This window comes from Vreelandella hamiltonii (assembly GCF_014651775.1).
Lineage (GTDB): Bacteria > Pseudomonadota > Gammaproteobacteria > Pseudomonadales > Halomonadaceae > Vreelandella > Vreelandella hamiltonii.
The window spans coordinates 57370-114517 of sequence record NZ_BMXN01000001.1 but is presented as its reverse complement, the minus strand read 5'-3'; the positions used below and the strand labels follow the sequence as shown (position 1 = coordinate 114517).

52 protein-coding genes and 5 tRNA genes (2 of these 57 running past the window's edge) are annotated in these 57148 nt (G+C 60.5%); 24 read left to right on the top strand and 33 right to left on the bottom strand.

Features of this window, described 5'->3' with window-relative positions; translation table 11 throughout:
- On the top strand, nucleotides 1-731 hold the end of the coding sequence (locus IE091_RS00545; RefSeq protein ID WP_189462539.1) for an NCS1 family nucleobase:cation symporter-1. 742 nt of this gene lie to the left of the window's left edge; only the last 731 of its 1473 coding nucleotides appear in the window; its start codon lies beyond the left edge, outside the window; it ends in the stop codon at nucleotides 729-731.
- Nucleotides 732-835: 104 nt separating this feature from the next.
- Here the strand turns inward: IE091_RS00545 and IE091_RS00540 are convergent, their stop codons facing one another.
- Genes IE091_RS00540 through uraH form a run of 3 tightly spaced genes read right to left on the bottom strand, consistent with a single transcriptional unit; the run spans nucleotide 836 to nucleotide 3141 of the window.
- Nucleotides 836-1552, bottom strand: coding sequence for a GntR family transcriptional regulator (locus IE091_RS00540; protein WP_189462538.1), 717 nt, complete (start codon nucleotides 1550-1552; stop codon nucleotides 836-838).
- 24 nt (nucleotides 1553-1576) lie between these two features.
- Complete coding sequence (locus tag IE091_RS00535; protein WP_189462537.1) at nucleotides 1577-2776, bottom strand: urate hydroxylase PuuD; 1200 nt, start codon at nucleotides 2774-2776, stop codon at nucleotides 1577-1579.
- Between the two features lie 11 nt (nucleotides 2777-2787).
- Entirely contained in the window at nucleotides 2788-3141 is a 354-nt protein-coding gene (gene uraH, locus IE091_RS00530) for a hydroxyisourate hydrolase (RefSeq protein WP_081136265.1), read from the bottom strand.
- 124 nt (nucleotides 3142-3265) lie between these two features.
- Between uraH and uraD the strand changes: the two genes are divergently transcribed.
- Nucleotides 3266-3811, top strand: coding sequence for a 2-oxo-4-hydroxy-4-carboxy-5-ureidoimidazoline decarboxylase (gene uraD / locus IE091_RS00525; protein WP_189462536.1), 546 nt, complete (start codon nucleotides 3266-3268; stop codon nucleotides 3809-3811).
- A gap of 62 nt (nucleotides 3812-3873) precedes the next feature.
- Here uraD and IE091_RS00520 read toward each other — a convergent pair whose 3' ends face one another.
- The 3 genes from IE091_RS00520 to IE091_RS00510 form a co-directional block, all read right to left on the bottom strand.
- Nucleotides 3874-4230: a phasin family protein gene (locus tag IE091_RS00520; RefSeq protein ID WP_016916200.1), complete on the bottom strand. Its 357-nt coding sequence runs from the start codon at nucleotides 4228-4230 to the stop codon at nucleotides 3874-3876.
- A gap of 176 nt (nucleotides 4231-4406) precedes the next feature.
- Nucleotides 4407-5096, bottom strand: a complete 690-nt coding sequence (locus IE091_RS00515; RefSeq protein WP_039175401.1) for a glutathione binding-like protein — start codon at nucleotides 5094-5096, stop codon at nucleotides 4407-4409.
- An 88-nt stretch (nucleotides 5097-5184) separates the two neighbouring features.
- Complete coding sequence (locus IE091_RS00510; RefSeq protein WP_039175399.1) at nucleotides 5185-5880, bottom strand: glutathione S-transferase N-terminal domain-containing protein; 696 nt, start codon at nucleotides 5878-5880, stop codon at nucleotides 5185-5187.
- A 375-nt stretch (nucleotides 5881-6255) separates the two neighbouring features.
- Between IE091_RS00510 and IE091_RS00505 the strand changes: the two genes are divergently transcribed.
- Nucleotides 6256-7947, top strand: coding sequence for an L-lactate permease (locus IE091_RS00505; protein ID WP_189462535.1), 1692 nt, complete (start codon nucleotides 6256-6258; stop codon nucleotides 7945-7947).
- Between the two features lie 78 nt (nucleotides 7948-8025).
- On the opposite strand, the gene IE091_RS00500 is transcribed toward IE091_RS00505, so the two are convergent.
- The 9 genes from IE091_RS00500 to IE091_RS00460 all read right to left on the bottom strand — a co-directional run bounded on the left by IE091_RS00500 (nucleotide 8026) and on the right by IE091_RS00460 (nucleotide 18594).
- Nucleotides 8026-8550 carry a gamma carbonic anhydrase family protein gene (locus IE091_RS00500; protein WP_039175395.1) on the bottom strand — a complete coding sequence of 175 codons (525 nt, stop codon included), beginning with the start codon at nucleotides 8548-8550 and terminating at the stop codon, nucleotides 8026-8028.
- Nucleotides 8551-8578: 28 nt separating this feature from the next.
- Complete coding sequence (locus IE091_RS00495; protein ID WP_189462534.1) at nucleotides 8579-11602, bottom strand: FAD-binding and (Fe-S)-binding domain-containing protein; 3024 nt, start codon at nucleotides 11600-11602, stop codon at nucleotides 8579-8581.
- Nucleotides 11603-11618: 16 nt separating this feature from the next.
- Entirely contained in the window at nucleotides 11619-12842 is a 1224-nt protein-coding gene (locus IE091_RS00490) for a pyridoxal-phosphate-dependent aminotransferase family protein (RefSeq protein WP_096921441.1), read from the bottom strand.
- A gap of 120 nt (nucleotides 12843-12962) precedes the next feature.
- Complete coding sequence (locus IE091_RS00485; protein WP_189462533.1) at nucleotides 12963-14150, bottom strand: CaiB/BaiF CoA transferase family protein; 1188 nt, start codon at nucleotides 14148-14150, stop codon at nucleotides 12963-12965.
- Between the two features lie 52 nt (nucleotides 14151-14202).
- Nucleotides 14203-15009 (bottom strand): enoyl-CoA hydratase, encoded by an 807-nt coding sequence (locus tag IE091_RS00480; RefSeq protein ID WP_039175386.1) that lies wholly within the window; start codon nucleotides 15007-15009, stop codon nucleotides 14203-14205.
- Between the two features lie 10 nt (nucleotides 15010-15019).
- Nucleotides 15020-16303 carry a TRAP transporter large permease gene (locus IE091_RS00475; protein ID WP_189462532.1) on the bottom strand — a complete coding sequence of 428 codons (1284 nt, stop codon included), beginning with the start codon at nucleotides 16301-16303 and terminating at the stop codon, nucleotides 15020-15022.
- A gap of 9 nt (nucleotides 16304-16312) precedes the next feature.
- Nucleotides 16313-16873 carry a TRAP transporter small permease gene (locus tag IE091_RS00470; protein ID WP_189462531.1) on the bottom strand — a complete coding sequence of 187 codons (561 nt, stop codon included), beginning with the start codon at nucleotides 16871-16873 and terminating at the stop codon, nucleotides 16313-16315.
- Between the two features lie 66 nt (nucleotides 16874-16939).
- Nucleotides 16940-17917, bottom strand: coding sequence for a TRAP transporter substrate-binding protein (locus tag IE091_RS00465; RefSeq protein WP_189462530.1), 978 nt, complete (start codon nucleotides 17915-17917; stop codon nucleotides 16940-16942).
- 203 nt (nucleotides 17918-18120) lie between these two features.
- The gene (locus IE091_RS00460; RefSeq protein WP_189462529.1) at nucleotides 18121-18594 is read right to left on the bottom strand and encodes a GlcG/HbpS family heme-binding protein; all 474 of its coding nucleotides are present in this window, start codon (nucleotides 18592-18594) and stop codon (nucleotides 18121-18123) included.
- 233 nt (nucleotides 18595-18827) lie between these two features.
- On the opposite strand from IE091_RS00460, the gene IE091_RS00455 reads away from it, so the two are divergent.
- A complete protein-coding gene (locus IE091_RS00455) occupies nucleotides 18828-19508 on the top strand; it encodes a GntR family transcriptional regulator (RefSeq protein ID WP_039175376.1) in 681 nt (226 codons plus the stop codon).
- A gap of 13 nt (nucleotides 19509-19521) precedes the next feature.
- Here IE091_RS00455 and glcC read toward each other — a convergent pair whose 3' ends face one another.
- Nucleotides 19522-20298, bottom strand: coding sequence for a transcriptional regulator GlcC (gene glcC, locus IE091_RS00450; protein WP_096921444.1), 777 nt, complete (start codon nucleotides 20296-20298; stop codon nucleotides 19522-19524).
- Between the two features lie 212 nt (nucleotides 20299-20510).
- On the opposite strand from glcC, the gene glcD reads away from it, so the two are divergent.
- The 4 genes from glcD to IE091_RS00430 all read left to right on the top strand — a co-directional run bounded on the left by glcD (nucleotide 20511) and on the right by IE091_RS00430 (nucleotide 24855).
- Nucleotides 20511-22010, top strand: coding sequence for a glycolate oxidase subunit GlcD (glcD, locus tag IE091_RS00445; protein WP_189462528.1), 1500 nt, complete (start codon nucleotides 20511-20513; stop codon nucleotides 22008-22010).
- 17 nt (nucleotides 22011-22027) lie between these two features.
- Nucleotides 22028-23125: a glycolate oxidase subunit GlcE gene (gene glcE, locus IE091_RS00440; protein ID WP_189462527.1), complete on the top strand. Its 1098-nt coding sequence runs from the start codon at nucleotides 22028-22030 to the stop codon at nucleotides 23123-23125.
- Nucleotides 23126-23139: 14 nt separating this feature from the next.
- Nucleotides 23140-24372 (top strand): glycolate oxidase subunit GlcF, encoded by a 1233-nt coding sequence (gene glcF / locus IE091_RS00435; RefSeq protein ID WP_039175370.1) that lies wholly within the window; start codon nucleotides 23140-23142, stop codon nucleotides 24370-24372.
- 81 nt (nucleotides 24373-24453) lie between these two features.
- Nucleotides 24454-24855, top strand: coding sequence for a heme-binding protein (locus tag IE091_RS00430; RefSeq protein WP_039175367.1), 402 nt, complete (start codon nucleotides 24454-24456; stop codon nucleotides 24853-24855).
- 180 nt (nucleotides 24856-25035) lie between these two features.
- Here IE091_RS00430 and IE091_RS00425 read toward each other — a convergent pair.
- The 6 genes from IE091_RS00425 to IE091_RS00400 form a co-directional block, all read right to left on the bottom strand.
- A tRNA-Asp gene (locus IE091_RS00425) sits at nucleotides 25036-25112 on the bottom strand.
- Nucleotides 25113-25183: 71 nt separating this feature from the next.
- A tRNA-Val gene (locus IE091_RS00420) sits at nucleotides 25184-25259 on the bottom strand.
- A 47-nt stretch (nucleotides 25260-25306) separates the two neighbouring features.
- A tRNA-Asp gene (locus IE091_RS00415) sits at nucleotides 25307-25383 on the bottom strand.
- Nucleotides 25384-25419: 36 nt separating this feature from the next.
- Nucleotides 25420-25496: transfer RNA gene (locus IE091_RS00410), tRNA-Asp, on the bottom strand.
- 45 nt (nucleotides 25497-25541) lie between these two features.
- Nucleotides 25542-25617: transfer RNA gene (locus tag IE091_RS00405), tRNA-Val, on the bottom strand.
- A gap of 70 nt (nucleotides 25618-25687) precedes the next feature.
- Complete coding sequence (locus IE091_RS00400) at nucleotides 25688-26443, bottom strand: alpha/beta fold hydrolase (protein ID WP_189462526.1); 756 nt, start codon at nucleotides 26441-26443, stop codon at nucleotides 25688-25690.
- A gap of 177 nt (nucleotides 26444-26620) precedes the next feature.
- On the opposite strand from IE091_RS00400, the gene ccoN reads away from it, so the two are divergent.
- The 11 genes from ccoN (at nucleotide 26621) to fnr (ending at nucleotide 37709) form a co-directional block, all read left to right on the top strand.
- Nucleotides 26621-28045: a cytochrome-c oxidase, cbb3-type subunit I gene (gene ccoN / locus IE091_RS00395; protein WP_039181509.1), complete on the top strand. Its 1425-nt coding sequence runs from the start codon at nucleotides 26621-26623 to the stop codon at nucleotides 28043-28045.
- 19 nt (nucleotides 28046-28064) lie between these two features.
- Nucleotides 28065-28673: a cytochrome-c oxidase, cbb3-type subunit II gene (ccoO, locus tag IE091_RS00390; protein ID WP_016916188.1), complete on the top strand. Its 609-nt coding sequence runs from the start codon at nucleotides 28065-28067 to the stop codon at nucleotides 28671-28673.
- A 3-nt stretch (nucleotides 28674-28676) separates the two neighbouring features.
- Nucleotides 28677-28901, top strand: coding sequence for a CcoQ/FixQ family Cbb3-type cytochrome c oxidase assembly chaperone (locus IE091_RS00385; RefSeq protein WP_039181513.1), 225 nt, complete (start codon nucleotides 28677-28679; stop codon nucleotides 28899-28901).
- Nucleotides 28898-29827, top strand: a complete 930-nt coding sequence (gene ccoP, locus IE091_RS00380) for a cytochrome-c oxidase, cbb3-type subunit III (RefSeq protein WP_039181516.1) — start codon at nucleotides 28898-28900, stop codon at nucleotides 29825-29827. The genes IE091_RS00385 and ccoP overlap by 4 nt, the downstream gene beginning before the upstream one ends.
- 209 nt (nucleotides 29828-30036) lie before the next feature.
- Entirely contained in the window at nucleotides 30037-31473 is a 1437-nt protein-coding gene (gene ccoG, locus IE091_RS00375; protein ID WP_189462525.1) for a cytochrome c oxidase accessory protein CcoG, read from the top strand.
- A 6-nt stretch (nucleotides 31474-31479) separates the two neighbouring features.
- A complete protein-coding gene (locus IE091_RS00370) occupies nucleotides 31480-32001 on the top strand; it encodes a FixH family protein (protein WP_039181522.1) in 522 nt (173 codons plus the stop codon).
- On the top strand, nucleotides 31998-34451 hold the full coding sequence (locus tag IE091_RS00365; RefSeq protein WP_189462524.1) for a heavy metal translocating P-type ATPase: 2454 nt from the start codon (nucleotides 31998-32000) through the stop codon (nucleotides 34449-34451). The genes IE091_RS00370 and IE091_RS00365 overlap by 4 nt, the downstream gene beginning before the upstream one ends.
- Complete coding sequence (ccoS, locus tag IE091_RS00360) at nucleotides 34448-34666, top strand: cbb3-type cytochrome oxidase assembly protein CcoS (protein ID WP_039181529.1); 219 nt, start codon at nucleotides 34448-34450, stop codon at nucleotides 34664-34666. The genes IE091_RS00365 and ccoS overlap by 4 nt, the downstream gene beginning before the upstream one ends.
- Complete coding sequence (locus IE091_RS00355; RefSeq protein ID WP_039181532.1) at nucleotides 34663-35361, top strand: sulfite exporter TauE/SafE family protein; 699 nt, start codon at nucleotides 34663-34665, stop codon at nucleotides 35359-35361. The genes ccoS and IE091_RS00355 overlap by 4 nt, the downstream gene beginning before the upstream one ends.
- Nucleotides 35362-35471: 110 nt before the next feature.
- Nucleotides 35472-36896 carry an oxygen-independent coproporphyrinogen III oxidase gene (gene hemN, locus IE091_RS00350; RefSeq protein WP_189462523.1) on the top strand — a complete coding sequence of 475 codons (1425 nt, stop codon included), beginning with the start codon at nucleotides 35472-35474 and terminating at the stop codon, nucleotides 36894-36896.
- A 60-nt stretch (nucleotides 36897-36956) separates the two neighbouring features.
- Nucleotides 36957-37709, top strand: a complete 753-nt coding sequence (gene fnr, locus IE091_RS00345) for a fumarate/nitrate reduction transcriptional regulator Fnr (RefSeq protein ID WP_016916179.1) — start codon at nucleotides 36957-36959, stop codon at nucleotides 37707-37709.
- On the opposite strand, the gene ttcA is transcribed toward fnr, so the two are convergent.
- From ttcA to IE091_RS00330, 3 genes are all read right to left on the bottom strand, one after another.
- Complete coding sequence (gene ttcA / locus IE091_RS00340) at nucleotides 37696-38607, bottom strand: tRNA 2-thiocytidine(32) synthetase TtcA (protein WP_039181541.1); 912 nt, start codon at nucleotides 38605-38607, stop codon at nucleotides 37696-37698. The genes fnr and ttcA overlap by 14 nt on opposite strands.
- A gap of 103 nt (nucleotides 38608-38710) precedes the next feature.
- Entirely contained in the window at nucleotides 38711-39316 is a 606-nt protein-coding gene (locus IE091_RS00335) for a 3'-5' exonuclease family protein (RefSeq protein WP_308428111.1), read from the bottom strand.
- Nucleotides 39317-39342: 26 nt separating this feature from the next.
- Nucleotides 39343-41178 carry a putative nucleotidyltransferase substrate binding domain-containing protein gene (locus IE091_RS00330; RefSeq protein WP_039181548.1) on the bottom strand — a complete coding sequence of 612 codons (1836 nt, stop codon included), beginning with the start codon at nucleotides 41176-41178 and terminating at the stop codon, nucleotides 39343-39345.
- Nucleotides 41179-41797: 619 nt separating this feature from the next.
- Between IE091_RS00330 and IE091_RS00325 the strand changes: the two genes are divergently transcribed.
- The 4 genes from IE091_RS00325 (at nucleotide 41798) to IE091_RS00310 (ending at nucleotide 48518) form a co-directional block, all read left to right on the top strand.
- Entirely contained in the window at nucleotides 41798-42058 is a 261-nt protein-coding gene (locus IE091_RS00325) for a DUF4212 domain-containing protein (protein ID WP_039181551.1), read from the top strand.
- A 6-nt stretch (nucleotides 42059-42064) separates the two neighbouring features.
- On the top strand, nucleotides 42065-43861 hold the full coding sequence (locus IE091_RS00320; protein WP_039181553.1) for a sodium:solute symporter family protein: 1797 nt from the start codon (nucleotides 42065-42067) through the stop codon (nucleotides 43859-43861).
- Between the two features lie 97 nt (nucleotides 43862-43958).
- Nucleotides 43959-44486 (top strand): hypothetical protein, encoded by a 528-nt coding sequence (locus tag IE091_RS00315; RefSeq protein ID WP_096921454.1) that lies wholly within the window; start codon nucleotides 43959-43961, stop codon nucleotides 44484-44486.
- Between the two features lie 90 nt (nucleotides 44487-44576).
- Nucleotides 44577-48518 carry a hybrid sensor histidine kinase/response regulator gene (locus tag IE091_RS00310; protein WP_189462522.1) on the top strand — a complete coding sequence of 1314 codons (3942 nt, stop codon included), beginning with the start codon at nucleotides 44577-44579 and terminating at the stop codon, nucleotides 48516-48518.
- Nucleotides 48519-48626: 108 nt separating this feature from the next.
- On the opposite strand, the gene IE091_RS00305 is transcribed toward IE091_RS00310, so the two are convergent.
- The 3 genes from IE091_RS00305 to IE091_RS00295 all read right to left on the bottom strand — a co-directional run bounded on the left by IE091_RS00305 (nucleotide 48627) and on the right by IE091_RS00295 (nucleotide 52227).
- Nucleotides 48627-49289, bottom strand: a complete 663-nt coding sequence (locus IE091_RS00305; RefSeq protein ID WP_016916171.1) for a LuxR C-terminal-related transcriptional regulator — start codon at nucleotides 49287-49289, stop codon at nucleotides 48627-48629.
- A gap of 270 nt (nucleotides 49290-49559) precedes the next feature.
- Nucleotides 49560-51509, bottom strand: a complete 1950-nt coding sequence (acs, locus tag IE091_RS00300) for an acetate--CoA ligase (protein WP_096921456.1) — start codon at nucleotides 51507-51509, stop codon at nucleotides 49560-49562.
- Between the two features lie 181 nt (nucleotides 51510-51690).
- Nucleotides 51691-52227, bottom strand: a complete 537-nt coding sequence (locus IE091_RS00295) for a SprT family zinc-dependent metalloprotease (protein ID WP_189462521.1) — start codon at nucleotides 52225-52227, stop codon at nucleotides 51691-51693.
- 58 nt (nucleotides 52228-52285) lie between these two features.
- Here IE091_RS00295 and IE091_RS00290 point away from each other — a divergent pair, with 58 nt between their 5' ends.
- Nucleotides 52286-52960, top strand: coding sequence for a YecA/YgfB family protein (locus IE091_RS00290; protein ID WP_189462520.1), 675 nt, complete (start codon nucleotides 52286-52288; stop codon nucleotides 52958-52960).
- Between the two features lie 4 nt (nucleotides 52961-52964).
- Here IE091_RS00290 and IE091_RS00285 read toward each other — a convergent pair whose 3' ends face one another.
- From IE091_RS00285 to aceF, 5 genes are all read right to left on the bottom strand, one after another.
- The gene (locus IE091_RS00285; protein WP_189462519.1) at nucleotides 52965-54086 is read right to left on the bottom strand and encodes a phospholipase D-like domain-containing protein; all 1122 of its coding nucleotides are present in this window, start codon (nucleotides 54084-54086) and stop codon (nucleotides 52965-52967) included.
- 37 nt (nucleotides 54087-54123) lie between these two features.
- On the bottom strand, nucleotides 54124-54834 hold the full coding sequence (locus IE091_RS00280; protein WP_189462518.1) for a class I SAM-dependent methyltransferase: 711 nt from the start codon (nucleotides 54832-54834) through the stop codon (nucleotides 54124-54126).
- Nucleotides 54831-55535: a tRNA (adenosine(37)-N6)-threonylcarbamoyltransferase complex dimerization subunit type 1 TsaB gene (gene tsaB, locus IE091_RS00275; RefSeq protein ID WP_039181577.1), complete on the bottom strand. Its 705-nt coding sequence runs from the start codon at nucleotides 55533-55535 to the stop codon at nucleotides 54831-54833. Before tsaB ends, IE091_RS00280 begins: the two co-directional genes overlap by 4 nt.
- A gap of 115 nt (nucleotides 55536-55650) precedes the next feature.
- On the bottom strand, nucleotides 55651-56304 hold the full coding sequence (adk, locus tag IE091_RS00270; RefSeq protein WP_039181580.1) for an adenylate kinase: 654 nt from the start codon (nucleotides 56302-56304) through the stop codon (nucleotides 55651-55653).
- 247 nt (nucleotides 56305-56551) lie between these two features.
- Nucleotides 56552-57148: the end of a pyruvate dehydrogenase complex dihydrolipoyllysine-residue acetyltransferase gene (gene aceF, locus IE091_RS00265; RefSeq protein WP_189462517.1), read on the bottom strand. It continues 1398 nt past the right edge of the window; the window shows 597 of its 1995 coding nt (coding positions 1399-1995); the start codon falls outside the window, past its right edge; its stop codon occupies nucleotides 56552-56554.

The window sequence follows — 57148 nt, the reverse complement described above, 5'->3', positions numbered from 1 at the left end:
TGATCAACTTCGGCGACTTCACTCGCTTTGTGAAAACCGAGCGCCAGATGAAGCTGGGCAACCTGCTGGGCCTACCCCTGAACGTCGCGTTCTTCTCGTTCATTGCGCTGATCATTACCGCGGGCACCCTGGTCCTGTTTGGCGAAGCGTTGACCAACCCAGCGGATATCGTCGAGCGCGTCGATTCGCTGCCGCTGACCATCGTGGCCGCCCTCACCTTCTTTGCTGCAACCGTGGGCATCAACCTGGTCGCCAATTTCATCCCCCCTGCCTACGATTTGGCCAATCTGTTCCCCAGCAAGATCAGCTTCAAGATGGGCGGCCTGATCACGGCGGTGATTGCCTTCTTCGTGGGTGCCCTATGGATTTCGGTGATCAGCCAGATTGGCGTGCCAGGGTTTGTGAACGCACTGGGCGCCATCGTGGCTCCGTTCTACGGCATCATCGTGGTGGACTACTACCTGATCAAGCGCCAGCATCTCAACATGCAGGAGCTCTTCTCCTCAGCCCCCGGGGGTGCCTATTACTATGTCAACGGCTGGAACACCCGGGCCCTTCTGGCCTTTGGCGGTGCCGCGCTATTCTCGCTCTCCACCGTCATCGTCCCCGCCCTGAGCGGCCTCGACGGCTTCGGGTGGTTGATTGGTGCAGGCCTGGGGGGAGTGTTCTACTACGGGCTAATGAAGCAGTTCAAGGCAGCGCCGACGCTGGCTGAGCAGCGGGCTCATTAAGCCGGTCCGCCAGCGCGGCAGGAGCGCCTGTCTCAGCAACGCCACCGGATCGTCTCCGGTGGCGTTTTTTCTGCTGGCGGCAATCGAGCTGTGCACTATCGTCGCTATGCGCCAAAAATCTGCTGCAAGTCCGGCACATTTTCTTCCTCCTCGACCATGGACAGCGACGCTTCGATGGCCTTGAGGTGACGGCTCATGAAGGCCTTGGCGCGTTCGCCATTGCCTGCTTCCAGGTAGCCGATCAGATCGTCATGGTCGTGGGACTCGCAGCCCAGGTGGCCGCGATGACCATATACGGCGAGGATCAGTGAAGAGCGCGAGCAGAGGCGCTCGACGAATTCCGCCAGGGTGGCGTTGCCGGAGAGCTGCGCCAGGCGCACGTGAAAATCGGCCGAGAGACGGATGGCCACGCTTTGCTGGCCACTGCGCAGGGCCTGTCGCTCCTGCTTGGCCATATCTCGCAGCTCGGCAGCCGCCTTCGCATCCATGCGCCTTGCCACGTCCGGCATCAAGCCGCACTCGATGAGCTGGCGTGCATCGAACACGTCCTTGGCTTCATCGGCAGTAGGACGCGTCACGCTGGCCCCACGGCGCGGGGTCAGGGTCACCAGTTGCTCCAGCGCCAGCCGCTGCAGGATTTTACGGATCCCCGTGCGGCTGATGCCAAACACCTCTGCCAGGGCATCTTCGCGCAGCCGGGCACCCGGCTTGAGGCGTTGCTCCACGATGGCATCGCTCACTGCTCGGTAAATGGCTTCGTGGCGCTCGTCACCCTCTTTTTCCGTGGGCCGCCGTTTCAACGCCGTCTGCGCTTCGCTCATGGGGTCTCCTCTCTGCGAACCGTTTTACTCCTCCCAGGCCGCTATGATATCGCGCTCTTCGTCACTCATGTTGGTGATATTGCCCAGCGGCATGTAGCGAGTGGCGACGACCCGCTGAATCTGCGCCTTGTGGCCCAGTATCTCTTCCCAGTGATCGAAGGCGTAGCCCGCAGGCGGCGCGGAGAACCCGGCGTGCTCAGGGTTACGCGCATGGCACAGGGTACAGTGCTGCTCCACCAGGGCGGTGATCTGGGCCTGGTCGGGGGCCGCACTGGTACTTTCCACGGCGGCGCGCGGGCTGGGGGCCGCTACCCAGAACGCCAGCAGAATGAGCCCTACGCCTATCGCAGGATAGGCAGGCTGGACCTTGCCCGCATGCATCAGCACGAAGAACTGACGAATCAACGCGCCAGCAAAGATGAACAGGGCCATGACGATCCAGGCCTGCTCATGGGAGTAAAGAAAAGAGTAGTGATTACTCACCATCAGCAGCACCACCGGCAGCGTGAAGTAGGTGTTGTGCACCGAGCGCTGCTTGCCGCGCTTGCCATCTAGCGGGTTGGGGGCCTCTCCGGCTTTCATGGCCTTGACCATGCGGCGCTGGCCGGGAATGATCCAGAAGAAGACGTTGGCCGACATGGCCGTGGCCATGACGGCCCCAGTGAGCAGAAAGGCGGCCCGCCCGGTGAACATCTGGGTGCTCAAATACGCCACGACCACCATCATCACCGCCACGGCAATGCTCAGCAGGCCGTCACGCTGCATATCCGGGCTGATACGCTTGCAAAGCTCGTTATAGACCACCCAGCCGCCCAGCAGGAAGCCCAATGCCAGCAGGTTGGCTTGCCATCCGGTGAGGTTGGCCGCCCAGGCCCAGTTGCTGTTGGGGTTGACCAGGTAGAAACCCGGATTGACCATATAAAGAATGACGAACAGCGCAAAGCCAGAGAGCCATGTCGTGTAGGCTTTCCAGAACGACCAGTGCAGGTCGTTGGGGAGCTTGGCAGGGGCCGTGGCGTATTTCTGGTTATGATAGAAACCACCGCCATGCACCGCCCACATCTCACCAAACACGCCCTTGTCACGATCTTCCTGAGCCTTGGGCGTGCGCAGGCTGTTATCCAGCATGACGAAATAGATCGACTCTCCGATCCAGGCAATGGCGGCGATCACGTGGAGCCAGCGCAGCAGCAGGTTGGCAAATTCGATAGTGTACGCTTGCATGTGAAGCCCCCTCAGCTACCGCGGTAGGTCGAGTAGCCATACGGCGAGAGCAGCAGCGGTACGTGGTAGTGCTGGCTGGCATCGGCCACGCCAAAGCGCAGCGGGATGACGTCCAGGAAGCGGGGCTCGGCAGCCTCGACCCCCTGCTGGCGTAGATAGTCTCCCGCATGGAACACTAGCTCATATTCGCCAGCGGTCAGCGCCTCGCCTTCCAACAGCGGCGCATCACAGCGGCCGTCGCTGTTGGTGACGGTGGTCGCTAACGGCTCGCGCTGGCCACCGGTCAACCGAAAGACCTCGATGATGATGCCCTGACCGGGCTGCCCTTTGGCGGTATCCAGCACGTGGGTAGTCAAGCGTCCCATCGTCACTCCTCATATTGGCAGGGTTATTGGTGTTGTTGGCAAGTTTGACCTATTGGTCAAAGAGTACCGTTGATGCTATTTATTGTATACAGCAATTCCCTTTTCGCACGCTTGGAGAACCCTTGTGCCGACTGAAACGCCTTTGCGACTGTCCCCTGCCCCGAGCCAAAGCAGCCTGGAAACCTTCGTGGCACACTATGGCGATGTCTATGAACACTCTCCCTGGGTGGCCAAGGCCGCCTGGCAACACGGCCTGGAAGAGGCTCACGACGCCCCGGATGCGCTGGCCGAACTGATGGGCAAGATGCTTCAACAGGCCTCTCCCGAGCAGCAGACGGCCGTCATTCAGGCACACCCTGATCTGGCCGGCAAAGCCGCGCTGGCCGGGGAGCTGACCCACGACTCTACCAGCGAACAGGCCGGTGCTGGGCTCGATCAGTGTTCACCGGAAGAGTTTGCCCGCTTCGAGCAGTTGAACGCCGCTTATCAGGAGAAATTTGGCTTTCCCTTCGTGATTGCCGTCAAGGGCCTGGACCGCTATGCCATTCTGGAGGCCTTTGAAAAGCGGTTGAACAACGATCCGGCACAAGAAAGAAAAACGGCCATCGAGCAAATCATCAGGATTGCACGGTTTCGGCTGAGAGCGCGTGCAGGCGACGACGCCTCCTAACGCCCGTTCTCTGGATAAAAAAATGCCGCGCTTCAGGGCGCGGCATTTTCATGGAGCAACCGTTACGATTTGGCAGTATCGGCTGCTTTCTTGGTGGTCTCTTCCGCCATTTTCTGGCTTTCCTGCAGGAAGCCCTGGCTGATAGAGGTCACTTTTTCGGAGTCACCTTTCATGCGCTCCATCATGTCGCTGGCCGCTTTCTGCTGGCTTTCCATGGCTTTCTTGAAGCTATCGGCGTCCTTGACGTCGAGCCAGGTGCGCGCCTGGGCGATGGTCATGTCGGAATAGGCGCGTGCGGCATCCATTTGAGCGCCGACCAGCTGCTCGTAGTAGTCCAGCGCTGCCAGTGTGTAAGAGCGCATGGGTGAAACAAACACGGACTCGAACTGCTGGCTGGTTTTTTCTGCTGTCTTGTTCATCACTAAATCTCCTTGAGTGAGCTAGCGGTACGATGCGCTCGACGGCGCATCTTGATAGGCGGTTGCCGTTGCTAATATCAAAGCTAGCAGCGCTTTTTGTGCAGCGCAACATGAATTTTTCACCTTCACGCACGCTGCATCGCCATTATCGATGACTCACTCGCGGTTAATCATTATTAGCGGTTTCCGAACAAGTGCTTACGCGCCAGGTCATCCATGGGCGCTCCTGCCTGGGGGTTCACATCCTCGACCAATGCATAGGCTTTGCGAATGGCGGGACGCTGAGAAAGCTCTTCGAACCAGCGCTCCAGGTCGGGAAACTCCTCCAGGGTCTGGCGCTGTTTTTCCCAGGGCACGATCCATGGGTAGATGGCCATGTCGGCAATCGAGTAACGGTCGCCGCCCACATAGTGCTGCTGAGAAAGACGCTGGTCCAGCACGCTATAAAGCCGATTGGTTTCACGCACGTAGCGCTCGATGGCGTAGTCGATCTTGTGGGGCGCATAGTGGCAGAAGTGATGATTTTGCCCGGCCATGGGGCCTAGCCCACCCATCTGCCAGTGCAGCCACTGCAGTACCACATAACGCTCGCGCCCTTCTGCTGGCAGGAACTGGCCACTCTTGTCTGCCAGGTACTCCAGAATCGCCCCTGACTCGAACAGCGCCATGGGCTGCCCCCCGTCGCGCGGGGCATGGTCGACGATGGCAGGAATACGATTATTGGGCGCAATGGCCAGGAACTCGGGGTCGAACTGCTCGCCACGCCCGATATTGATGGGCTTTACGCGATAAGCGAGCTTTGCTTCTTCAAGCATGATGGAGACTTTGTGGCCGTTGGGCGTTGTCCAGTAATACAGGTCAATCATTGCCATCTCCTTGTCCATGAAGGGCGTCCCCATACAGGGCCTGCCCCTTCATGTTGCCTGTGAGTGTCAGCGGCGAATACCGCTTAGCCTAGTATAGATCACGAATGGTCATGGCCTTGCCCGCCACGCCATCGTGCACCGCCAGCATGCGCTGGAACCAGCCGGCCACGGGGTCACGCTCCTCCACCAGCGTTTCGGTCGAGACGCTATAGGCCCACATCATGCTGCCAAACAGCAGGTAATCTGCCCCAGCGGGGGAGTCACCATCGAGGAAAGGGGTTTCCTTGAGTTGTGCACTGACGGGCACCAGCGCCTGATGCAGTTGCTGGCGGCCTTTCTCAGGGTCGTGAACCGCCTCGAGGCTGGCCCCAAAGCGCGCTTCACGGGTGGTGCGGAAGTACTCCCGATCCTCCGGGTGGATGGCTTCCAGCAGATCCAGCACCACGATACGAAACAGCGCGGGCGTAATGCTGCGATCCACCAGTTGCTTGAACAACGTGACACGCTGCAAGCCCAGCCCATCGCCCAGCACCGGCGCCTCAGGGTAAGTGGTATCCAGGTAGCGCAGGATATCGAAGCTGTCGGTGACCACCGTGTCACCATCGGTCAACACCGGCACCTTGTCATAGTGGGCAAATGCCAGCGCCTCTTTCTGCTGAAACCGCCAAGCCACCGTAGTGTATGCCAGCCCTTTGTGGGCCAGCGCCATGCGCACGCGCCAGCAGTAGGGAGAAAATCTCAAGCGATCATCGCGACCGCACAAATCATAAAGCGTGATGGCCATGGTCGAACGACTCCTGAAAAGAGGTAAAGAGTGCACCTACACTATACGCCGTCACAGCATACGCGATAGGCCTAGAACATCCCTCCTCTGTGTACTGCCTTTCTCCTCCTTGACTGAACTGTCTATTAGTCTAATAACGGCGTCGACTCGGCGCTTCTTTGCAGCGCTAAAAAAGCAATGAATAACAGTCACTTGATATTAAAAAAACGCCTCGATACGCGGCCGAAAAACCCCCTTTTACTGGTAAGACCAATTTTCCAATATAGTCATTCCAGGCGCCTGACCGTATCTTTCACGCTGTCCCAACTATCATTGAAAATGATGCGTTGGCTTTCGCGGAGCACACCAAATCAATAACAAGGGGCCGTTCCTCCCATGAATGAAAATATACTAGCTCTTCTGGCATTTCTGCCGCTGTTGCTGGCCGGGATATTGCTCATAGGCTTTAAGATTCCCGCCAAGATAGCGATGCCGATCGTTTTCCTCACCGCTGCCATTATCGGCCTGACTGCATGGGACATGTCGTTCAGCCGTGTCGCGGCATCCACCGTTCAAGGGTTGATCCAGACCGCTGGCCTGCTGTGGATCATCTTTGGCGCCATCCTGCTGCTGAACACCCTCAAGCACTCCGGTGGCATCACGGCCATCCGTAACGGCTTTTCAGGCATCAGCCCGGACCGCCGCGTGCAGGCGCTGATCGTCGCGTGGCTGTTTGGCTGCTTTATCGAAGGCGCCTCAGGCTTTGGCACCCCCGCTGCGGTGGCTGCACCGCTGATGGTCGCCCTGGGCTTCCCGGCGCTGGCGGCCGTCGTGGTAGGCATGATGATTCAGTCGACCCCGGTATCGTTTGGCGCAGTGGGCACCCCGATTGTGGTGGGCGTGGGCAGCGGCCTCGACCGTGCCGGCATCACGGCGCAACTGGAAGCCAACGGCTCCACCTGGGAAGCCTTCTTCCAGCAGGTCACCAGCACCACGGCAATCACTCACGGCATCGTGGGTATTCTCATGCCGCTGATTCTGGTGCTGATCATGGTGCGCTTCTTTGGCGCCAACCGCTCCTGGAAAGAGGGGCTGTCCATTGCTCCGTTCGCCATTTTCACGGGCATCGCGTTCGTCGTTCCTTACATGCTGGTAGGCGTCTTCCTGGGGCCAGAGTTCCCCTCGATGATCGGTGCCATGGTCGGCCTGGCCATTGTCGTTCCTGCTGCGCGTAAAGGGTTCCTGCTACCGAAAGACACCTGGGACTTCCCGGAAGCCACCTCCTGGCCGGACGAGTGGATCGGCAACCTGCAAATCAAGCTGGACGATGTCGCAGGCAAGGCACCGATCTCGACCCTCAAGGGCTGGATTCCCTATGTGCTGTTGGCGCTCTTCCTGGTGGCCTCTCGCACCATCGAGCCGCTGCGCGTGGCGCTGACTTCCGTGAACCTGAACTGGGCCAACATCTTCGGTGAAGCAGGCGTCAGCGGCGGCATACAGCCGCTCTATCTGCCGGGCGGCATCATTCTGGCCGTGGTGTTCATCACCTACTTCCTGCACAAGATGAACCCGCGTCAGATGAGCGCAGCCGTCTCGGAATCCACCAAAACCATTTTTGGTGCAGGTTTTGTCCTCGTGTTCACCGTGCCAATGGTGCGTATCCTGATCAACTCGGGCGTCAACGGCGCCGATCTGGTCTCCATGCCAGTCATGATGGCCCAGGCCGTTGCCAATGGTGTCGGCGGTGTCTATCCGTTCTTTGCCCCGGCCGTGGGTGCCATGGGTGCTTTCATCGCCGGCTCCAACACGGTTTCCAACCTGATGCTGGCCGAGTTCCAGTTCAGCATTGCGCAAACTCTGGGGCTCTCAACGGCCGTCATGGTCGCGCTTCAGGCGGTGGGTGCTGCTGCGGGTAACATGATCGCGATTCACAACGTGGTCGCCGCCTCGGCAACCGTTGGCCTGCTGGGTCGCGAAGGCACCACGATTCGTAAAACGATCATTCCGACCATCTACTACCTGGTATTCACCGGTATCATCGCGCTGGTCGCGTTCTATGTGCTGGGTATCACTGATCCGCTAATGTAACAACCTCAGTTGGGCTCAGACACCCTCTCCCACCCCCAGGCCACGCCTGGGGGTGGGCGTTTTCAGGTACAGGCAGGCTCAATCGATGCGCTTGAGCGAGTCAGCGTGCTGCTTGCCCCGTATCACATAGCTTTGTGCATTCAGCTTCAGCGCTTCCACCGCCTCTGCCGACAGCTCCCTGACCACTTTGGCAGGTGAGCCGACAATCAACGAGTTTGGCGGAAAGACCGCCCCTTCCTTGATGAAGGCTCCCGCGCCTACCAGGCTGTTCTCGCCAATCACGGCGCCGTTGAGCACTACCGCCTGAATGCCGATCAAGCAGCCATCCCCCACGGTACAGCCATGCAGCATCGCCTGGTGCCCGACGGTCACCCCTTTTCCCACCTTCAGCGGGTAGCCGGGGTCCGCGTGCAGCACGGCGCCATCCTGAATGTTGCTCTCTTCACCGATTTCCAGATGGTCGCTGTCGCCGCGCAGTACCGCCTGATACCACACGCTGGCGCGTGCCTTCAGGGTAACCTGACCGATGACGTCCGCCGTGTCGGCAATGTATACGTCTTCATGAATAGCAGGCTGATGCTCGCCAAATTGATAGATGGCCACGTAACGCTCCTTTTGTTGGTTGTCGCTATCAGGCTAGCGCCTGAGCCAGCAGGCGAGCAACGTGAATCGCTTCGCGCCCGCTGCCATCCTGAATTTGATGACGACAGCTGGTGCCATCGGCCACTAACACCGCTTCCTTGTTTGCGCTTCGCACGGCAGGCAACAGCGTCAGCTCTGCCATTTTCATCGAGGCTTCGTAGTGTTCGGCTTCATAGCCAAAACTGCCCGCCATGCCGCAGCAGGACGACTCGATCGTCTCGACTGACACGCCAGGAATCCAGTTCAGTACCTGCTCTACCGGGCGCAACGCATCAAACGCTTTCTGGTGGCAGTGCCCATGCAGCATCACGCGCCGGCCTTCCATGGGCTTGAGCGTTAACGACAGCTCTCCTGTCGAGTGAGCATGTAGCAAAAATTCCTCAAACAGATAGGCAGCTTCCGACAGTGCCTGCGCCTGTTCACCAAAGCCATACTGCAAGAATTCATCACGCATGCTGAGCAAGCATGAGGGTTCCAACCCCACCACGGCCACGCCACGCTCTACGAACGGCATCAGGAAGTCCAGCGTGCGCTGTGCCTCGGCCTTGGCTTTCTCGAACTGGCCCGAAGAGAGGTAGGTGCGGCCACAGCAGAGCGGCCGCTGGCCTTGGGTCACATTGAGATGCACGCGATAGCCAGCGGCCTCCAGCACTCGCTTGGCAGCGGACGCATTGTCGCCCTCCATGTAGTTATTGAAGGTATCCACAAACAGCAGGACTTCTTTCTCTGCAATTGGCCTCTCTGCAGTTGGCCTCTCAGCGGTTGACGAAGAGTCCGCCGTCGCCAGAAAGTTGCCGTTAAACGCGGGAAGCGCTCTTTGCGGGGCCAGCTTGAGCGCCTGCTTGATGCGCTTCGCCAGCCAGGGAGCCCGTTCGATACCGTTCACCAAACCTGAGAACCGGCTAGCCCAAGGGGCGTAACGGGGCATTTCGCCAACCATGCGATCACGCAACGTGAGGCCTTTGGCGCGCACCCGAGCCGCCCGTGCTTCTATCTTGAACTTGGCCATATCAACGCCCGTGGGGCAGTCGCGCTTGCACCCTTTACAGGAAACGCATAGATCCAGCGCCTCTTTCACCTCATCGCTGGCAAGTCCTTCATCCCCCAACTGCCCCGAGAGCACCTGCCGAAGCGTGTTTGCCCTCCCCCTGGTCAGGTGCTGCTCTTCTTTGGTGATGCGGTAGCTTGGGCACATGGTGCCTGCATCGAACTTGCGACAGTGGCCGTTGTTGTTGCACATCTCGACCGCCATGGCCAAGCCATGGGTGGTGTCTCCGGCACTGCCAGGAGGCGTCTGCTCCCCCGTGAGCGGATCTCGCTTCACGTTCCAGGAGGACCAATCGAATACCGGCGTCATCGGAATACGCTGATAGGTGGAGGGAAACCGGAAGTAGCGCTCGTCATCCATTTTCGGAGTATCGACGATTTTTCCAGGATTGAGCAGGTTCTGCGGATCAAAGAGCTGTTTCACTTCGCGGAAAGCGTCATTGATGGTCTCGCCAAACTGCCAAGCAACCCACTCGCCACGGCAAATACCGTCGCCGTGCTCACCCGAGTACGCGCCCTTGTACTCACGCACCAGCGCAGAGGCCAGCTCTGCGATTTCACGCATTTTTTGCGCCCCGTCGCGGCGCATGTCCAGAATGGGGCGAACGTGCAGCGTGCCGACCCCCGCATGGGCGTACCAGGTGCCCTCCGTGCCATAGCGATTGAACACCTCGGTGAGCTTTGCGGTGTACTCGGCAAGGTGCTCGAGGGGAACGGCGCAATCTTCGATGAAAGAGACCGGCTTGCCATCGCCTTTCATGCTCATCATGATATTGAGCCCAGCCTTGCGCACGTTCCACAGCGCTTTCTGCTCGGCCGCCTCCGGCATATTCACCACGCTGCCGGGCAGTCCTAAATCACTCATCAACTCATTCAGGCGGCCTAGCGCTTCAAGCTGGGCATCTCGGTCTTGCCCGGCAAACTCCACCAGCAAAATGGCTTCCGGCTTGCCGATCAGCGCTTTTTCGATCACCGGCCTGAACGCCGGATTCTCGAGCGAGAGCTCGATCATCGTGCGGTCGACGAGTTCGACCGCCATCGGCCCCAGCTTGACGATATGCTGAGTAAAATCCATGGCTTGGTAGAACGTGGGGAAGTTGACGACCCCCAGCACTTTTTGTTCGGGGAGCGGCGACAGCTTCAGCTTGATACGGCGGCTTACCCCGAGCGTCCCTTCAGAGCCGATGAGCAAGTGCGCCAAATTCGCCCGCCCATTCGGGTCATAAGGGATAGGGTTTTGGCAGTCGAACAGGTCGAGGTTATAGCCCCCCACGCGACGCAACACTTTGGGAAAGTGGTCGCGAATATCATGGCCGACCCGCTCGGCTATGGCTTTTACCTGCTGGGCGAGTCGCTGCTCCCGTGAGCCCTCGGCAAAGCCATCCACAAAGCTGAAATTCACGTCGCATCCATCGGCCAGGGTGGCTTCGATGCCCTCGACGTTGTGCACCATGTTGCCGTAGTAAATAGAGCGCGATCCGCAGGAATTATTGCCTGCCATTCCGCCAATGGTGCATTGGGCACTGGTGGATACATCCACCGGATACCACAGCCCGTGGGACTTGAGCCAAGCATTGAGGTGATCCAGCACCATGCCTGGCTCCACCACCACGGTGCGTGCGTCAGGGTCGAACTCCACCACTTGATTCAGCCAGCGCGTGGTATCGAGAACCAATGCCTCACCAACGGTTTGACCACACTGGCTGGTGCCTGCCCCACGTGCCAACACCGGCACGTGGGCATCACGGGCAATGTCCAGGGCAATTTTCAAATCTTCCTGATGGCGTGGGATCACCACGCCAACGGGGGTTATCTGATAAATGGATGCGTCAGTGGCATAACGCCCCCGAGTCGCCTGATCAAATAAGACATCGCCTGCGAGCTCTCGTGAAAGCCGTTCAGCCAGACCGCTGATCGGCTTGATCTTGGCATCTCTTGGCGCATGTTGGCTGGTCAGTGACGTCATGACACTCCTCCCCTTTTTAACGCGCCTGATGGTCGCTTGAAGCTTGCAACGGGTTCGCTGCGAAGTACTCCAACGCTGCCAAGACACCGCTGCCGCGCAGTGAAACGCCTGCCAGCTTCATGCCCGCTTCGCAGCCGCCCAGCGTGGCAATCAGGGTCAGGTCGTTGCAATCCCCCAGGTGCCCGATACGGAACATCTTGCCTTTCGCCTTGCCAAGGCCCATTCCCAGCGACAGGTCAAAACGCTCATAGATGATCTTGCGCACGGCATCCGCATCCACGCCTTCCGGCATCACCACCCCTGTGAGTACCGGCGAGTACAGCGCGGGGTCCTGACACTGAATCTCCAAGCCCCACGCTTGTACCGCCGCACGCACCCCTGCCGCCCAGCGCTGGTGGCGGGCCAGTACCTGTGGCATACCCTCATCCAGCAGCATGTCGAGTGCTTCATTAAGGCCGTACAGCAAGTTGGTGCTGGGGGTATAGGGCCAATAGCCGTTCTGGTTGGCTTCTAGAATTTCATCCCAGGCCCAGAAACTCTTGGGCAGCTTGGCCTGCCTGCTCACCTCGATCGCCTTGGGTGAGAGCGCATTGAAACTAATGCCCGGCGGCAGCATCAGGCCCTTCTGTGAGCCGGACACCGTGACATCCACGCCCCACTCATCGTGGCGGTAATCGGCACTGGCCAACCCGGAAATGGTATCCACAATCAACAAGGCTGGGTGATTGGCCTCATCGATGGCTCGACGAACCGCCGCAATGTCACTGGTGACCCCCGTGGAGGTTTCGTTGTGCACCACACAGACCGCTTTGATCTCGTGCTCAGGGTCGTCTTTTAGCCGCTCTTTGATCATCTGGGCTTGCACGCCTTGGCGCCAGCCTTCATACCCCGGCAGGCCAATGAATTCCGGCGTCAGATCCAGGCGCAGCGCCATCTTGTGCCATAGCGTGGCAAAGTGGCCCGTTTCGAACATCAGCACCCGGTCGCCAGGCGACATGGTATTGGCCAACGCAGCTTCCCAGGCGCCCGTGCCAGAGGCGGGGTAGATCACTACCGGGTGTTCGGTCTTGAACACCTGCTTGGTCTTGGCCAACAGTTCACGGCCCAGCGCGCCAAACTCCGGCCCACGGTGATCGATCGTTGGCAGGCTCATGGCGCGCAGAATGCGGTCTGGCACCGGCGATGGGCCAGGAATCTGCAGAAAATGACGACCGGAGGGGTGAAAATCGAGCTTCAACATGATGTCGCTTCCTCTTTGTTGTTGTAATGCAGTTGTTGTAATGCGGTTGTTGTGATGCGGTTATCGCGAAACAGCACGGCACTAAATTGGATAATGAATTCAAACCATGTTTTTAAAAAACTACTTTATGCACCCTTCGGCACGCAACGTGTCGCGCTCTTCATCCGACAGGCCCAATTGCTCGAGCACCTCATCGGTATGTTGAGCAAAGAGCGGCGCTGCAGAACGGATCTGGGCAGGCGTACGTGAGAACTTGCTGGGAAAACCGATGGTTTTCATTTTGCCGATCACCGGATGATCCATCTCCTCCACCATGCCACGGGCCAGATAGTGCTCATCCTGCATGGCCTGGGCGAAATCATTGATAGGCCCTGCCGGTACGCCGGCGGTATCACACAGCGCCAGCCACTCATCGACGGTCTGGTGGGCCATCAGCTCTTCGAGCAGCGCCTCCAGTTCATCCACATGCTGGCCACGATCATGGTTGGTCAGAAAGCGGGGGTCTTCCATCAGCGTGGGCCGTTTCAATACATCGCCGCAAAACCGCTCCCAGGTCCGTTGGTTGGCGCAGCCCAGCATCAAATAACCATCCTCGGCCTTCACCGCCTGATAAGGCGCAGACACCCGATGGCGCCAGCCAGTAGGGCCAGGCACCGTGCCTTCAGAGAAGTAAGCCGCCGCTTCCCAGGTAAACCAGGGCAACCCGCATTCGGTAATGGCGATATCGATATGCTGCCCTTCCCCCGTCTTCATCTTGTGGATGTGGGCGGCCAAAATCGAATAGACCGCCGTGATGCCACCGCCAATGTCGTAGACCGCGATGCCGGTCTTCAAGGGGCGCCGCCCGGCTTCGCCGGTCATCGACATCAGCCCCGTCATCCCTTGGGCCACCAGATCGAACCCGCCTTTGTGGCTGTAGGGCCCGGTCTGGCCATACCCCGAAATGGAGCAGTAAACGATACCTGGATTGATGGCTTTGATGGTGTCGTAGTCGATCGACAGTGACTGGGTGACCCCCGGGCGATAGTTCTCGACGATGACATCCGCATCGGCTGCCAGTCGATAAAAGATCTGGCGGGCACGCTCGTCTTTCAGGTTGAGTGAAATACTTTTCTTGTTGCGGTTGATTTGCGAGAAGCAGGTCGACTCGCCGTTCACATATGGCCCCATCTGACGGCTGTCATCGCCGCCATTGAGTTTCTCTACCTTGATGACCTCGGCACCCATATCCGCCAGCACCATGGTGCAGTAAGGACCAGCCATGATCTGTGACACATCGAGGACTTTTATATCTTGTAAAGGAAGCATGCGCTTTCCTCCTCAAGCCTGTGATAGGCATCTACTGAGCAGAGCGGCAGCCTTACTGGCCGCGCCACTCAAAAGGCGTTTTATTGACGAATTTGTTCACCGCTGCCGAGAAATCCTGGCTCAGGTAGCAAGTGGCCACCCAATCGTCGCTGGCATCGGGCGGGAGCCGCCGCTGGGCCTGCACGCGATTGATCAGCGCCTTGCTGGCCTGCAGGGTCAGCGGTGCACGTTTGGCAAATTCGGCGGCAATGGTGGCGACTTCGGCGTAGATGTCCGCCCCATCGAACAGCTGATTGACCAAACCCGCGCCCAGCGCTTCTTCTGCCGTCACCAGTTTCGCCATCATCAACACTTCTTTCGTGCGCGGGATACCGACCATATCCACCAGCCGAGACACGTTGGTAATGGAGAGCGTATTGCCCAGCGTCTTGGCAATAGGCACCCCAAATTTCAGCGTGTCGGTGGCATAGCGAAAATCACATACCAGCGCCAACGCCGCGCCGCCGCCTACACAGGCCCCTTCGATCAGCGCCAGCGTGGGTTTCGGAAAGGTTTCAAGCTTGCCCACCACACGGTCGATGCGCCGCTCGTAGCCAATGGCATCCTCCGCTTCCGCAAAATGTGCAAACTGGGTGATGTCGGTCCCCGCCACGAAGGCTTCCCCGCCGACACCGTGAAGCACCAGGGCATGGATATCGGTATCGTCGGCTAACGTGTCGCAGTAGTACTCCAAGGCGTTGTACATTTCCCACGTCATGGCATTGCGGCTTTGCGGACGGTTGAACCCTAACCAGGCCACACCGTCTTTCACTTCGCAGCGCAAACTATCGGTGGTGGGTGCTTGTAGTTGCTGTGTCATGGAGCACCCCTTATCCGTAGATGAAGTTGACCAATGCCAAGGCAAAGGCAGGAATGTAGGTATTGATCATCAAAATCGTGAACAGCACGGCAATGAACCAGAGATTGGTTTTGGACGTTGCCCAGATGTCTGATTTCGCAATGGAGCAGGACGCAATCAATACGCTGGCAACCGGCGGGGTCTGCTGCCCGATGGCCAGGTTCAGCGTGACGATCAGACCGAAGTGCAGCGGATCGATACCCACTTCCAGTACCAGCGGCAGCACGATAGGTACGACCAGAATGATGGCGGCTGCCGAGTGCAGGAACACACCGAGAATCAGGAAGATGATGTTCAGCAGTGCCAGGATCACATACTTGTTGCTGGTCAGGTCGCTGATTTGCAAAGCAATGGCCTGAGGAATACGGGTTTCGGTCAGATACCCGCCCACCACCGCAGACGCCGCCACGAGCAGCATGACGACGGCAGTTTGCACACCAGCGCTTTTGCACGAGTCGATGAAGTTCTTGAGGGTAAACTCGCGATAGACCACCGCACTGATGAAGATGGCGACACACACTGCCAGCGCAGCACCTTCCGTCGCCGTCACGAAGCCGCCGAAAATCCCACCCAGAATGATGACCGGAATCAACAGCGCCCAAACGGCCTCTTTCAGTGCCTTCCAGAGTTGCGACACCCGGAAACGACCTTCAGAGGGGAAGTTGTACTTACGCGCCAGGTAGTAGCACATGGCCGCCAAGCCCATCGCCCCCAGCAGGCCAGGAAAGATACCGGCCACAAACATCTGAACGACCGACTCACCCGACATGACCGCGTACAGAATCATGGGTATGGAAGGCGGAAGGATAATTGCCAGACTGGCCGCCGAAGAGGAAATCGAGGCGGCAAACTCTTTGGAGTACCCCTTCTTGCGCATGGCAGGAATCAAGATACTGCCAATCGCCGACACGCCCGCCACCGATGACCCGGAAATTTCGGCAAAGAACACCGACGCACCGATGGTCACCATCGACAGGCCACCCTTGATGAACCCCACCATGGCCATGGCCAGATCGATCAAGCGTCGCGAGATGCTGGAGGCGTTCATGATGGCACCTGCCAGAATGAACAGCGGGATGGCGATCAACGGAAAGTTGGTTGCCCCCTCGAACATCGTCATACCCACCGTCGGCATCGCCATGCTGCCGTAGGTGATGAAGGTGGCTATCGTCCCTACCAACGCCAGAGCGACCGCCACTGGCACATTGATCAAGATCAGCGCGATCAGAGCAATGAAGATATAGAGAATGATCATGATGGTTACTTATCCCCGCTGCTGTGTGCTGACGGCTTCGACCTCATCGGCATCGATGCCGACCTCTTCAAGCTCATGGTCCACAAAGCCTTTGCCTCGGGCACTTTTCAAAATATCGGGCAGCCGCAGCAGCTCGGCGATAATGAACAGGACAGAAGCGATGGGAATGGCGGACTGGGTCATCTGCATGGAAATGGATGGCAGGCTCACCATGTTCATGCCTTCCAGAATCATCATGACCTGGTAGCTCGCCAACCCTAGAAAGACGAAGAAACCAATCGTGATGGCTTCGGCCAGCAGGGCAACGGGCACCCGTACCGCCGGAGGGCACATGTTCAGCACGCTGGGGCAAGTGATATGCGCCCCTTTGGCAGCCGCCAGGGCAGCCCCGTAATAGGTCACCCATGCCAGCAGTACGGCCGCCAGCTCGTCGTACCAGCTCAGCGGAGAACCCAGGTAACGAGAAACGAAGCCAATCGTGACGACCCCGGCCAACGCAATCACCAGCACCACCACGATGCCTTCAAGAAACGCAAAGTAGGCGTTCTTGAACTTGGTATAAGTGCTCATTGAAACCTCCTGTTGGTAGAGGCGTCCGCCGACAAGGGCAGCCGCCTCCAAGAAATGGTGGCGACGTTACTCGCGCAGGGCGGCAACGGAGTCCAGCATTTCCTGACCACCGGCAACATCGCTTGCGAACTTGTTGTAGATGGATTGAGAGGCCTCAACGAAAGCATCGAAGTCCACGTCATTGACTTCCATACCGGCATCACGCATGTGCACCAGGGTCTCGTCATCGAGGCGCTGGCCCTCTTCCAAGGCAAAGTCTTCCATTTCCAGCGCGACTTCTTGCAAGACCGTGCGTACTTCTTCCGGCAGCCGATTCCAGCTTGCGCCAGCCGTCAGGTAGGCAGGGGTATAGACGTGATTGGAGATGGACAAATAGTCTTGAACCTCATGAAAGCGAGAGGAGAAGGTTTGAATCAGGGGATTCTCCTGGCCATCCATCGCACCCGTCTGAAGGGCGACGAACACCTCGGAGAGGGACATCGGGGAAGGCGCAGCCCCATAGCTGCGGAACATCTCTATCCGCCACACACCGCTGGGCGTTCTCAGTTTGATACCGCGTAGATCCTCGGGCACGGTAATGGGGCGAACGTTATTGGTGATTTGGCGGAAACCGTTTTCCCACACGCCAATGATTCTGAAGCCACGCGCTTCGGCTGCCTCATACAGGGGGCCACGTACTACCTCGTCGCGCACTCGCTTCATGTGCTCGCGGTCTTCGATCAGGTAAGGCATTTCGAACAGCGCAAACTGCTCTGACTCCGAACTCATGACCGTCGAGGGAATGGAGAGATCCAGTGACCCCAGGCGCAGGCGACGCATCATGGATTCGTCGCTGCCTAGCTGGCTGTTGCCGTAGACGTTCACCTCCGCAATACCGTCGAGGCGTTCATTGGCCAGCTCCGCAAAGCGGTTGGCCGTGATTTCGAACAGGGATCCTGGCCCGCCTACATGCCCAAGGCGTACCTCGACGTTGGCCTGCGCCAGCGAGGCGCTCAGCCCCAGGGTCACGGCCGTTGCCAAAAAAGCTGTTTTAATGAATTTCATGGGAGTGCTCCAAGTGAACCGTTGTTGTTATTGAATCTTCACCCACTCAATTTGAATTCAAAATTCAAAATTAGGTATTAAACTTTCGTATCGAGCCGCTTTGCGAAATTTCAATGCTCTGAATAAGCAGGCATTTATGGCGATGACGGGCAAAAAAAAGCAGCGCCTGACAGGCACTGCTCGTACGAACGTTGCGCATTTTTTCAGCGCGGCTCCCCTCCTGGCGCCAACCCCCAGTGCAAACCCGCCGCCTCGATACCGGCAATGGCTGCCTGCTGATCTTCATCAGAAGAGGCACCGCTCACCCCCACGGCCCCCACCACACGTTGCTGGGCATCCAGAATCGGTACCCCGCCGGCAACCGGAACGAAGTGCCCCCCAGAGGCCGCCGCCACACTGGCCAAAAAGGCAGGCCGCTCGCTGTTTCGCTCGCCGATGATGCCACTCGAGATTCCCATGCCGATTGCTGCGTATGCCTTGCCCTGGGCGACAGGAAAGCGCAATGGCGCGCATCCATCCTCGCGCTCGGCACATACCACATGCCCTCCCGCATCCAATACCACGATGGTCAGTGGCGTGAGTTCAGCCCCCCGCGCCTGCTGTATTGCACCGTCCACGATGCGCCTTGCCTGCTCTCGTCCAAGCTGCACGCTGCACGTAAATACACTTCCCGCCATGGCTCAGCTCCTGTTTATTGTTGAATGATGGATCGCCGCCCTGCTGCGACGGCTTTTTGAGAATAGCCCAGACAGCAAACTGCATTCATAATTACTTTTGCAGATCATACAAAGAAGCGTCACTATGTCTGTAAAGCGTTACTGCCTGTAAACCCCTACTGGGCTTGGCATGACGCGCCGCATGACCAACCGCTTGGGGAGCAACAGGCGGGCTTACCAAAAGGGACAGCACCATGACTAAAATCCTGCAGCGAAACCTCTATCGCGAAGTCGCTGATCGCATCGGCGAGCTGATCGAACATGGCGAGCTTGCGCCTGGTGAGCGTATTTCAGAGAAACAGCTGTGCGAACGGTTCGGCGTATCGCGCACGCCCCTGCGGGAGGCCCTGAAAGTATTGGCCACCGAAGGGTTGATCGAACTGCTGCCCAACCGTGGCGCGCGTGTCGTGCGCTTGACGTTCAAAAAGGTCAAGGATACCTACGACCTGATGGCGGCTCTGGAAGGGCTGTCAGGTGAACTCGCCTGCCAACATATCAGCGATGCCGAAATCAAAGCGGTGCGCAAACTGCACGACACCATGCTGGAGCACTACCATCAACGCGATCTGGCGAGCTATTTCATCGTCAACCAGCAGATACACGAAAGCATCCTGGCAGCGTCGCGCAATGAAGTGCTCCAGGAGATGTACAGCAATCTCAGCCAGCGGGTGAAACGGGTCCGCTACTCCAAGAAGATGACTCAGAAGTTCTGGCGCCAGGCCGTACAGGACCACGAAAACATGATCGAAGCGCTCGAAGCACGCGATAGCCCTCGGCTAGGGCAGATTCTGCGCGATCACCTGTGCAACAAGCTCGAAGTCGCCACCCTGGCGGGGGTCATCGAGGATGACAGCCTCAACGTAGCCAACTGCTAACCCGCACCCTTCACTACCACTGTTCCAGGCGCATGGCGGAGCGCTCCAGGCGATCGTGCTCCGCCTCCAGCTCTCTCAGCAATTCACTGATGCTGGTGAGGTGCTCCAGCGCAATCTGCCGCGCCTGCTCGGCGTGGCCGCTGACTACCGAGTCATGCAGGCGTGCGTGCTGCTGATTGATCATTTCTCTGGGCCCGGGCCGGTGGTAGAGGTGCTTGACCGATGCAAAGACCGAGCTGAGCAACAGATCGGTCAGCCCCTGCAGCGTATGCACCAGCACGGGGTTGTGGGAGGCCTGGGAGATGGCCAGATGAAACGCGTGGTCCAGTCGCGCCAACTGCTCGACTTCCAGGGTATCCGTCTGGGCAGCGTATTCGGCCATCTCACGATAGCGGCGTGTGATCAGCACGCGGTCCATGGACGTGCCACGCCGAGCCGCCAGATAGGCAGACTCGCCCTCTAGCAGCGCGCGCACTTCCAGCAGGTCGAACAGCGTCCGCGGATGGTCACGGAACAGATGCATCAGCGGGCTCTGGTGCTGGCTCGGCAACAGGGACGCCACGGTGGAACCATGGCCCTGGCGAGTGTTGATGATGCCCTTGCTGCGCAAGATCCTCAGCCCCTCACGCAGGGAGGCACGAGAAACACCCAGACGCTCACATAGCCGCCGCTCGGAAGGCAGCAGTTGCCCCGGTCGAAAGACTCCCTCGAGAATCAGCTCTTCCAGCCTGGCCGCCACGTGCTCGGGCGTGCGTTTGCCCATGGCGATGTCATCGTTGTTGAGTACCACTTGCCCTCCTCTCTGCTTGAGCCACAACGCCTCCTGGCGGTAAGACCAAGTAGCTGCCTGGGGTGAGTATGCCACGAACCTTGCGACTATCGACCAATTACTGGTCAGACCACTGCACCACAGGCTGGACAGGCGCCTGAAAAAAGCTCAGATTGGCGTCAAGCGGCGGCGACCTGCTGCTCTGTTCAACGATAAAAATGAAGGATGTCGCGATGAATATCCTGTTCGACGAGCGCCTCGATGGCGAGCTCGTCCACCGTGATAAAGCCGAGGTGCTCAGCGACCTGCAAAGCGCTGTGCCTACCTTGACCCTGCTGCACCGCGAAGAAGACCTGCGCCCATTCGAATGCGATGGTCTGGCGGCTTATCGGGTGCTGCCCATGCTGGTCGCCCTGCCGGAAACGCTGGCCCAGGTGGAAGGCCTGCTCAAGCGCTGTCACGCCCTGGGCGTACCGGTGGTGACCCGCGGCGCAGGCACCGGGCTTTCCGGCGGCGCCCTGCCCCTCGAACAAGGCGTGCTGCTGGTCATGTCGCGCTTCAACCAGATCATCAGCGTCGACCCCGATGCCCGTCTGGCCAGGGTACAAACCGGCGTTCGCAACCTGGCGATTTCCGAGGCAGCGGCGCCCTATGGCCTGTATTACGCGCCCGACCCGTCTTCCCAGATTGCCTGCTCCATTGGCGGTAACGTCGCCGAAAACGCCGGTGGCGTGCACTGCCTCAAGTATGGCCTGACCGTGCACAACGTGCTGCGCGTGGACGTACTGACCATCGAAGGCGAGCACATGACGCTGGGCTCCGAAGCGCTGGATGCGCCAGGCTTTGATCTGCTCGCGCTGATGAATGGCTCCGAAGGCATGCTGGGGGTGGTCACGGAGATTACCGTCAAGCTGTTGCCCAAGCCGGAAACCGCCAAGGTCCTCATGGCCAGCTTCGACGATATCGAAAAGGCAGGCCGCGCAGTGGGTGACATCATTGCCGCAGGGATCATTCCCGGTGGCCTGGAAATGATGGACAAGCTCGCCATTCAGGCCGCAGAAGACTTCATCAAGGCGGGCTATCCAGTGGATGCCGAAGCCATTCTGCTCTGCGAGCTGGACGGCGTCGAAGCAGACGTGGACGACGACTGCGAGACCGTTCGCCGCGTACTGGAAACGGCCGGGGCCACCCATATTCAACAGGCTCGGGACGAAGCCGAGCGCGCCAAATTCTGGGCCGGGCGCAAGAACGCCTTCCCGGCGGTAGGCCGCATGTCACCGGACTACTACTGCATGGATGGCACCATTCCCCGCCGCGAGCTGCCCCGGGTACTCAAGGGCATTGCCGCGCTTTCCGAGGAGAGTGGCCTGGCTGTGGCCAACGTGTTTCACGCGGGCGATGGCAATATGCACCCGCTGATTCTGTTCGATGCCAACAAAGAGGGTGAGCTGGCCCTGGCGGAAGACGTCGGTGGCAAGATTCTGGAGCTGTGCGTTGCCGCAGGAGGCTCGATTACCGGCGAGCACGGCGTAGGGCGCGAGAAGATCAATCAGATGTGCAGCCAGTTTCAGCCCGACGAACTGACGGTCTTTCACGCTCTGAAAGCGGCCTTCGACCCGCAACGGCTGCTCAATCCGGGGAAGAACATTCCGACCCTGGCGCGCTGCGCCGAATTTGGCGCCATGCATGTACATAACAACGAGTTACCGCATCCGGAGCTGCCACGCTTCTGATGCCACAAGGACCGACCATGACCGAACTAGCGATACACGCTGACCAGGATATCGCCGCTGAACTGTGCGAACAGGTGCGCAGCGCCTACGCCGAGCGCACTCCGCTACGCATCGTGGCGGGAAACACTCGGGCTTTCTATGGCCGCTCGGTAGAAGGCGCGGAGCTCAATGTCGCGGCCCATCGCGGCATCGTCTCCTACGACCCCGTGGAGCTGGTGGTGACCGTGCGGGCCGGCACACGACTTGACGCGCTGAACGCAGCACTTGCCGAGAAGCATCAGATGCTGCCTTTCGAGCCACCGATCTTTGGCGAAGCCAGCACCATTGGCGGTGCGGTCGCCACCGGCATGTCCGGCCCCCGTCGCCCCTGGGCCGGGGCTGCCAGGGATTTCGTGCTGGGCACCCGGGTGATCACCCAGGAAGGCAAACTGCTGCGCTTTGGCGGCGAAGTCATGAAGAACGTGGCGGGCTACGATCTCTCCCGCATGATGACCGGCGCCCAGGGCACGCTGGGCGTACTGGCCGATATCTCTTTCAAGGTGCTGCCGATTCCCACCGCCAGCCATAGCCTGCGCCTCTCCATGGGTCTGGAAGACGCCCTGGCGAAGCTCTCCGAGCTGGGCCGCCAGCCGCTGCCGATCACCGCCACGGCCTGGCACGCGGGCGAGCTGTTCATTCGCCTGGAAGGCGGCGAAAGCTCGGTCAAGGCGACCAAAGAGCGGCTGGGCGGCGACGCCCTCTCGGCAGACTTCTGGCAGCAGCTACGCGACCTGCAGCACGCCTTTTTCAACCTGGCCGAGGGCCAAGCTCTGTGGCGCCTGTCGCTACCACCCCATACACCGCCGTTGGCACTGGCCGTCGATGAAAGCGATATCTTCTACGACTGGGGCGGCAGTCAGCGCTGGGTGAAAACCCCATTGCCCGCGCAAACCCTGCGCGATGCCTGCCAGCAGGCAGGCGGCCACGCCACCTGCTACACCCCGCATCATCAGGGCGGTGCGGAGTCACCGTTCACGCCACTGAATTCAGTCGTGGAAAAGTATCATCGCAACCTGAAGGCCGAACTGGATGCCCACGGCATTTTCAATCCTGGTCGTCTTTATGCGGCATTTTAATCAGGAGAGCTGACATGCAGACGCACTTTACCGATGCCGACCGCCAGAAACCGCATATTCAGGAAGCCGAGCGCATTCTGCGCACCTGCGTACACTGCGGCTTTTGTAACGCCACCTGCCCCACTTACCAGCTGCTGGGCGATGAGCGAGACGGGCCGCGCGGGCGTATCTACCTGATGAAAGAGCTGCTGGAGAGCCGCGATGACGATGACCAGGTCACCGAAGAGACTCGCCTGCACCTCGACCGCTGCCTGACCTGCCGCAACTGTGAAACCACCTGCCCCTCGGGCGTCGAGTATCACAAGCTGCTGGATATAGGACGCGCCGAGATCGAGCGCCGCGTGCCCCGCTCGGCCGCCGAACGCGCCCAACGCTACGCCCTGCGTAAAATGCTGGTGGACCCCAAGCGCTTCAAGGCGCTGCTGAGTCTGGGGCAAACCTTCAAACCGCTGGTGCCTGGCAAGCTGCGCAGCAAAATGCCGCCCGCTCCGGTGGATGCAGGCCAACGCCCCGACAGCCAGCGCCATACGCGCAAGGTATTGATCCTGGAAGGCTGTGTGCAGCCTGGTCTCTCGCCCAACACCAATGCGGCGACGGCTCGCTTGCTCGACCGCCTGGGCATCAGCGTCACACCGATCAGTGAAGCGGGGTGCTGCGGTGCCATCGACTTCCACCTCAATGCACAGGAAGCCGGTCGCCAGCGCATGCGCGCCAATATCGACGCCTGGTGGCCGCAAATCGAGCAAGGGGCCGAAGCCATCGTGCAAACCGCCAGCGGCTGCGGCGCCTTCGTCAAAGAGTATGCCGACATGCTCAAAGACGACCCTGCCTACGCGGCAAAGGCCCAGCGTGTCAGCGCACTGGCCAAGGATATCGTCGAGATTCTGCGCGACGAGCCTTTGGAGGCCCTGCAGCTCAAGGAGCATCAGCGTCTGGCATTCCACTGCCCCTGTACGTTGCAGCATGCCCAGAAGCTCAACGGCGCGGTGGAAAGCGTGCTGGGCAAACTCGGCTTTACGCTGGCCCCGGTCAAGGATGCCCACCTGTGCTGCGGTTCGGCAGGCACCTACTCGGTGACCCAGCCGGAGCTCGCCACCCAGCTGCGCGACAACAAACTCAATGCTCTGGAAGCAGGCAACCCCGAAGTGATCGTGACCGCCAATATCGGCTGTCAGACGCATCTGGCCAGTGCCAATCGCACGCCAGTCCGCCACTGGGTAGAAGTCGTCGACGCTGCCCTGGTATAACCTCGATACTCGCGGCCCCTGGCATCACGCCTTGCCCGTCAGGCGCCGCGCCTCACCCCCCATGATAAGAAGGATACTTTGATGCAAACCAAAGCCGTTCTGGGCCAAGCCGACGTCATTCAAGTACTGGACGCCGCACAGCAAGAAGCCGACAACAACAGCTGGCCCGTGACCATTGCCGTCACCGACGATGGCGGCCACCTGCTGGCCCTGCGTCGGCTAGATGGCGCTGCCCCGTTCAGCGCCGAAGTGGCGACCCAAAAAGCGCGCAGCGCAGCGCTCGGCCGCAAAGAGACGCAAATCTTCGAGGAGATGATCAACGGTGGCCGTACGGCGTTTGTCTCGGCACCGTTGCAGGGGCTGCTGTCCGGCGGCGTACCGATCATCGTGGATGGCCAGGTCGTGGGTGCCGTGGGGATTTCTGGCGTCAAGCCGGACCAGGATGTCCAGATCGCCAAAGCCGGTGTCAGCGCTATCGCCTGACCACTGAGCACCGCATGACGCCGTGACAAACGGCGTCATGCGCGCCTGAACATAGGCATCTGGAAATGGCATCTGGAAATAGAAACGACAAAAAAGCCCGGATCGAAGATCCGGGCTTTTGGAATGTGTTCGGTTTTATCGACGTGCTTGCATGCACATGCATAACCGATAAGTGCTTAATGGCGGACCGGACGAGACTCGAACTCGCGACCTCCGGCGTGACAGGCCGGCATTCTAACCGACTGAACTACCGGTCCACGTTAAGACACTTCAAGACCATTGCAAGGGCGTCATCAAAGCGGTTCAGTCGCTATGCACGCTACTTGAATGGTGGGTGGTACTGGGTTCGAACCAGTGACCCCCAGCTTGTAAGGCTGGTGCTCTCCCAACTGAGCTAACCACCCGATCATTGACAGCCAATGGCTGATCAATCGACTGCTTCAGGTTATCGTGGCGGACCGGACGAGACTCGAACTCGCGACCTCCGGCGTGACAGGCCGGCATTCTAACCGACTGAACTACCGGTCCGAATTACGATAACTGATGTGCAACATTGAGCGATGATGGCGGACCGGACGAGACTCGAACTCGCGACCTCCGGCGTGACAGGCCGGCATTCTAACCGACTGAACTACCGGTCCACAAATGCATCACTTGCTGCTTACGTTTCCAGGGCACCATGTCAATGGTGGGTGGTACTGGGTTCGAACCAGTGACCCCCAGCTTGTAAGGCTGGTGCTCTCCCAACTGAGCTAACCACCCGCTGGTCACGTGGCGCTGCATTCTACAGAAGCCTGTTCAAATGTCAACACGAAGCGTTTAAATTCTGCATTTAAACCAGTGTGCTGCACGTATCACCGACTTCCGCTCCTTGAGCGCGGACGAAGGATGCCGCAATCCGGGCAGCCTCGTCAATCAAAACCTTTTGATTCAGGCCGGATAATTTCCGTGGCTTGAAATCATGGTCCCCATCGGCAAGCCATTCCACCTGCACGCGCCTCGGTAGTCGGTAGCTCTCTACCTCAGCACGGGTGCCAAAAGGATCTCGCTCGCCCTGGATGATCAACGTCGGGCAGGACAACGACGCAAAGTGCTCCGTTCGCAGCACGTCCGGCTTTTTAGGAGGATGGAACGGATACCCCACGGCGATCACGCCTGAGCACGTCCGCTCACTGGCAAATAACGACGCCAGGCGCCCGCCCATGGACTTGCCCCCCACCCATAAAGGAAGTGGGCCCAACGGCTCGATCAGGGAGTACCAGTCAGCGACACAGGTCACACTTTTCAGCACGGGTGGTGGCGGGCGACGCTTGCCCTGCTCGTGCATCTGCTGCATGTAGGGCAAATCGATAGCCCATACCTGTATGTCATGCGCCGCCAGCGTCGCGGCAAATTGCCGCATAAAATCGCTCAGGTGCCCTGCTCCCGCACCGTGCAGCAGCAGCAAGCGCCCCTGCCGGGGCATGCCGGAAACACTCACCGGCCCATATCCTTCCACGTAAAAGCGCTGAACAGCGGGGCTGGCAATACCCTTGAACAGTGCCTGTGGCGCAAGCGGCTCGAACCCCAGGCCAGCGTAATAGGACAACGTCGACTCCTGCTAATTCAGCGTTACATCCATTGGCGTGTTCAGCTTAAGCCTCGGCTGCGATAGAATCTAGGCCGGATCTTGACCTGCATCATCAAGCGGGTGGCCGCACCCAGGCAAAATGCTAATGCACAATGCTACGGGTTACCCCCTAACCGCGTTCGATGGGAACATGAAATGAGCACAGCACTGGAACACCCGACCTACAATTACAAGGTAGTTCGGCAGTTCGCGATCATGACCGTTGTGTGGGGCATCGTGGGCATGACGATTGGCGTCATCCTCGCCTCCCAGCTGGTTTGGCCGCAACTGAACCTCGGCTTACCTTGGACTAGCTTCGGGCGTCTTCGTCCGTTACACACTAACGCCGTCATCTTTGCCTTCGGTGGCTCAGCGCTGTTCGCGACGTCGTATTACGTCGTTCAGCGTACCTGTCAGACACGTCTGTTCTCTGACAAGCTCGCCGCGTTCACCTTCTGGGGTTGGCAGGCGGTCATCCTTTCTGCCGTGGTCAGCCTGCCATTGGGGTATACCACCACGAAAGAGTACGCAGAGCTGGAATGGCCAATCAACATCCTGATTGCCGTTGTCTGGATCAGCTACGCCATCGTGTTCCTGATGACGATCAAGAAGCGCGCCACGTCCCACATCTATGTGGCCAACTGGTTCTTTGCTGCGTTCATCCTGACCGTGGCCGTGCTGCACATCGTCAACAACGCCGCCATTCCTGTCACCATGATGTACTCCACCTCGATCTATGCCGGTGCCGTGGATGCCATGGTGCAGTGGTGGTACGGCCACAACGCGGTGGGCTTCTTCCTGACGGCAGGCTTTTTGGGCATGATGTACTACTTCGTACCCAAACAGGCCGAGCGTCCGATCTACTCCTACCGTCTGTCCATCGTCCACTTCTGGGCGCTGATCATGATCTACATGTGGGCAGGCCCGCACCACCTGCATTACACCGCACTGCCCAACTGGGCGCAGTCGCTGGGCATGATCATGTCGATCATCCTGCTGGCACCTTCCTGGGGCGGCATGATCAACGGCATGATGACCCTGTCGGGCGCCTGGCATAAGCTGCGCACCGACCCGACCCTGCGCTTTCTGGTCGTGGCTCTGTCGTTCTACGGCATGTCGACCTTTGAAGGCCCGATGATGGCCATCAAGACCGTCAACGCGCTGTCTCACTACACCGACTGGACCATCGGCCACGTGCACTCTGGTGCCCTGGGCTGGGTAGCGATGATCACCATCGGCTCCATGTACCACCTGATTCCGCGGGTCTTCGGCCGCACCGAAATGTACTCCGTCAGCCTGATCGCCGTGCACTTCTGGCTGGCCACCATCGGTACCGTACTGTACATCGCGGCGATGTGGGTCAATGGCATCATGCAAGGCCTGATGTGGCGCGCCATCAACGCCGACGGCACGCTGATGTACACCTTCGTTGAGTCTGTCGAAGCCAGTGGCCCAGGCTACTTCGTTCGTCTGATAGGCGGCCTGTTCTGGGTAGTCGGCATGCTGATCATGGCGTTCAACGTGTACATGACCGTCAAGCGTCGTGAAGCCATCAGCTACTCGGCACCACAAGCCGCTTAAACCGGGGAAGTTCAGACCAATGAAACATGAGATTGTCGAAAAGAACGTTGGCCTACTCGCCGTCTTGATCCTGGTTGCGATCAGCTTCGGCGGCTTGGCCGAAGTCGTGCCACTGTTCTTTCAAAAGGATACGACGGAGCCCGTGGAGGGGCTGCGCCCGCTGAGTGCACTGGAGCTCGAAGGCCGGGACATCTACCGCCGCGAAGGCTGTGTGGGCTGCCACTCCCAGATGATTCGCCCGTTCCGTGCGGAAACCGAGCGCTACGGCCACTACAACGTGGCTGGTGAGCAGGTGTACGAGCACAACTTCCTGTGGGGGTCCAAGCGTACGGGGCCAGACCTGGCGCGCGTAGGCGGCCGCTACAGCGATGACTGGCACCGCGCCCACATGTACAACCCGCGCGATGTCGTGCCCGAGTCCATCATGCCGGCTTACCCCTGGCTGTTCGAGCGCACCCTGGATGGCGAAGCGACACCGCGCAAGATGCGTGTACTGCGTCAGCTGGGCGTTCCCTACACCGATGAAGATATCGCCAACGCCACCGCCGAAGTACGCGGCCAGCAGGAAATCACTGCGCTGGTGGCCTATCTGCAACAGTTAGGAACCGTGCTCGAGGGCACTCGTTAAGTTATGGATACGGGAACTTTCCGCGGACTTATCACGTTCATTCTCATTGTCGCTTTCGTAGGCATCTTCTTCTGGGCCTACTCCAAGCGGCGCAAACCCGACTTCGATGAAGCGGCCAACCTGCCCTTTGCCGACGATGAAAACGATAAGCAACCGACCCGTGACAAGCATGCTTCGCCAGAGGGCGAAGCGGATTCCCGCCACGACAGGGGAGATAAGAATAGATGAATAACTTATGGGGTGACTCCCTATCCAGCTTCTGGAGCGCCTGGATCATCGTCATCACTCTGGGCACGATTGCGCTGAGCGTTTGGATCCTGATCTCCAACCGCCGCACCGACAAGACCCCGGATGCTGATGGTAATGTAGAGACCACTGGCCACGCGGCTGATGGCATCGAAGAGTACGATAACCCCCTGCCCCAGTGGTGGTTCAAGCTCTTCATCCTGACCGTGGTCTTTGCGCTGGGCTATCTGGTGCTGTACCCAGGTCTGGGCAACTACGCGGGCGTGCTGGGCTGGTCTCAGGAAAGTCAGTGGGAAGAAGAAGTGGCGCAGGCCAACGAGCGCTTCACACCGATCTTTGCTCAGTACCAGGAAGTGCCGATTCCCGAACTGGCGCGTGATGCCGAGGCCATGCAGGTGGCCGAGCGCATTTACCTGAACAACTGCGCGGTGTGCCACGGCTCCAACGCCCAGGGCGGCTACGGCTTCCCGAACCTGACCGATGACGACTGGCTGTACGGCGGCGAACCCGAGAACATTCTGACCACCTTGAACAACGGTCGGAATGGTCTGATGCCCTCCTGGCAGCAGCTCGGTGAGAACAACATCGAGAACCTGACCCAGTACGTGCTGTCGCTCTCCAACCTGGAGCACGACGAGGAGCGCGCAGCCAGCGGTGAAAGCACCTTCCTGGCCGCCTGTGCCGCCTGTCACACGCCTAGCGGCACTGGCAACACGGCACTCGGCGCCCCCAACCTGACCAACGATATCTGGCTGTATCAGGCACCAGGGCAGAGCGTTGCCGACTCTGTACGCCAAACGCTGCGCAACGGCCGTAACGGCCACATGCCTGCCCAGGCGGCGTACATCGGTGAAGAGCGCGTCCACCTGGTGGCCGCTTACGTGTACAGCCTGCGCTTCCGCGACTGATCTCGTTGTCAGGCGTTTGACGCCAGCGTGCACCAAGGGTGCGGTTTCATACCGCACCCTTTCTACATCCAGCAACCGCTCAGCCGCTCGGCGATCCGTTACACTATTGTTTATCGAAACAGGTTTAGCGACACGGCATAACGCTACTACGCCAGCGACCACCCTTCGGCTGCCGCCCACGTCTGCCTCACTGAGCTGCGATCACCGCCATGGAAAAAATACCTAGCCACGATATTACGCCGCCAACCGTTGGGCACCACACGCCTGGCCAGAACGAGACCAAAGAGATGTACGCCAAGCGGCGGCATATCTACGTGCGTGAAATCAAAGGTCTGTTCCAAAAGGTTCGGCGCAGCGCCAACTGGGCGCTGATGATGGCCTTCTTTCTGCTTCCCTGGTTGAACTGGGGGGATCGACCGGCCGTATGGTTCGACCTGCCGGGGCGTGAGTTTCATATCTTTGCGGCGACTTTCTACCCGCAAGAGTTCGTGCTGCTCTCGTGGCTATTGATCATCTGTGCCTTTGGGCTATTTTTCATCACGGTGTTTGCTGGTCGTGTCTGGTGCGGCTATACCTGCCCGCAGAGCGTCTGGACCTTCCTGTTCATCTGGCTGGAACACCGTATCGAAGGCAGCCGCCATCAGCGCATCAAGCTGGACAAACAGGCCATGGACGCCAGCAAGGCGTGGCGCAAGACCGCCAAGCACAGCGCCTGGCTGCTGATCGCTCTGGCCACCGGCGTGACCTTCGTGGGCTATTTCACGCCCATTCGTTCACTGGTGGTCGAACTGCCCACACTGGAGGCCCACGGCTGGTCCTACTTCTGGGTCGGCTTCTTCCTGGTATTCACTTACCTGAATGCGGGCTGGTTGCGTGAGCAGGTGTGCATCTACATGTGCCCCTACGCTCGCTTTCAGTCGGTCATGTTCGACCGTGATACGCTGATCGTTTCTTACGACGCCACCCGGGGAGAACCGCGCGGCAGCCGCAAGAAAACCCTCACCCATTCCCAGGCTCAGGCGGCAGGATACGGTGACTGTATCGACTGCGAGCTGTGCGTGCAGGTGTGCCCCACGGGGATCGATATTCGCGACGGCCTTCAGTACGAATGCATCACCTGCGCCGCCTGTATCGATGCCTGCGACAGCGTCATGGATCGCATGGGCTACCCGCGCGGGCTGGTTCGCTATACCACGGAAAATGCGCTGGAAGGCAAGAAGAGTCATGTGTTGCGCCCCCGCCTGCTGGGCTATCTGGCCGCGCTGCTGGTCATGATCGCCACGTTCGCCTGGGCGGTGAATGAGCGCATGCCGCTGGGCTTCGAGGCAGAGCGAGAGCGCACACAGCTTTACCAGATCACGCGAGAGGGTCAGGTCAGCAACGTCTATAACCTGACGATTCGCAATCTGGACAATACGGCCCATACCTATCGACTGAGCGCGACCGGGCTCGAGACACTCACCCTGGACCGCACGTCGATAGAAGTGCCTGCCGGTGAGACACGCACCCAGATCGTGACCGTCCTGGCCGACCCGACTGAGCTGCAACAGCCCAGCCAACCGATCACTTTCATCTTGCAGTCTCAGCAAGACGACACCATTCGCTCGGAGCGTGAAACGCGCTTCCTGGGCGACGTTAGGAGATAAGTCCCCATGTCCGACACCCCGATTCAGCCCTGGTACAAGCAGTTCTGGCCATGGTTCCTGCTGGCGCTGCTCTCCTCGTCCATCGTGGTCAGCATCACTTTTGCGGTCCTGTCGATCAAGACTGCCGACGGCATGGTGGTCCAGGAGGACTACTACGAACACGGCAAGGCCATCAACATGGTGCTGGCCAAGCAGGAGCGTGCCAATGAGCTGGGGCTTTCCGCAGAGCTACGCATCGACCCGCTCACCAGTGATATCGTGCTGGACCTGACCGGCGACGACCGCCCGGAGACCCTCTATCTGACGCTGATCTTCCCGACGCAGGATGACCGCGATCAGGAGTTCGTGCTGCAACACGTGCGCGAAGGCCGCTACATCACCCAAGGCCCCGACAACCTGCGCTACCGCTGGTACATTCAGCTGCAGCCCCAGCAAACCGAAGCCGACTGGCGGCTGATAGGTGAGGCGCGCTTCCCCAATGAAGAGAGTGTCGCCCTTCTACCCGGAGGCCGCACGCAGAGCGAATGAGTACTGCATCTCTAGCCAGCTGTTACCACTGCGGCAGCGCGGTGCCTGATGGGGCACCATGGAAGATCATCATCGACGAAGCGCCCCAGCCGCTTTGCTGCCCCGGCTGCGAAGCGGTCGCCCACGCCATTGTGGAAGGCGGCCTGGAGAGCTACTACCGCTACCGCACCGAGCTACCGGAGCGCCCCGACGAGCGTCAGGCCAGCAAATCAGACACCTGGTCGGTGTTCGACGACCCCGCGCTGCAGGCCCAGTTCACCCACCCGGAAGGGGATGACGGCCACCTGCGGGCCACCCTGGCCGTAGAGGGGATTACCTGCGCCGCCTGCGCCTGGCTCATCGAACACCGCCTGAACGCCCTGGAAGGCGTCAGCTCCAGCGCAGTCAACCTGTCGCACCACCGCCTGCGCGTATGCTGGGACCCGACACGTATCAAGCTCTCCCAGCTGTTTGCCGAGCTGGCCAGCATTGGCTACGACGCCCAACCCTACGAGCCCGATCAGGCCCAGGCACGCCTGCAACACGAAGAGCGCATGAACGTGCGCCGTCTGATCGTAGCCGCCGTGGGCATGATGCAGGTGATGATGTTCTCGATACCGATCTATGTGTCGGACCCAGGGGAGCTGAGCGCCGACTTCTATGCCCTGTTCCACTGGCTTTCGTTTGCGCTGGCAACGCCAGTGGTGCTGTTTTCGGCACAGCCCTTTTTCCGCAATGCCCTGCGCGACCTGAAAAGCGGCGTGCTGGGCATGGACGTGCCGGTCTCGCTGGCCATTGGCGGCGCTTACCTGGCCAGCAGCTACGCGGTACTGTTCGATGTCGGCGAGGTATATTTCGACTCCGTGGCCATGTTCACCTTCTTTCTGCTGTTTGGCCGCTACGTGGAAGGCCGCGCGCGGCGCCGTAGCGGCCACAGCGGCAATGCGCTGAGCGGCGTACTGCCGGTCTCGGCCATTCGTCTGGAGGCGGATGGCAGTGAGCGTATTCTGCCTGCCAGCGAACTGACGGTAGGCGACCGCGTATTGATCAAGCCGGGCCACGGCGTCCCTGCCGATGGCGTGATCGAAGAGGGCGAATCCAGCCTCGACGAATCCATGCTGACCGGCGAGTACTTGCCGGTGACCCGGCGTATCGGCGATAGCGTGGTGGGCGGCAGCCAGAACATGGAAAATCCGCTGACCATGCGCGTCACCCACCCCGGCAATACGGCTCGGGTAGCAGGCATCGTCGACCTGACCGATCGCGCCTTTGCCAGCCGCCCCCGCCTGGCGCAAATGGCCGCCCGCATGGCCCACCTGTTCGTCCTTCGGCTACTGCTGGTGACGGCCTGTGTCACCATCACCTGGTGGATCATCGACCCATCGAGAGTGCTCTGGATCATGCTGTCGGTACTGGTGGTCACCTGCCCCTGTGCACTGGCTCTGGCCACGCCCACAGCGCTGACCGCCGGCCACGGCCAGCTGCGCCAGCGGGGCGTGCTGATTACCCGCGCCGATGCCATCGAGTCGCTGTCCAACGTTACCCGCGTCATCTTCGACAAGACCGGCACGCTGACCCGCGGTGAAATGCAGCTCACCCAGACCCAACCGCTGGGACATCACGATAGCGAGCATCTACGCGCCATTGCCGCCGCGCTGGAAGCCCACTCCGAGCATCCTATCGCCCGCGCCTTCCGCCCCTTCCGCGATGCCACGCTTCAGGCCCGACATGTGAAGAGCCATACCGGTAGCGGCCTCGAGGGCACCCTCGATGGAGCCGTCTGGCGGTTGGGCAAGCCCGACTTCGCCAGCCAGCAAAGCATCGCGGTGCCGGGCAGCGGGCAGTGGCTGCTGCTGAGCGAAGATCACCAGCCGCGCGCCTGGTTCAAGCTGCATGACGGCATTCGGGAAGACGCCGCGCAAACCGTGGCGGCGCTGCAAGCACGCGGTCTGGCGGTGGAGCTGCTCTCCGGGGATACCCGGGAAGCCGTGGAAAGCCTGGCCGATCAGCTCAATATCGAGACCTGGCACGCGGGCCAGTCCCCCGAGGACAAGCTGAACCGGCTGCGCGCGCTGCAGGCCCAGGGCGAACGGGTGGTGATGATTGGTGATGGCATCAACGATGTGCCCGTGCTGGCCGGGGCCGATGTCGCGATTGCCATGAACGGTGCCACCGACCTGGCGCGTACCCGCGCCGATGCGGTGCTGATGAGCCCACGCCTGATGCGTATCCACGATGCTGTGGATATTGCCCAGGCCACCCGCCGCATCATGCGTCAAAACATGATCTGGTCGGTATGCTACAACTTCTCGGCCTTGCCGCTGGCCGCCATGGGGCTCATTCCACCCTGGCTGGCCGCCATCGGCATGTCGCTGAGCTCGCTGGTGGTGGTGGGCAACGCCTTGCGTCTATCGCGTTGGCGCAGTGCTCCAACCCCCAGCATCGCCCCCGCCACACCGGTGACTGCATGAGCATTCTGTACCTGTTGATTCCGCTATCGCTGATCCTGCTCGGCCTCGCGGTCTGGGCCTTCTTCTGGGCGGTGAAGCACGACCAGTTCGAAGACCTGGAAGGCCCTGCCCACCGCATCCTGTTCGATGACGACGAAAACGACCTGACCCCCGAACAGCGCGCCGAGCGAAAAAACAGGGCCAAGCCGCCTCGCGACCAAGAGCCCCCGCCATGAACCCGACCGGGCTGGACCTGCCGCCGCTGCTGGCGGCCTGGGTATTTGGCCTCATGGGCGGAGCGCACTGCATCGGCATGTGCGGTGGCATCATGAGCGCCCTCACCTTCGCCGTGCCGCCCAGCATGCGCCACCCTGCTCGCCTGGGCGGGCTGCTGATGAGCTACAACCTGGGGCGTATTCTCAGCTACATGGTGGCCGGTGCGCTGGTGGCCGCGCTGGGCACGCTGGTCTCGCTCTCCCCGGCCGCCCGAGTGGGCCTGCAGGTGGTAGCGGCGGTCATGCTGATTCTGATGGCGCTGTACATCGCCAACTGGTGGAAAGGTCTGCTCCGGGTAGAGGCCGCCGGACGCTACCTGTGGCGCTATCTCGAACCCCTGGGCCGACGGTTGATGCCTGTCGTGCACCTGCCCCAGGCGTTTGCCCTGGGCGCCATCTGGGGCTGGCTACCCTGTGGGCTGGTGTACTCCATGCTGGCCTGGAGCCTGGCCACGGCCGACCCGCTGCAAGGCGCTTTGCTGATGGGCGCCTTCGGACTGGGCACGCTGCCCGCGCTGCTGGCCACCGGCCTGGCGGCTCGCCAGATGGGCCACCTCATTCGCCACCCCGCCACGCGTACCGTGGCTGCCTTGACCATCATCGGCTTTGCCCTGTGGCAACTGTGGTCGCTGCTGCCGACGGCGCATCACTCATAGCTTGATATAGCTCAACGCTTTGCCCGCTTCGATGCCTTAGCATGCAGGCATATGTCGGCCGGTGGCCCACCACCTGGCTACTTTGCCCTGTTACCACGGAGCGTCTCTTCATGCCCCTTGCCTCTGCTGCCACCGCAACTCCTCACCTCGCAGCGGCCGAGACCCCTGCCTGGGACGAGGCCCTGCTGCGCCGTTACGACACCAGCGGCCCACGCTATACGTCCTACCCCACGGCACTCTCCTTTGACGCAGGCATCGGTGCCGACGACGTCACCGATGCCCTGGCGCGCAGCAATGCCAGCCAGCGGCCGCTCTCCCTGTACGTGCACGTGCCCTTTTGCCGCAAGATCTGCTTCTACTGCGCCTGCAACAAGATCGCCACCAAGAACACCCAGCTGGCCGAGCCCTACCTGTCGCGCCTCGATCGTGAAATGGTGTTGACCTCGCGCCACCTGGATACTCGGCGGCCAGTGCAACAGCTGCACTGGGGCGGTGGCACACCGACATTCCTGACCCTGGCGCAAATGAGCGACCTGATAGACAGGCTGGACGCGAGGTTTGGGCTCTCCAACGCTCCTGACCGCGATTACGCCATCGAGATCGACCCCCGCGAGGCGGATGTCTTCACCCTGCGCCACCTGCAGTCGCTGGGCTTCAATCGCCTCAGCCTGGGCGTCCAGGACCTGAACCCCAGCGTACAGGCGGCCATCAACCGCGTGCAGCCCAAGGTCATGACCGAAACCCTGATGGACGAAGCACACCGGCTGGGCTTTCGCTCCCTCAATCTGGATCTGATTTACGGGCTACCCTTTCAGACCGAGCAGAGCTTTGCCGACACGCTTGCCCAGGTCATCGACCTCAACCCGGCCCGCTTGTCGGTGTTCAATTACGCCCACATGCCCAGCCGCTTTGCCCCCCAGCGGCGCATCAGCGAAACAGACCTGCCCAGCGCCGACGAGAAGCTGGCGATCCTGCGCACCACCATCGAGATGCTCACTCAGGCAGGCTACGTGCATATCGGCATGGACCACTTCGCCCGCCCGGACGACAGCCTCGCCCAGGCACAGCGGCAAGGCACCCTGCAGCGCAACTTTCAGGGCTACTCCAGCCACGCCCAGTGCGACCTGATTGGCCTGGGTGTCTCGGCCATTTCCCGTATCGATGATTTGTATGCCCAGAACCCCACCCAACTGGCAGCCTACGAAGCGGCATTGGATGAAGGTCGGCTGGCAACCGTCAAAGGGATACGTTTAAATAAGGATGATCTAATACGAAGAGACGTCATCGAGCGCCTGATGTGCGATATGGAAATTGACCTGGCCAGCGTTGGCCAGCGCTGGCACATCGATGCGCCCGTCTACTTCGCCAGTGCGCTGGAGCATCTGCAGCCTGCCGAGCGGGATGGCCTGCTGCAGCGCGAAGGGAACCGCCTGCGGGCAACACCGACCGGGCGGCTGCTGATTCGCCACCTGGCCATGGCGTTCGATGCGCGCCTGCAAAGCCAGTCATCGCAACGCTACTCGAAGATCGTATAAACGGCACCTTGAGACATCCACCCCCTGACCCTATGATGGCCAATGAAAAGGGAGAACAACATGCCATATCCTGCCAGCCAACGACGTTCACTGCTGCAAGAGGCGCGCTGCCAGACCTGCAGCCTCAGCTCGCTGTGCCTACCGCTCGCCCTGGAGCTGGAGGATATGAGCCAGTTCGATGCCATCATCCGCCGCCGCGCACCGCTCAAGAAGGGCGAACCGCTGTTTCGCCAGGGCGATGCCTTCACTAGCGTCTATGCGGTGCGTTCCGGTAGCCTGAAACAGGTGACCAGCGAAGGCAACGGCAACGACCAGTTGACCAATTTCTATCTGCCCAGCGAGCTGGTAGGGTTGGATGGTATCGATGAGGAGCAGTATCCCGGCAGCGTGATTGCCCTGGAAACCACCACGGTGTGCGAGATTCCTTTCGACCGCCTGGACACCCTATCGGAAGAGCTGCCGGAACTGCGCGGCCAGCTTTACCGCAGCATGAGCAAGGAGCTGCGCGATGATCGGCGCATGATGCGCCTGCTATCACGCAAAACTGCCGACCAGCGGCTGGCCAGCTTCCTGATTACCCTCTCTGACCGCTTCCGGCGACGCGGCTACTCGCCCTACAGCTTCCGGCTCTCCATGTCCCGAGCCGATATGGGGAACTACCTGGGCCTGGCCGTCGAGACCGTCAGCCGCATCCTGAGCCGCTTTCAGCAGCAGAACGTGGTGGCCGTCTCGGGTCGAGAGGTCAATATTCTCGACCTGCAACGGCTCATCACCCTGGCCGAAGAGGAGGAGCAGGCAATCAGCTCACGTTGAACGCCTGAATGCGCCCTTCCATCAGCGCCGCCTGTTTGGCTTCCAGCCCGACGAAGTCGAACAGCGCCCGGTCGGCCAGTTGGGAAGGCGCCACATTGGTGACGGCCTTGAACATGCTTTCCAGCCGCCCTGGGTGCTTCTTGTCCCATTCGGCCAGCATGTCCTTGACGATCTGACGCTGCATGTTGGGCTGCGACCCGCACAGGTTGCAGGGAATGATCGGAAACTCCATCAGCCGTGAGAATTCGGCAATGTCCGCTTCCTTGCAGTAGGCCAGGGGGCGGATCACGATGTTCTTGCCGTCGTCGGACAGCAGCTTGGGCGGCATGGCCTTCAGGGTTCCGCCAAAGAACATGTTGAGAAACAGCGTCTCGAGGATGTCTTCCCGGTGGTGGCCCAGGGCAATCTTGTTGGCGCCGATCTCCTCGGCAAACCCGTAAAGTGACCCGCGACGCAGCCGCGAGCAGAGCGCGCAGGTGGTCTTGCCTTCCGGGGTTTTCTCCTTCACCACCGAATAGGTATCCCGCTCCAGAATGTGGTACTCCACACCCAGCTTATCCAGGTAACGGGGCAACACGTGCTCGGGAAAGCCCGGCTGTTTCTGGTCGAGGTTGACCGCCACCAGGGAAAAATTGACCGGCGCATTGCGCTGCAGATTGCGCAGGATTTCCAGCATGGTGTAGCTGTCCTTGCCACCCGACAGGCATACCATGACCCGATCACCCTCATCGATCATGTTGTAATCGATGATGGCGTTGCCCACTTCACGACGAAGACGCTTCTGCAACTTGTTGAATTCGCGCTTCTGTTTGGCATCCTGAAGTTCAGGCTGCTGTTCAGACGCCGCATTGGTGGCACGCGTCGCCGAGGAGGGGTCGAAAAAGTCAGGTGATAACATGGTCGTTGTACTGCCGATGGGTGAAGGAGCAGCGGCTATTCTACAAGACTCGCAGGCGCGACCCAATACAAACCCATCGTCGGCCTCTGGCCAGCGCATCGGCTCACACCGTGAAAAGGCGCTCACTCTGCAGGCGCTGATAGAGCAGCGCCGCCGCCGTGGCCTCGCTTTGTACCGAGGGCCAGGCTAGCGGCAGAGACCAGCATGACAGCGCTTCGTTCATGCTCGGGCCGACCTCTGCCTGGGGATGCAAGCGGCGTAGCTGACGAGCGTGCAGCCTGGCCAGATCGACCTGAGCATTGGGTAGCCCAAACCCCAGCGTGGCTTTGAACATCCGGCCAAGCGGCGCCAGCAAGGTATCCAGCTGCCACCCCACCACTGGCCGATTGCCGATGAACTCCGCCAACGCTTCGACCCGGGCTGCCAAGGCAACCGGCACAGCGCCCTGCTCCTGACGATGAGACAAGGGTTCGTCGACCATGGCCAGCGTGTCGCCCCAGGCCTGGCTGGTCTGCACTCGGCGCGGCGTCAATACGACGGCGGCCACGCGCAGCTCGCCTGGGCGAGCCTGGCTTTCACGACACGCCAACGCCACTGCTTCTTCGCCCATATAGGGCTGGAACAGCCAGCCATGCGGCGTGTCTGCGAACCGCCGCCGATCGCTTTCACGCTGCACCAACGTTCTCAGTGAGCCGCTCAAGAGACCCACGTGCCTATCCAATAGCCGCATTCCACTCACGAATACTCCAGATGATAACGATGGGACAGCCGCTGCTTGAAGTCCTTGACGATATGCAGCGCCTCGCGCAGCAGGTCGCGCTCCAGCGACGATAGTTCCTGAACCACGACTCGGTTGGTGCGCTTGCCGGTATCGGCATCGCTGGTGCCCCCACTTTTCAGCTCCTGCAACTGCTGCTTAAGACGCAGCTCGGTAAACAGCGCCAGCGCCTCACCCAGGTCGTCGGCAAAGCGGCGGTCCAGGCGGCCGTCGGCGGCCAGGGCGTCGAGCCGGTCCAGCGTGGACGTCGCCTTGATGCGCCGCTCCAACGCCATGGTGCGCACCCCGTGAACAATCGGAAAAATGCCGCCTTTCTTGATATCGATGCCGTGCTGGGGCTTTTTCAGCGAGCCAAACAGCGTCAACGGCGTCGAGAAACGCAGCGCCGCGCGGGCGAAATAGGAGAGCAGCAGCTCATCATGGGAACAGCGCGCAAACAGCGCCTCACGTACGCGGTCCAGCAGCGCAGGGTTGCCCGCGACGCCGTGAGCATCCAGCAAAATGGCCAGCTTCATCAGGCTGTCGCCATCCCGGGCCGACACCCACCTGGCGATGTTCGACTCCCACGTCGACACCGTGCCCACCCATTCAGGGTTGCACACCATGATATTGCCGGGGCACGGCGGGTAGCCCAGCTGCACCAGCCTCTCTGACAGGGTGTTCATGCACTCGGCCACGTCCGGCCACTGGCAGTCGTCGGCCAGAATCAACCCGTTGTCCTGGTCGGTCTTGAGAATCTGCTCGCCACGGCCCTCGCTGCCCATGACCATCAGGCAGCTTTGCGGGTGATACTGCTCGGGCACGGTCAAGGCCCACGCCTTGCTCATGATGCGGCCATTCAACGCGGCCAGCAGGTCCATGGCAAAACGCAGCTTGACGCCCTGGGCCATGAGCGCCTTGACCAGCTCGGGCGTGCGCTGACTGGCCGATGCCAGGGCAGGCAAGCTATCGGCTTGCTCCACTTGCAAGCTGACCACATAGCTACGGCTGGAGAAGAACCCCAGTACGTCCGTCAACTCTACGACCCCTTGCACCCTGCCCTCCTCCATCACCACGACGCGTGATACCTGATGGCGGGTCATGGTGATCAAGGCTTCAAACAGATATTGCCCGGGGGCAACAGTGACGAGCGCAAGGTTGGCCAGCGCAGCCACCGGGGTGTCCAATGAAGCGCTATCGAGGACCAGACCGTTGAGCAAATCCGTTTTGGTGACCATGCCTGGGCCGCGTGCGGTGGCCACCAGCAGGCTGTCGGCATGACTTTCATTCAACTGTCGGACGGCCTGTTGAATGGAAGCCTGGGCATCCATCATCAGCGGTTGACGCATGCACTCGCTGACGCGGGCCAGCATGAACCCCGCCATGGTGACTCCCCCATCGGCACGCTTCTCGGTCAACAGGCGCGCCTTGTGAGACAGCGACTGCTTGAAAAACTGCTCGAACGCCGGGTAGTGTCGGCACAGCTGGCTGAACAGCGCCTTGGGCATGACATAACACAGACATTCGTCTTCAGCCTGAAAACGGTAGCGGCTCTTGCCATTCAAAATGCTGATCGCGCCGAACAGGTCGCCCGCCGTATAGTGACCGATACGCGCGCTGGCGGCAGGCAGCGTCGGATCCAGCTCGGCCACTTCGCCCTTGTGGATCAAGAACACCGAAACGCCCGGCTGGCCCATTTCCAGAATGATTTCGTCACGCTCGAAAAACGCCAGGTCCATGCCCCGACGCACGTGATCTCGGCCATCCTCGTCCAGCAGGGTAAATGGCAGTTGAGACAGCTCTACTTCTACCATGTAGCAACCTCGATCAAGCGCCTTGTATCGCGCCACGCAATGGCTTTTGTGATTATTGTTAACCTGTCACTCTCTTTGGCCTGCTTTGCAACCTGCTACTTTACGCTATAAAGCTAACGTCTTAACGACCTTGGTTTAGCGACTAAAGTCGCGCTTTTCCATTTCTTCTTTAAAGCTCTTTGGTCACTTTTACCAAGGTAGCAAACATTGGTTTAGCCAGAGCCATAGACCATTGTCCTATCGTCATGCCTCACCCTGCAAAAAAGATCGCTTATTCTCTAAAAAACAGTAAGATATAAAAACAAATCCAGACCAGACAAAGCCGCTCACGGGGCGTGATACCAAAGTCTGGGATTTATTTTTTGCATTTATTGCCCAGTATTATTAGCGAGTCATACAGGGTTAAAGCACACCACCCTAGCCATGTATCCAGAGCCGCTGACAACCACTCGAGAACACCTCAACGCTGACGGCTTAACAACAATAAGGTGACGTGCCTGGTAACGCCATTCAATGAGTCCACCACCGTCGGTATCTCTTGTCTGCGTTGCCCTGATGGATCACACGCTATCTTGAGTTCACTTTCCAACCCTAAAAATCACAACTGGAGAGCAACACAATGGCAGACGACAAGACCAATGCTGCTGAGTACTGGAAGGCCAACGTACGCCTGATCTTCGGGTGCATGATCGTCTGGGCCTTCGTCTCTTACGGATGCGCCATCCTGTTCCGCCCCCTGCTGGCCAGCATTTCCGTTGGCGGAACGGACCTGGGTTTCTGGTTCGCTCAGCAAGGCTCCATTCTCACCTTTATCGGCCTGATCTTCTTCTATGCCTGGAGAATGAATCAGCTCGACAAGAAATTTGGCCTGGGGGAGTAAGCAAGCATGAGCCAATTTGCCATTAACCTTTTGTTCGTAGGCGCGTCGTTCGCGCTCTATATCGGCATTGCGATATGGGCACGGGCCGGGTCTACCAAAGACTTCTACGTGGCGGGGGGCGGTGTTCACCCTATTACCAACGGCATGGCCACGGCTGCCGACTGGATGTCTGCCGCGTCGTTCATCTCCATGGCGGGCCTGATTGCCTCGGGCGGCTACGCCAACTCCACCTTCCTGATGGGCTGGACAGGCGGCTTCGTTATTCTGGCGATGCTGCTGGCACCTTACCTACGCAAGTTCGGCAAGTTTACCGTGCCGGACTTCATCGGTGAGCGCTTCTACAGCCGTACCGCCCGCGTGGTGGCGGTGGTGTGTCTGATCATCGCATCGGTGACCTACGTCATCGGCCAGATGACCGGTGCCGGGGTGGCGTTCTCTCGCTTCCTCGAAGTGCCCAGCACCTGGGGTATCTGGATCGCCGCTGCCATCGTGTTCATGTACGCCGTATTTGGTGGCATGAAAGGCATTACCTACACCCAGGTGGCCCAGTACATCGTACTGATCGTGGCCTACACCATTCCTGCGGTGTTCATCGCCATGCAGCTGACCGGCAATCCGATCCCGATGTTCGGCATGTTCAGCACCCACACCGAGTCGGGCGTTCCGTTGCTGCAAAAGCTGGATGACGTCGTCAATGCGCTGGGCTTCCGCGACTACACCGCAGATGTGGACAACAAGCTGAACATGGTGCTGTTCACCCTGTCGCTGATGATCGGTACGGCGGGCCTGCCCCACGTCATCATTCGCTTCTTCACGGTACCCAAGGTGGCTGACGCTCGCTGGTCTGCCGGCTGGGCGCTGGTGTTCATCGCTCTGCTTTACCTCACCGCTCCTGCGGTGGCCTCCATGGCGCGCCTGAACCTGATGACCACCGTCTATCCCGAAATGACCGGGCAGGTAGAAGACTACGAGATGGCAGCGTCTGAACCCCTGCTCTACGAAGATCGTCCGGCCTGGTTCAGAACCTGGGAAGATACCGGCCTCATCACCTTCAATGACCTGAACAACGATGGCCGTATCCAGTTCTACAACGACGCCGACACAACATTCGCAGCCACCGCCGAATCGCGCGGCTGGGAAGGCAACGAGCTGAACGTCAACAATGACATTCTGGTACTGGCCAACCCGGAGATTGCCAACCTGCCCGGCTGGGTGGTCGGCCTGATCGCCGCGGGGGGTATCGCTGCCGCCCTGTCCACAGCTGCGGGCTTGCTGCTGGCGATCTCCTCGGCCATCAGTCATGACTTGATCAAGAACACCATCAACCCCAACATTTCCGAGAAAAACGAGATGCTGGCGGCACGGATCTCGATGGGGGGGGCCATTCTGCTGGCCACCTATCTGGGTTTGAACCCTCCCGGGTTTGCGGCACAGACGGTCGCCCTGGCCTTCGGTATCGCGGCAGCCTCGCTATTCCCCGTGCTGATGATGGGTATCTTCTCCACCCGCATGAACAGCGCTGGCGCAATCTGCGGCATGCTGGCGGGCCTGGTGGCTACCCTGCTGTACATCTTCACCTACCTGGGCTGGTTCTTCATCCCCGGTACCAACATGCTGCCGAATACGCCTGACAACTGGTTCATCGGCATTTCCCCGCTCTCCTTCGGTGCCGTCGGCGCGCTGATCAACTTTGCGGTCGCCTTCGCAGTCTCCAGCGTCACGGCAGCACCGCCCAAGGAGATTCAGGAGCTTGTCGAGAGCGTGCGTTACCCGAAAGGGGCTGGTGCCGCTGTCGATCACTAAGCCATAATCGTTCCTGGCTAGCCAACGGGCTAGCCCTGGAACCCATCACGCATCGGGCTTCCCATGGGAAGCCCGAGCTGTTTTAGGAAGCATCGTTATGATCTGGCACTTGATTGCCGCTGTCTTCGCCGCCCTGGCGGCGGCGGGTATTGCCCTGATACTGCGCCACCTGTCAGGACGCCGTCTGCCCAAATGGATCGTGCCGGTCTTTGCCGGACTCGGCATGCTGAGCTACCAGATTCACGTGGAGTACTCCTGGTTCGATCACAAGCAGCAGCAGTTGCCCGCCTCGGCGGTGGTCGTGGACAGCAGTACCGGCACCGAAGTATGGCGCCCCTGGACCTTCGTGTTTCCCATGACCACGCGCTTCAGCGTGCTCGACCGCGATAGCCTGCAGAGCACCCAGCACGAGGGCGCCCTGCTTGCCGAGTTCATGCTCTACCACTTCGAGCGCCACCATACGGACCTGGTGATTCCCCAGGCCTACCTATTGAATTGCAGCAGCCGTGAGCTGGTGCCGGTGGATATCGACACCCGTTCGCCGGACATCACCGGCATCCGCACGTTGCGCACCTCCTCCACGCTGCTCGAACAAGCCTGTGCCGAGCCTGCTCATTCATCTTGAGCACTGGCGCTGCAGGGCAATTCCCCTAGAATGGAGCCTCACCGAACGCACCGCCGCATGGGGCGCAGATAACAAGACAGGGAGAGAAGCATGTTTCACGGCGGGCTGCTGGTAGCCGTATCACTACTCTATATTGCCGTGCTGTTCGGCATTGCCTGGTACGGCGACCGCCGAGCGCGCACCCATGGCGCCAGCCGCCGCCGCCCCATCATCTACAGCCTGGCGCTGGCGATCTACTGTACGTCCTGGACGTTTTACGGCGCCGTGGGCCAGGCCGCCACGGCAGGCTGGTCGTTTGCCAGCATTTTCGTCGGGCCAATTCTGACGTTTCTGCTGTTCTGGCCGGTACTGGCCAAGATGATTCGCGTTGCCAAGCACCAGAACGTCACCTCCATCGCCGACTTCATTGCGTCGCGTTACGGCAAGACGCAGTCGCTGGCCGCCTTTGCCAGCCTGGTGGCGCTGATCGGTACGCTGCCCTATATCGCCCTGCAGCTAAAAGCCGTCTCGACCAGTTTCAGCGTGCTGACCGATGCACAGGACATCACTCACACCCCGCTGTTTGCCGATACGGCGTTTTATGTGGCCATCGTCATGGCGATCTTTGCCATCCTGTTTGGCACACGCCATACCGATGCCACCGAGCACCATGAGGGGCTGATTCACGCGGTCGCCTTCGAGTCACTGGTCAAACTGCTGGCCTTCCTGGTGCTGGGTGCCTTTGTTACCTGGGGCATGTTCGGCGGGCTGGGAGAGTTGATGGGCCATGCGGAAAGCCAGCTGGAGCTGCAGCGCCAGTTGGCCAACCAGGATTTCGGCCAGAGCTTCTGGGCACAAACGCTACTGGCCATGCTGGCCATCCTCTGCCTGCCACGTCAGTTCCACGTGGCGGTAGTCGAAAACATTCACCCGGACGACGCCAGCAAGTCGCGCTGGCTATTCCCGCTCTACCTGCTGGCCATTGCCTTCTTCGTGGTACCGCTGGCCGCCGCAGGGCTGATGCTGTTCTCGGAAAGCGGCGTCGAGCCCGACACTTACGTGCTGGCGCTCTCCATGGCTTCAGGCCAGCAGTGGCTGACCCTGCTGACCTTCATTGGCGGTTTTTCCGCAGCCACCGGCATGGTCATCGTGGCCGCGGTGGCGGTGTCCATCATGATCTCCAATGAAATCGTCATTCCGGCCCTGTTCCGGCTGCGCTGGTTCGACACCAAGGCCCGAGACTACGGACGGCTGGTGCTGCGCGCCCGCCGCCTGACCATCATCGCCGTGCTGGCCATGGCCTACGGTTTCTATCAGCTGATTGGCGAGTTCACCTCGCTGGCCTCCATCGGCATGCTCTCGTTTGCCGCAGCCGGGCAATTTGCGCCTGCCTTGATCGGCGGGCTGTACTGGAAGCGCGGCAACCGGCTGGGCGTCGTCATCGGCATGAATGCCGGCTTTGCCATCTGGGCCTACAGCCTGCTGATGCCGGCCATGATCAACGCCGGCGTGCTGCCCCAGGCATGGCTGTTCGGCGGGCCACTGGGCATCTCCTGGCTCTCGCCCACGGCCCTGTTCGGCCTCAACCTGGGCGACCCGTTCACCCACGGGGTGATGCTCTCGCTGGGGATCAATCTGTTCTGCTATATCTTCGTCTCGCAGATCACCTCCCAGCGCGTGGTCGAGCGCATTCAGGCGTCGCTGTTCGTCGATAGCGTCGAGACCCGCCAGACCTCGGTGAACCGCCCCTGGACGGGCGCGACCACGGTAGGCGACTTGAAGGTACTGTGTGAGCGCTTCCTCGGTGCAGGCCAGGTGGACCGCGCCTTCGAAGACTACGCCCGTCGCGTGGGCAAACCGCTGGACGATGGCACCCGCGCCTCCATCGACGTCATCCAGTTCACCGAACGCTTCCTGGCGTCGGTGCTGGGCGCCTCGTCGGCCCGTATCGTGGTGAACTCGGCGCTGCAGGGGCGCGGCATCGGCATTTCCGATGTGATCTCCATCGTCGATGAAGCCTCCCAGGTGCTGGAGTTCAACCGCGCTTTGCTGCAGGCCACCATCGAAAACATCAATCAGGGCATCAGCGTGGTCGACCAGAATCTGCGGCTGGTGGTCTGGAACCAGCGCTATCTGGAGCTGTTCCGCTTTCCCGACCACCTGATTCGGGTTGGCGCCCCCATGGATCGCATCTTCCGTTACAACGCCCATAATGGCGAGTATGGCCCCGGCGACCCGGAGGAGCATGTCCAGCTGCTGATCGACAATATTCGGGCAGGCCAGCCCCACCGCTACGTGCGTTACCGCCAGGATGGCAGCGTGCTGGAAGTGCAGGGCAATCCCATGCCCGGGGGCGGCTTCGTCTACACCTATCAGGACATTACCCAGCAAAAGCGCATCGAAGAGGCGCTGATTCGCTCTGAAAACAATATCCGTATCTACACCGATAACGTACCGGCGCTGATTGCCTACTTCGATAAGGAGAGCCGCTACCTGTTCACCAACCGCGCCTACGAGCAGGCCTTCAGCATCGATCGTAACGCGGTCATCGGGCGTCGCTATGAAGACGTCCTGCCGGTCAAGCAGGCCGAAGAGCGGCTGCCCTGGGTACAGCGAACGCTGGCCGGTGAGCGTGTCAGCTTCGAAGTCTCCATGCGCGTCAATGACGCCATGCGTTACATGCTGGTGACCTATACGCCCCACTTTGGCGACAGCCAGTCGATTCTGGGCTTTTTTGCGCTGTATCAGGATATTACCGAACGCCGCCAGGCCGAGATTGCGCTCAAGGAGACCAATGAAACCCTGGAGGAGCGCGTCAGGGAGCGCACCCAGGCGCTTTCAGAGGCCAACGCCGCTCTGCGCCAGGAGAACCGGGTGCGCGCAGAAGCGGAGCAAGCGCTGCGCCAGGCCAAGCAGCTGGCCGAGGATGCCAACGCCTCGAAAACGCGCTTTTTGGCCGCCGCCAGCCACGATCTGCTGCAGCCACTGAACGCTGCGCGCCTGTTTACCTCGGCGCTGATGCAAAACGTCACCGCCAGCGATACCCAGCGCACCATTGGGCATATCGACAACTCGCTGCAGGCCGCCGAAGAGCTGCTGGGTACGCTGCTGGATATCTCCAAGCTGGATGCGGGCGCGCTGACCCCACGCCGCAGCCACTTCGCGCTGGCCGACATCTTCCGCCCGCTGCGGGCCGAGTTCGAAGTCATGGCCGACGACCGCGGTCTGGACCTGGACGTCGTCCCCACCCAGAAGTGGGTCGACTCTGACCCGCAAATGCTGCGCCGTATCGTGCAGAACTTCCTCTCCAACGCCATTCGCTACACTCAGGAAGGGCGCGTGCTGCTGGGCTGCCGCCGCCAGGGCGAACGGCTGCTGATCGAGGTATGGGATAGCGGCCCCGGCATTCCCGAGTCCAAGCTCACCGAGATTTTCCAGGAGTTTCGTCGTCTCGATCAGGTGTCGCGTCACAAGGAGAGCGAAAAAGGGCTGGGGCTGGGCCTGTCCATCGCCGACCGCATGAGTCGCGTGCTGGACCACCCCATCAAGGTACGCTCCTGGGAAGGCATCGGGACGGTCTTTTCGGTGAGCGTGCCCATCGTGGCGGCCAAGGAGATTGCGCCGATAGAGCAAGAGGCTGGCCATCGCCGCAGTGGCAACAAGCTGGCGGGCACCCGCATCGTCTGTATCGACAATGAAACCCTGATTCTGGAGGGCATGACCGCCATGCTGAGCGGCTGGGGCTGTGAGGTCTTCACCGCCACCAGCATCGGAGGGGCCAAGTCGATTCTGCGCAACATGGATGGCGACCCGGATGCCATTCTGGCGGATTACCATCTGGATAACGAAGTCACCGGCCTGATGGCTCTGGAAGCCCTCAGCGAGCGCTTCCAGGGCGCCGTACCGGGCATCGTGATCACCGCTGACCGCACCGAAACCGTGGCCGAGGAGATCAAGCGGGCGGGGTACCACATGCTCCTGAAACCCGTGAAACCCGCCGCCCTGCGTGCCCTGCTGACACGCACCCTGCAGGCCAGTCGGGCCAAACCCTGACCCTGACCCTGACCCTGGCTCTGGCCCTGACCCTGACAAAGCAACACCTAACAAAACGCCGCGCCTGGAGAACTCCAGGCGCGGCGTTTTGGTTGCCTACCGTCGCGATCAGGACTCGACTTTGGGCGGCTCCACTTCCAGCTTTTGCGCGGCGATGACCGCCTGGGTGCGCGAGTGAACGCCCAGCTTGCGCAGAATTGCCGTGACGTGCGCCTTGATCGTGGCTTCCGAGACATTCAGCTCATAGGCAATCTGCTTGTTGAGCAGACCTTCGGTGAGCATGTTCAATACCCGGAACTGCTGGGGAGTCAGCGACGCAATCGCTTCGGCAAAACGCGACTCCTCTTCGCTGGTCTCTTCCAGTACGTTGGCCAGCGCTTCAGGCAACCAGACTTCCCCCTGCAGAATTTCGCCCACGGCTTCGGCAATCAGCTGCAGTGAGGAGGATTTGGGGATGAACCCGGACGCCCCGTAGTCGATGGCACGCCGCACCACGTAAGGCTCATCGCTGCCGGACACCACGGCAACGGGAATATCGGGCATCTGCCCGCGCAGCTGAATCAACCCCGAAAAGCCGTGGGCTCCCGGCATGTGCAGATCCAGCAGGATCAAATCCGCATCTGGATGTCGGTTGACGACCTCCGTGGTGGCTTCCATGGTGTCGGCTTCGACGATCTCGGCCTGGGGGGCCAACTGGCGCAACGCCTGGGTAAGCGCTGCGCGAAACAGCGGATGGTCGTCAGCGACGATAAACTTATGGGCTACTGCCATGGATTTTCCTCCGGTTCCTCGAGCAGCGGGGTTGCCTGCCGCCGCGACGCTAGGCTCATACGGTTGAGGCATGGTACCCCATGGGCTTCATCATGCCCAAGCATCACATGCACAATTTGTCATTGGAACGTCATTCAAACAGAAACAGCGGTGCCGGCTCATGGCCGGCACCGCGACAGACTAACGCAGTTTGCCCTGATTTAATAAATCCAGGCGTGACGCTGGTCATTGAAAACAGCCCCCACAAGACGATTCATGGGGGTGCTTCCCCTACTGGTTGGCACGATGTTCGATCAGGTCATCGACCACCGACGGGTCTGCCAGCGTACTGGTATCGCCCAGCCCATCACACTCGTTGGCCGCGATCTTGCGCAGGATGCGGCGCATGATCTTGCCCGAACGGGTCTTGGGCAGCCCCGGCGCCCACTGGATGACATCCGGCGACGCAATGGGGCCGATATCCTTACGCACCCACTGGGTCAGCTCTTTCTTCAGTTCGTCGGTGGGGTCCATGCCATCGTTCAAGGTCACGTAGATATAGATGCCCTGCCCCTTGATGTCATGGGGGAAGCCCACCACGGCGGCCTCGGCCACGGCGGAATGAGCGACCAGCGACGACTCGATTTCGGCGGTGCCCATACGGTGGCCAGAGACGTTGAGCACGTCGTCCACACGGCCGGTGATCCAGTAGTAGCCGTCCTCGTCGCGGCGGCAGCCGTCACCGGTGAAGTACATGCCGTCGTAGGTGGAGAAGTAGGTTTGCACGAAGCGCTCGTGATCCCCCCAGATGGAGCGCGCCTGCCCCGGCCAGGAGTCGAGAATCACCAGGTTGCCCTCGCTGGCCCCTTCCAGGGTCTGGCCCTCGTTGTCCACCAGTGCGGGCTTGACCCCGAAGAACGGTGTAGTGGCCGAGCCCGGCTTGAGGTCGGTAGCCCCCGGTAGCGGCGCAATCATGATGCCGCCCGTCTCGGTCTGCCACCAGGTATCCACGATGGGGCACTTCTCGTTGCCGATGACCCGGTAGAACCACTCCCAGGCTTCCGGGTTGATCGGCTCACCCACCGAGCCCAGCAGGCGCAGCGAGTCGCGCTTGCTGGAATCCATCACGCGGTCACCATGGGCCATCAGTGCACGGACGGCGGTCGGTGCGGTATAGAGGATGTTGACCTGGTGCTTGTCGACGATGTCGCCCATCCGGCCATGGGTCGGATAGCTGGGCACGCCTTCGAACATCAGCGTCGTGGCGCCGTTGGCCAGCGGCCCGTACACGATATAGCTATGCCCGGTGACCCAGCCCACGTCGGCGGTACACCAGTAGATCTCGCCTTCCTGGTAGTCGAAAATATATTGATGGGTCATGGCGGCATAGGTCAGGTAGCCGCCAGTGGTATGCTTCAGCCCTTTCGGCGCGCCGGTAGAGCCTGAGGTATACAGAATGAACAGGGGATCTTCTGCGTTCATGGGTTCGGCCGGGCACTCGGTCGACTGCTGATCGACCAGCTCGTCGAACCACAGGTCACGGCCTGCCTGCCAGTCGATATCGCCCCCGGTGCGTTTGACGACCAGCACGTTCTTGCACACGTCGGTGCCATCACGGGTCAGCGCCGAGTCGACGTTCTCTTTCAGCGGCACATGCTTGCCACCGCGCACCGACTCATCGGCGGTGATCACCAGCTTGGAGTCCGCACCAATGACGCGCTGAGCCACGGCGTCCGGGGAGAAGCCACCAAAGACCACCGAGTGCACTGCGCCGATCCGCGCACAGGCCAGCATGGCCATGGCGGCTTCGGGAATCATCGGCATATACAGCGTGACCGTATCGCCTTTCTGAATGCCCAGCGATTTCAGGCCATTGGCCAGCTGGTTGGTACGCTCGTACAGCTCACGGTAGGTGATGTGTTTGGATTCGCTGGGATCATCGCCTTCCCAGATGATCGCCGTCTGGTCGCCACGCGTGGCCAGATGGCGGTCCAGGCAATTGGCGCTGACGTTCAGCTCGCCGTCTTCGAACCAGCGAATATCGACGTTGTCGCGGGCGAACGAGGTATTCTTGATCTTGCTGGGGGTCTTGATCCAGTCGAGACGCTTGGCTTGCTCGGCCCAGAAGCCTTCAGGGTCCTCCATGGACTGCTGATACATTGCCGCATACTTGTCTTTGTCGGCCCATGCCTTGGCTGCGATGCTATCGCGCACTGGATAGACGTTCTGATGCTCGCTCATGAAATTGCCTCTGTCCGTGAAAATGCACTCTCGTGGAAGTTGTGTCGGTCTTGTTATTGGTGGCACCGACCCGGCTAATCTTTACCTAGCATAAACCTCCCGATGACGGCTTCCCCTTAGACATTGGTATTAACATTTTTATTTTAAAAAACATATACTTAAAACATATTTCCGGGATTCATCAAGTACTGTAGACCAAGGTCTGATGACAATGTCGGCAGCGATATCGCTGCCCTTTTACCACTAAGGCATGACGTCTGGCCGTAAAAGCGTGGGTCTGGCAGGCGCACTGGTAGCGGTAGGGCCGCGACTGCGCTTGCCCGATATCGAAACGGTGGGTAACCCGGGGTTCCAGCCCAAACAGGTCACGCATGACGGTCTGCCACTCCCGGCCATGGGGTTTCAAACGGGTGCCGTTGGCCAAGTGAAAGACCAGCCAGTGGGCCATTTCATGGGGGATCACCTCGTCGAAGAAGGCCATGCGGTTGGCCGCCATCAGCACGGGATTGAAGCGCAGCCCTTGCCGGCCCCAGTGGACCTGCCCAGCCCCTGCGCCCTTCAGGTCGAACCAGACGCCGGGAGTAGGTAGCGTCGGATACACTTCCCGACAGCGGGCCAGCGCTTCCGCGACCCGTTCACGGGCGGCGGAAGCCAGCGCGGGTGGTGACAACGCTTCCAGCTCATCAGCAGGCCAGGAAGGCAGTGGTGTGGTGTTCATTAGTGATAAACTAACCGTCAAGATGTTGTTCGATTCAAGATACCCGATGAGGCTTTTCATGGCAGAGCGCAACAACGAGCCCCCCGCAACCGCTTCCGACAGCGTGCCACCCCAGCCGCTGCTGGAAGATGAGCAGCTGGACAGGCTGGACGACTTTCTCGATTCGGACCGCGTGGGCGAAGATGCCCTGGACCTGATCTCGGCCCATGGTTTCCTGGTAGCCCTGGCCGTGGCGCCCAGCGAACAGCCCCGCGACGCGTGGCTTGCCGAGCTCTTTCAGGGCGAGCCCAACTACCAGGACGACGCCGAACGCGACGAGGTCACGCACCTTCTCTGCCTGCTGCGTGATAACGCCATGGCGGTGCTGGAACAAGGCGGTCTGCCAGAGCTGCCCTTCGAGCTGACCCTGGATGGCCTGCCCGCCGAAGAGACGCCCATCGGCGACTGGTGCGCAGGCTTCATGGAAGGCGTGTTCAGCGACGAAAGCGCCTGGTTCCAGGAGGACGAAGAGGCTGCGGCCACCCTGCTGCTGCCCTTCATGCTGCTCTCGGGTCTGTTTGATGACGAACCCGACATGGCCGAGATGGCCAGCGACCAGGCCAATCAGGAAGCGCTGGTGGCCCAGCTCCCCGAACTGGTGCTCGACCTCTACCTGCACTACCGCGTGCCCCCGGAAACGCCCAAACCCAAGCCCCGCAAGAAAACCCCAGCCAAAGGCAAAAAGCGCAGGTAAACCGTTACTTGAGCCGCGTCACCAGGCCATCCAGCGCGCCATACACCCACTCCCGGGCGCGCTGCCACCAGGGCCGCGCGGCCCAGGCATGGGCATCTACCTCGTCACTGGCAGCAAAGTTGCGCTCGAACAGCTCGCGCACGTCGCTGGCGAAGGCAGCATCCTCCACCTCCTGGTTGGCTTCCAGGTTCCAGTGCAGGTTCCAGTGGTCAAAGTTGCAGGAGCCCAGGCTCACCCAGTCGTCGGCCAGCACGAACTTGGCATGAATGAAGGTTGGCTTGAATTCGAAGATGCGCACGCCTGCTTTCAGCAAGCTGTGGTAAAAGCGTTGGCCTGCGTAACGCACGCCGGGGTGGTCATGCTTGGCACCGGGTAGCAGCAGGCGAACGTCCACCCCGCGCCGGGCCGCGCGCACCAGCCGCCGACGCAGCGAAAAGGTCGGCACGAAATAGGGCGTACATAGCCACAGCCGTTGGCGAGACTGGTGGACCCGCGCGTAGAGTGAGTGCCGAATGGCCTGGTAGCGATAGCCACGACCCGAGATGACCCTGCCCCTGACGCCCTCTTCGTGCGGCTCGGCTACCCGCGCCTCCGGCAGTGCCAGACGTGGCCCTTGCGGGGACGCATAGCGGGTCAGCCGCGAACGCCACAAGCGACGAAACAGCGCCTCCCAGTCGGCCACCACGGGCCCTTCGACCCGGGCGGCGATTTCGTACCAGGCCTCCAGGAACTCATCCACCGCGCCAAACCCGCCCGTGAAGGCTACCTCGCCATCCACCACCACGATCTTGCGATGGTCACGGCTCAGGTTGCGTGCCAGCGAGTGGAAGCCAATCGGGTTGAACAGCTGCAAGGCCACACCTGCCGCCTGCAGCCGCTCACGATCTTCGCGGTCCAGCCCCATGGCGCCATAGCCATCCAGCAGTACATACACCTGCACGCCACGCTCGGCCGCAGCCACCAGCACATCGATCATCTGGTCAGCCAACTCCCCCGACTCCATCAGGTAAAGCTCTACGAAGACATAGTGCTGGGCCTGATGGACGGCGTCGAACATGGCTGGCAGAAAGCGCGATGCTTCCGGCAGAAGCGCCACACGGTTACCTTCTCGCCACGCGTACTGCATAGAGACTCCTTCTCTTGCGCCATGCCTGCAGGCCGCCTCAGCGGCTCAAGGAGCGGTGAACGTACAGGTCATAGCGGCTGGTTTTGCCGTCGATTGTATGCTGCGGCGCAGGGCCAGCAATAGGCGGCGCTTTACGGGGGCGCTTGACCACCACCCGGTGAGTGGCCACCGCCAGCGCCGCTTCCAGCAGGCGCGGGGCGTCATCGTCCTCCCCGGCCAGTTCACGAAACAGGCGCATTTCCTTCTTCACCAGAGCCGATTTCTCGCGATGGGGAAACATGGGGTCCAGGTGCACGACCTGCGGGGTGAACTCGGCGCTGGCCACCAGCGCCGCCAGCGCCTCACAGGCATCCCCATGACGCAGCTGCATGCGCGCGGTGATGGGCGCCGTCTCGGCGTCCCTGGCCGCACGGGCCAGGCCATCCTCCAGCAGCGCGGCAATGGCCTGCACGCGCTCGACCATCAGCACCTCGGCACCCAGGCTGGCCAACACGAACGCGTCACGCCCGAGCCCTGCCGTGGCGTCCACGATGCTCGGCGTCACGCCTTTGGAAAGCCCACACGCCTTGGCCACCAGCTGGCCGCGCCCACCGCCGAACTGACGCCGATGGGCCGCCTTGCCGGACACGAAATCGACGCTCAAGGGCTTGCCGTACTGGCGCTCGTCGCCGACCAGCGCCAACCGGCCATCGCGCTCTTCCAGCGTCAGCCCGGCGGGCAGCGCTATCGGTGGGCGCGCCGGGCTCATGCCGGCTTTTTCCAGGCCACGTCGTTACGCAGGTAGACGGGCTGCGCTTCATGGGCGGCGACACCCAACCCCGCGTCCAAGTCCCGCGCGGCCAGCCAGGCCATCTCTTCGGCGCGCGGCTCCAGGTCGTCGCTGAGGTGCTGGGTCATGCCCACATGCACTCCCACATCGAAAGCGTCCCAAAGCGCAAAGCCCGAGCCGACTCCGACCCAGTCGGTTTCATCGGATGGCAGTCTAAAAGCGCCTGGGGCCAGTACTCGCTCATCGCTTTGCGGGCTGACCACGTCATTCAGGCAGTGCCAGCTGGCCACGTAAATTTCACCCATTCGGGCATCCAGCGCGGTCACCACATGGCGAAAGTGATAACGGCGATGCACCTGCAAGGCCAGGGCCTCCAACGTCGAGATGCCCAGCAGCGGGCGCTCCAGGCCGAAGGCCAACCCCTGGGCCGCTCCGGCGGCAATGCGCAGGCCGGTAAAGGAGCCCGGCCCACGGCCAAACGCGACGGCGTCCAGCTGCCCGGGCGCAATGGCAGCGGTAGCCAGCAGCTCGTCGACCATCGGCATCAAGCGTTTGGTATGGGCGCGCGGCGTCATTTCGTAACGCGCCAGACACTCGGACTGATCATTCTCCTGACGCAGCAGCGCGGCAGAGCAGGCACTGGAGGAGGCATCCAATGCCAGAAGATATCGCGACGACATAACCGTGTTGCACTCCGAAATAAATAGGCCGCCAGTATACCGCCTGGCGGCCTTGACGACGATGGCCCGCAGGGAACCTGCGGGCCATCGTCATTCGAGCAGTCTGTTACCAGGCTCAGTTCAGCGCTTCTTTCACCTGGCGGGTGATATCGGCCACGCTGCCCACTCCTTCCACGCGGTGGTATTGGGGTGCCGCAGACGGGTCCTCTTTGGCCCACTGCTGGTAGTAGTCCACCAGCGGAGCCGTTTGGTCGTGGTACACCGACAGGCGGTTGCGCACGGTAGACTCCTGATCGTCTTCCCGCTGGATCAGGGCTTCTCCGGTGACATCGTCCTTGCCAGGCTCTTTGGGCGGATTGTGTTCGATGTGGTAGACACGGCCCGAGGCGGGGTGAACGCGACGTCCGGCCAGGCGGCTGACGATCTCTTCGTCCGGCACGGCGATTTCCAACACGTGATCGAGTTTCACGCCGCCTTCTTTCATGGCATCGGCCTGAGGAATGGTGCGGGGGAATCCGTCAAACAGGAAACCGTTGGCGCAGTCCGGCTGGCTGATGCGCTCCTTGACCAGGTCGATGATGATCTCGTCGGACACCAGCCCACCACTGTTCATGATCTCCTTGACCTTGAGACCCAGCTCAGTGCCGTCCTTGATGGCGGTGCGCAGCATATCCCCGGTGGAAATTTGGGGAATCTTGAACTGCTCACAAATAAACTGAGCTTGAGTCCCCTTCCCCGCGCCGGGGGCACCCAACAGGATTAAACGCATGGCACTGCTCCTTGAATGTTCGTACTTGATTGGTGGTGATCGAATAAATCAATGAATCGACAATAACCGTGCCGTTCAGGCGACACAACTCCCCAAAAGCCTGAAAGGCCGATTATTTTGCGTTTTTTCAAGCGAAAACAGCAAAGTGGCGATGGCTAGTACTTTGGTCACGCTGGTTTTCTGCTGACGCCACAGAAACACAAGCGGCGCCCATAGGGGCGCCGCTTGTGGCTTGCTCGTGGTCTGATTACAGCAACAGACGACGGATATCGGTGAGCACGTCTGCCAGGAAGGCAGTAAAGCGTGCCGCATCGGCACCGTTGATCGCCCGGTGGTCATAGGAGAGCGACAGCGGCATCATCAAGCGCGGCTGGAAGGCATTGCCATCCCACACCGGCTTCATTTGCGCTTTCGACACGCCCAGGATCGCCACTTCAGGCGCATTGACGATAGGCGTGAAGGCCGTGCCACCAATCGAGCCCAGGCTCGAAATGGTGAAGCAGCCACCGGTCATCTCGTCGCGCTTGAGCTTCTTGGTCTGTGCTTTCTTGCCCAGCTCTGCCATTTCCTTGGCGATCTCGATCAAGGACTTCTTGTCGGCATCGCGCAGTACGGGCACCATCAGGCCATCCGGCGTATCCACCGCGATACCGATATGCACGTACTTCTTCCAGACCAGCGTATCGCCGTCGCCTTTCAGGCTGACGTTGAACTGCGGGTACTTGCGCAGTGCAAAAGCACACGCCTTGACCAAAAACGGCAGCGGCGTGAGCTTCGCACCCTGAGCTTCGGCCTCGGCCTTCATCGCCTTGCGGAAGTCTTCCAGCTCGGTGATATCGGCTTC

Coding starts and splice junctions, on each gene's coding strand:
- ccoG (WP_189462525.1), top strand. CDS start 30,037: ATGGAAAAAATACCTAGCCACGATATTACGCCGCCAACCGTTGGGCAC.
- IE091_RS00470 (WP_189462531.1), bottom strand. CDS start 16,873: ATGAGCACTTATACCAAGTTCAAGAACGCCTACTTTGCGTTTCTTGAA.
- IE091_RS00480 (WP_039175386.1), bottom strand. CDS start 15,009: ATGACACAGCAACTACAAGCACCCACCACCGATAGTTTGCGCTGCGAA.
- glcD (WP_189462528.1), top strand. CDS start 20,511: ATGAATATCCTGTTCGACGAGCGCCTCGATGGCGAGCTCGTCCACCGT.
- IE091_RS00370 (WP_039181522.1), top strand. CDS start 31,480: ATGTCCGACACCCCGATTCAGCCCTGGTACAAGCAGTTCTGGCCATGG.
- glcE (WP_189462527.1), top strand. CDS start 22,028: ATGACCGAACTAGCGATACACGCTGACCAGGATATCGCCGCTGAACTG.
- IE091_RS00365 (WP_189462524.1), top strand. CDS start 31,998: ATGAGTACTGCATCTCTAGCCAGCTGTTACCACTGCGGCAGCGCGGTG.
- acs (WP_096921456.1), bottom strand. CDS start 51,509: ATGAGCGAGCATCAGAACGTCTATCCAGTGCGCGATAGCATCGCAGCC.
- IE091_RS00320 (WP_039181553.1), top strand. CDS start 42,065: ATGAGCCAATTTGCCATTAACCTTTTGTTCGTAGGCGCGTCGTTCGCG.
- IE091_RS00520 (WP_016916200.1), bottom strand. CDS start 4,230: ATGAACAAGACAGCAGAAAAAACCAGCCAGCAGTTCGAGTCCGTGTTT.
- IE091_RS00535 (WP_189462537.1), bottom strand. CDS start 2,776: ATGCAAGCGTACACTATCGAATTTGCCAACCTGCTGCTGCGCTGGCTC.
- ccoO (WP_016916188.1), top strand. CDS start 28,065: ATGAAACATGAGATTGTCGAAAAGAACGTTGGCCTACTCGCCGTCTTG.
- IE091_RS00355 (WP_039181532.1), top strand. CDS start 34,663: ATGAACCCGACCGGGCTGGACCTGCCGCCGCTGCTGGCGGCCTGGGTA.
- fnr (WP_016916179.1), top strand. CDS start 36,957: ATGCCATATCCTGCCAGCCAACGACGTTCACTGCTGCAAGAGGCGCGC.
- IE091_RS00495 (WP_189462534.1), bottom strand. CDS start 11,602: ATGACGTCACTGACCAGCCAACATGCGCCAAGAGATGCCAAGATCAAG.
- IE091_RS00385 (WP_039181513.1), top strand. CDS start 28,677: ATGGATACGGGAACTTTCCGCGGACTTATCACGTTCATTCTCATTGTC.
- ccoP (WP_039181516.1), top strand. CDS start 28,898: ATGAATAACTTATGGGGTGACTCCCTATCCAGCTTCTGGAGCGCCTGG.
- IE091_RS00475 (WP_189462532.1), bottom strand. CDS start 16,303: ATGATCATTCTCTATATCTTCATTGCTCTGATCGCGCTGATCTTGATC.
- IE091_RS00285 (WP_189462519.1), bottom strand. CDS start 54,086: ATGCAGTACGCGTGGCGAGAAGGTAACCGTGTGGCGCTTCTGCCGGAA.
- IE091_RS00505 (WP_189462535.1), top strand. CDS start 6,256: ATGAATGAAAATATACTAGCTCTTCTGGCATTTCTGCCGCTGTTGCTG.
- IE091_RS00280 (WP_189462518.1), bottom strand. CDS start 54,834: ATGAGCCCGGCGCGCCCACCGATAGCGCTGCCCGCCGGGCTGACGCTG.
- IE091_RS00325 (WP_039181551.1), top strand. CDS start 41,798: ATGGCAGACGACAAGACCAATGCTGCTGAGTACTGGAAGGCCAACGTA.
- glcF (WP_039175370.1), top strand. CDS start 23,140: ATGCAGACGCACTTTACCGATGCCGACCGCCAGAAACCGCATATTCAG.
- IE091_RS00485 (WP_189462533.1), bottom strand. CDS start 14,150: ATGCTTCCTTTACAAGATATAAAAGTCCTCGATGTGTCACAGATCATG.
- IE091_RS00540 (WP_189462538.1), bottom strand. CDS start 1,552: ATGAGCGAAGCGCAGACGGCGTTGAAACGGCGGCCCACGGAAAAAGAG.
- IE091_RS00465 (WP_189462530.1), bottom strand. CDS start 17,917: ATGAAATTCATTAAAACAGCTTTTTTGGCAACGGCCGTGACCCTGGGG.
- IE091_RS00460 (WP_189462529.1), bottom strand. CDS start 18,594: ATGGCGGGAAGTGTATTTACGTGCAGCGTGCAGCTTGGACGAGAGCAG.
- IE091_RS00455 (WP_039175376.1), top strand. CDS start 18,828: ATGACTAAAATCCTGCAGCGAAACCTCTATCGCGAAGTCGCTGATCGC.
- ccoS (WP_039181529.1), top strand. CDS start 34,448: ATGAGCATTCTGTACCTGTTGATTCCGCTATCGCTGATCCTGCTCGGC.
- IE091_RS00310 (WP_189462522.1), top strand. CDS start 44,577: ATGTTTCACGGCGGGCTGCTGGTAGCCGTATCACTACTCTATATTGCC.
- ccoN (WP_039181509.1), top strand. CDS start 26,621: ATGAGCACAGCACTGGAACACCCGACCTACAATTACAAGGTAGTTCGG.
- IE091_RS00315 (WP_096921454.1), top strand. CDS start 43,959: ATGATCTGGCACTTGATTGCCGCTGTCTTCGCCGCCCTGGCGGCGGCG.
- IE091_RS00510 (WP_039175399.1), bottom strand. CDS start 5,880: ATGGCCATCACGCTTTATGATTTGTGCGGTCGCGATGATCGCTTGAGA.
- IE091_RS00305 (WP_016916171.1), bottom strand. CDS start 49,289: ATGGCAGTAGCCCATAAGTTTATCGTCGCTGACGACCATCCGCTGTTT.
- IE091_RS00430 (WP_039175367.1), top strand. CDS start 24,454: ATGCAAACCAAAGCCGTTCTGGGCCAAGCCGACGTCATTCAAGTACTG.
- tsaB (WP_039181577.1), bottom strand. CDS start 55,535: ATGTCGTCGCGATATCTTCTGGCATTGGATGCCTCCTCCAGTGCCTGC.
- IE091_RS00490 (WP_096921441.1), bottom strand. CDS start 12,842: ATGTTGAAGCTCGATTTTCACCCCTCCGGTCGTCATTTTCTGCAGATT.
- IE091_RS00290 (WP_189462520.1), top strand. CDS start 52,286: ATGGCAGAGCGCAACAACGAGCCCCCCGCAACCGCTTCCGACAGCGTG.
- IE091_RS00515 (WP_039175401.1), bottom strand. CDS start 5,096: ATGATTGACCTGTATTACTGGACAACGCCCAACGGCCACAAAGTCTCC.
- uraH (WP_081136265.1), bottom strand. CDS start 3,141: ATGGGACGCTTGACTACCCACGTGCTGGATACCGCCAAAGGGCAGCCC.
- adk (WP_039181580.1), bottom strand. CDS start 56,304: ATGCGTTTAATCCTGTTGGGTGCCCCCGGCGCGGGGAAGGGGACTCAA.
- ttcA (WP_039181541.1), bottom strand. CDS start 38,607: ATGTTATCACCTGACTTTTTCGACCCCTCCTCGGCGACGCGTGCCACC.
- hemN (WP_189462523.1), top strand. CDS start 35,472: ATGCCCCTTGCCTCTGCTGCCACCGCAACTCCTCACCTCGCAGCGGCC.
- IE091_RS00295 (WP_189462521.1), bottom strand. CDS start 52,227: ATGAACACCACACCACTGCCTTCCTGGCCTGCTGATGAGCTGGAAGCG.
- IE091_RS00330 (WP_039181548.1), bottom strand. CDS start 41,178: ATGGTAGAAGTAGAGCTGTCTCAACTGCCATTTACCCTGCTGGACGAG.